This is a genomic window from Bartonella sp. MR30HLJHH (genome assembly GCF_042194195.1).
GTDB lineage: Bacteria > Pseudomonadota > Alphaproteobacteria > Rhizobiales > Rhizobiaceae > Bartonella > Bartonella grahamii.
Map to the genome: position 1 here is coordinate 1 of NZ_JBHIMO010000013.1, position 50,450 is coordinate 50,450.

Annotated in this window: 38 protein-coding genes and 2 pseudogenes; 12 read left to right on the forward strand and 28 right to left on the reverse strand. The window is 37.6% G+C overall.

What is annotated here, in order from left to right; translation table 11 throughout:
• Positions 1-388 precede the first annotated feature (388 nt).
• From pyrF to ACFIKR_RS07185, 3 genes are all read left to right on the forward strand, one after another.
• Positions 389-1,234, forward strand: a complete 846-nt coding sequence (gene pyrF, locus ACFIKR_RS07175) for an orotidine-5'-phosphate decarboxylase (protein WP_375636345.1) — start codon at positions 389-391, stop codon at positions 1,232-1,234.
• A 531-nt stretch (positions 1,235-1,765) separates the two neighbouring features.
• Entirely contained in the window at positions 1,766-3,253 is a 1,488-nt protein-coding gene (gene hisS, locus ACFIKR_RS07180; RefSeq protein WP_375659376.1) for a histidine--tRNA ligase, read from the forward strand.
• 501 nt (positions 3,254-3,754) lie between these two features.
• The gene (locus tag ACFIKR_RS07185) at positions 3,755-4,387 is read left to right on the forward strand and encodes a replication protein (RefSeq protein ID WP_375659377.1); all 633 of its coding nucleotides are present in this window, start codon (positions 3,755-3,757) and stop codon (positions 4,385-4,387) included.
• A gap of 819 nt (positions 4,388-5,206) precedes the next feature.
• On the opposite strand, the gene ACFIKR_RS07190 is transcribed toward ACFIKR_RS07185, so the two are convergent.
• Complete coding sequence (locus tag ACFIKR_RS07190; protein ID WP_375659378.1) at positions 5,207-5,728, reverse strand: peroxiredoxin; 522 nt, start codon at positions 5,726-5,728, stop codon at positions 5,207-5,209.
• 216 nt (positions 5,729-5,944) lie between these two features.
• Between ACFIKR_RS07190 and ACFIKR_RS07195 the strand changes: the two genes are divergently transcribed.
• Both ACFIKR_RS07195 and ACFIKR_RS07200 read left to right on the forward strand, forming a co-directional pair.
• The gene (locus ACFIKR_RS07195) at positions 5,945-7,573 is read left to right on the forward strand and encodes an alpha-D-glucose phosphate-specific phosphoglucomutase (protein WP_375659379.1); all 1,629 of its coding nucleotides are present in this window, start codon (positions 5,945-5,947) and stop codon (positions 7,571-7,573) included.
• Positions 7,574-8,637: 1,064 nt separating this feature from the next.
• Complete coding sequence (locus ACFIKR_RS07200; protein WP_375659380.1) at positions 8,638-8,973, forward strand: zinc ribbon domain-containing protein YjdM; 336 nt, start codon at positions 8,638-8,640, stop codon at positions 8,971-8,973.
• Between the two features lie 449 nt (positions 8,974-9,422).
• Here the strand turns inward: ACFIKR_RS07200 and ACFIKR_RS07205 are convergent, their stop codons facing one another.
• The 23 genes and pseudogenes from ACFIKR_RS07205 to ACFIKR_RS07315 form a co-directional block, all read right to left on the reverse strand.
• Positions 9,423-10,001, reverse strand: a complete 579-nt coding sequence (locus ACFIKR_RS07205; RefSeq protein ID WP_375659381.1) for a NifU family protein — start codon at positions 9,999-10,001, stop codon at positions 9,423-9,425.
• Between the two features lie 59 nt (positions 10,002-10,060).
• A complete protein-coding gene (locus ACFIKR_RS07210) occupies positions 10,061-10,552 on the reverse strand; it encodes a universal stress protein (protein ID WP_375659382.1) in 492 nt (163 codons plus the stop codon).
• A gap of 62 nt (positions 10,553-10,614) precedes the next feature.
• Positions 10,615-11,685, reverse strand: coding sequence for a tryptophan--tRNA ligase (gene trpS, locus ACFIKR_RS07215; RefSeq protein WP_375659383.1), 1,071 nt, complete (start codon positions 11,683-11,685; stop codon positions 10,615-10,617).
• A 60-nt stretch (positions 11,686-11,745) separates the two neighbouring features.
• Positions 11,746-13,317, reverse strand: a complete 1,572-nt coding sequence (gene murJ / locus ACFIKR_RS07220; protein WP_375659401.1) for a murein biosynthesis integral membrane protein MurJ — start codon at positions 13,315-13,317, stop codon at positions 11,746-11,748.
• A gap of 824 nt (positions 13,318-14,141) precedes the next feature.
• A pseudogene (locus tag ACFIKR_RS07225) lies at positions 14,142-17,373 on the reverse strand (BID domain-containing T4SS effector).
• Between the two features lie 317 nt (positions 17,374-17,690).
• Complete coding sequence (locus ACFIKR_RS07230) at positions 17,691-19,487, reverse strand: BID domain-containing T4SS effector (protein ID WP_375659384.1); 1,797 nt, start codon at positions 19,485-19,487, stop codon at positions 17,691-17,693.
• A gap of 203 nt (positions 19,488-19,690) precedes the next feature.
• Positions 19,691-20,974, reverse strand: coding sequence for a BID domain-containing T4SS effector (locus ACFIKR_RS07235; RefSeq protein ID WP_375659385.1), 1,284 nt, complete (start codon positions 20,972-20,974; stop codon positions 19,691-19,693).
• 324 nt (positions 20,975-21,298) lie between these two features.
• Positions 21,299-22,480: a BID domain-containing T4SS effector gene (locus ACFIKR_RS07240; protein ID WP_375659386.1), complete on the reverse strand. Its 1,182-nt coding sequence runs from the start codon at positions 22,478-22,480 to the stop codon at positions 21,299-21,301.
• Positions 22,481-22,793: 313 nt separating this feature from the next.
• Positions 22,794-24,392: a BID domain-containing T4SS effector gene (locus ACFIKR_RS07245; protein ID WP_375659387.1), complete on the reverse strand. Its 1,599-nt coding sequence runs from the start codon at positions 24,390-24,392 to the stop codon at positions 22,794-22,796.
• Positions 24,386-24,607 (reverse strand): hypothetical protein, encoded by a 222-nt coding sequence (locus tag ACFIKR_RS07250; RefSeq protein ID WP_375659388.1) that lies wholly within the window; start codon positions 24,605-24,607, stop codon positions 24,386-24,388. The genes ACFIKR_RS07245 and ACFIKR_RS07250 overlap by 7 nt, the downstream gene beginning before the upstream one ends.
• 1,012 nt (positions 24,608-25,619) lie before the next feature.
• On the reverse strand, positions 25,620-27,536 hold the full coding sequence (gene traG, locus ACFIKR_RS07255; RefSeq protein WP_375636367.1) for a Ti-type conjugative transfer system protein TraG: 1,917 nt from the start codon (positions 27,534-27,536) through the stop codon (positions 25,620-25,622).
• A gap of 153 nt (positions 27,537-27,689) precedes the next feature.
• Complete coding sequence (locus tag ACFIKR_RS07260) at positions 27,690-29,324, reverse strand: BID domain-containing T4SS effector (RefSeq protein WP_375659389.1); 1,635 nt, start codon at positions 29,322-29,324, stop codon at positions 27,690-27,692.
• 10 nt (positions 29,325-29,334) lie between these two features.
• The gene (locus ACFIKR_RS07265) at positions 29,335-29,550 is read right to left on the reverse strand and encodes an antitoxin VbhA family protein (RefSeq protein WP_375620165.1); all 216 of its coding nucleotides are present in this window, start codon (positions 29,548-29,550) and stop codon (positions 29,335-29,337) included.
• A gap of 65 nt (positions 29,551-29,615) precedes the next feature.
• Positions 29,616-30,686: a P-type DNA transfer ATPase VirB11 gene (gene virB11, locus ACFIKR_RS07270; protein ID WP_015856713.1), complete on the reverse strand. Its 1,071-nt coding sequence runs from the start codon at positions 30,684-30,686 to the stop codon at positions 29,616-29,618.
• Complete coding sequence (gene virB10, locus ACFIKR_RS07275; protein ID WP_375659390.1) at positions 30,683-31,843, reverse strand: type IV secretion system protein VirB10; 1,161 nt, start codon at positions 31,841-31,843, stop codon at positions 30,683-30,685. Before virB10 ends, virB11 begins: the two co-directional genes overlap by 4 nt.
• Positions 31,836-32,702 carry a P-type conjugative transfer protein VirB9 gene (virB9, locus tag ACFIKR_RS07280; protein ID WP_375659391.1) on the reverse strand — a complete coding sequence of 289 codons (867 nt, stop codon included), beginning with the start codon at positions 32,700-32,702 and terminating at the stop codon, positions 31,836-31,838. The genes virB10 and virB9 overlap by 8 nt, the downstream gene beginning before the upstream one ends.
• The gene (locus ACFIKR_RS07285) at positions 32,699-33,403 is read right to left on the reverse strand and encodes a virB8 family protein (protein WP_375659392.1); all 705 of its coding nucleotides are present in this window, start codon (positions 33,401-33,403) and stop codon (positions 32,699-32,701) included. Before ACFIKR_RS07285 ends, virB9 begins: the two co-directional genes overlap by 4 nt.
• Positions 33,357-33,659 (reverse strand): type IV secretion system protein VirB7, encoded by a 303-nt coding sequence (locus ACFIKR_RS07290; RefSeq protein ID WP_375659393.1) that lies wholly within the window; start codon positions 33,657-33,659, stop codon positions 33,357-33,359. Before ACFIKR_RS07290 ends, ACFIKR_RS07285 begins: the two co-directional genes overlap by 47 nt.
• A 197-nt stretch (positions 33,660-33,856) precedes the next feature.
• Positions 33,857-34,843: a type IV secretion system protein gene (locus tag ACFIKR_RS07295; RefSeq protein ID WP_273788312.1), complete on the reverse strand. Its 987-nt coding sequence runs from the start codon at positions 34,841-34,843 to the stop codon at positions 33,857-33,859.
• Entirely contained in the window at positions 34,830-35,351 is a 522-nt protein-coding gene (locus tag ACFIKR_RS07300) for a type IV secretion system protein VirB5 (RefSeq protein ID WP_375659394.1), read from the reverse strand. Before ACFIKR_RS07300 ends, ACFIKR_RS07295 begins: the two co-directional genes overlap by 14 nt.
• Positions 35,348-37,702: a VirB4 family type IV secretion/conjugal transfer ATPase gene (locus ACFIKR_RS07305; protein WP_375659402.1), complete on the reverse strand. Its 2,355-nt coding sequence runs from the start codon at positions 37,700-37,702 to the stop codon at positions 35,348-35,350. The genes ACFIKR_RS07300 and ACFIKR_RS07305 overlap by 4 nt, the downstream gene beginning before the upstream one ends.
• 22 nt (positions 37,703-37,724) lie before the next feature.
• Positions 37,725-38,033, reverse strand: coding sequence for a type IV secretion system protein VirB3 (locus ACFIKR_RS07310; RefSeq protein WP_015856705.1), 309 nt, complete (start codon positions 38,031-38,033; stop codon positions 37,725-37,727).
• On the reverse strand, positions 38,034-38,360 hold the full coding sequence (locus tag ACFIKR_RS07315) for a TrbC/VirB2 family protein (protein WP_375659395.1): 327 nt from the start codon (positions 38,358-38,360) through the stop codon (positions 38,034-38,036).
• Positions 38,361-38,800: 440 nt separating this feature from the next.
• On the opposite strand from ACFIKR_RS07315, the gene ACFIKR_RS07320 reads away from it, so the two are divergent.
• Positions 38,801-39,496: a hypothetical protein gene (locus ACFIKR_RS07320; RefSeq protein ID WP_375659396.1), complete on the forward strand. Its 696-nt coding sequence runs from the start codon at positions 38,801-38,803 to the stop codon at positions 39,494-39,496.
• A gap of 1,041 nt (positions 39,497-40,537) precedes the next feature.
• Entirely contained in the window at positions 40,538-40,762 is a 225-nt protein-coding gene (locus ACFIKR_RS07325) for an EexN family lipoprotein (protein ID WP_375659403.1), read from the forward strand.
• Between the two features lie 189 nt (positions 40,763-40,951).
• Here the strand turns inward: ACFIKR_RS07325 and ACFIKR_RS07330 are convergent, their stop codons facing one another.
• Positions 40,952-41,077, reverse strand: a complete 126-nt coding sequence (locus tag ACFIKR_RS07330) for a hypothetical protein (protein ID WP_375636385.1) — start codon at positions 41,075-41,077, stop codon at positions 40,952-40,954.
• A gap of 513 nt (positions 41,078-41,590) precedes the next feature.
• A complete protein-coding gene (locus ACFIKR_RS07335) occupies positions 41,591-41,950 on the reverse strand; it encodes a helix-turn-helix domain-containing protein (protein ID WP_375659397.1) in 360 nt (119 codons plus the stop codon).
• A gap of 1,240 nt (positions 41,951-43,190) precedes the next feature.
• Here ACFIKR_RS07335 and ACFIKR_RS07340 point away from each other — a divergent pair.
• The 3 genes from ACFIKR_RS07340 (at position 43,191) to ACFIKR_RS07350 (ending at position 46,418) form a co-directional block, all read left to right on the forward strand.
• Positions 43,191-44,036 (forward strand): TIGR01459 family HAD-type hydrolase, encoded by an 846-nt coding sequence (locus ACFIKR_RS07340; protein WP_273788305.1) that lies wholly within the window; start codon positions 43,191-43,193, stop codon positions 44,034-44,036.
• A complete protein-coding gene (locus tag ACFIKR_RS07345; RefSeq protein ID WP_375659398.1) occupies positions 44,036-45,037 on the forward strand; it encodes a bifunctional riboflavin kinase/FAD synthetase in 1,002 nt (333 codons plus the stop codon). The genes ACFIKR_RS07340 and ACFIKR_RS07345 overlap by 1 nt, the downstream gene beginning before the upstream one ends.
• 1,240 nt (positions 45,038-46,277) lie before the next feature.
• On the forward strand, positions 46,278-46,418 hold the full coding sequence (locus ACFIKR_RS07350; RefSeq protein WP_375659399.1) for a hypothetical protein: 141 nt from the start codon (positions 46,278-46,280) through the stop codon (positions 46,416-46,418).
• 276 nt (positions 46,419-46,694) lie between these two features.
• Here ACFIKR_RS07350 and ACFIKR_RS07355 read toward each other — a convergent pair.
• A pseudogene (locus ACFIKR_RS07355) lies at positions 46,695-46,922 on the reverse strand (D-alanyl-D-alanine carboxypeptidase); the annotation flags it as partial.
• 178 nt (positions 46,923-47,100) lie between these two features.
• Positions 47,101-47,430 carry a TIGR01244 family sulfur transferase gene (locus ACFIKR_RS07360; RefSeq protein ID WP_375659400.1) on the reverse strand — a complete coding sequence of 110 codons (330 nt, stop codon included), beginning with the start codon at positions 47,428-47,430 and terminating at the stop codon, positions 47,101-47,103.
• Between the two features lie 967 nt (positions 47,431-48,397).
• Between ACFIKR_RS07360 and parA the strand changes: the two genes are divergently transcribed.
• Both parA and ACFIKR_RS07370 read left to right on the forward strand, forming a co-directional pair.
• A complete protein-coding gene (parA, locus tag ACFIKR_RS07365) occupies positions 48,398-49,027 on the forward strand; it encodes a ParA family partition ATPase (protein WP_375647479.1) in 630 nt (209 codons plus the stop codon).
• On the forward strand, positions 49,024-49,254 hold the full coding sequence (locus ACFIKR_RS07370) for a plasmid partition protein ParG (protein ID WP_015856697.1): 231 nt from the start codon (positions 49,024-49,026) through the stop codon (positions 49,252-49,254). The genes parA and ACFIKR_RS07370 overlap by 4 nt, the downstream gene beginning before the upstream one ends.
• The last annotated feature ends 1,196 nt before the right edge of the window (positions 49,255-50,450 follow it).

Here is a 50,450-nt window from a genome sequence, read left to right on the forward strand (position 1 = left end):
TTGAATATGCTGGAGATACAATGTCTTTTTGCCAATTATGTTCCAAAAGTGAATAGATATGCGCTAAAAAGGGATAGGAGAAATCTAAAGTTAAGCTCGAGATCATCATAGTGGGGCATTTTCTTTTAAAACTTTTGTTTAAAGCACGTTCATAGAGAGTTTTTGTTTATATTCTTTCATAAATTTGAGTTTTTGTCTCATGACAATGTCTTGGTCGATAAACATATGATAAGTATTACGAATGGGAATATATTTATGTTTCATAAATAAAAGCACACTTTGTATAGAGAGCTCTTTCTTTGTGTTTTCGCTATTGTATTCTTTTGACAAATGCTTTTCTTTTTGATTGTATCAAAAAGTTTAAAGACAGACCGTGTTAGGATATAAAATGTTTTGTTCAGCTTTTTTTAAAAATAGTGAAAAATATGGACCGCTTTGCGTTGGTTTTGATCCGAGTCATAAAGTTTTGCAATCATGGAATTTAAGCTGTGATTATAAAGGTCTAAAAGATTTTTGTGATATCCTCTTAACAGCGGTTGTGGGTAAAGTGGGGATGATAAAGCCTCAAGCCGCATTTTTTGAGTTATATGGGGTGGAAGGGCTTCAAATTCTCAAAGAACTTATTGAAAATGCACAGGCACAAGGTTTGTTGGTTCTCGTTGATACGAAAAGAGGGGATATTGGCTCTACTGCTGAGGCTTACGGTAAAGCTTGGCTTGGTTCAAGTAGTGCGTTTAAAGCAGATGCCATAACAGTCAATCCTTTTTTAGGATTTGATGCTCTCATTCCTTTAATAAAGATTGCAGAAGAAACAAAAACGGCTGTTTTTATGGTTGTTCAATCTTCGAATCCAGAGGGAAGGCACATTCGCAATGCGCGCATTGGTGATCAAACGGTTTCTGTTCATTTGGCTCAGCGTATTTTTGAATATAATAGCCAATCTTCAAGTCAATATCATCATGTTGGTCCTATTGGGGCAGTGATTGGAGCAACATTGGGCAATGAAGCAAAAGATACAATCGAACAGTTAGAAAATAACTTATTTCTCGTTCCTGGCATTGGGGCTCAAGGGGGAACAATAACACAATTAACTCAGCAGTTTCCTCAAAGGCTATGGCAGAATCTTATTCCTTCCATTTCAAGATCGATTACAGAGGTTGGTCGAAATAGTGTTGATTTAAAAAATGTTATTCATGATTTTGCCGAGCAATCTAAAAACACGCTTCTATCTTAAAGTTTTTTGCTAAGTTATCAAAGAAAAAAAGCTCTTATAAAAGAAGGTGGTTTATCAAATTTTAAGTCAGATACGAATTTCAAGAAGTGTTTTTCTTTATCTAAAGTTAAGAGTTGTTTTTGATCTTTTCAAAAAGTGTTCATATATTTCTTATTTTCTGTTGGGATTGAGAGGACCAAATACGGAAAGCAAAGGTTTGAAAAAAATGCAGAAATCTTGGGAATATACGAAAAATTGCTTCAAGAAAGACGAGATAAAGGAAGAAAATGAAAGAAATACCTGAACAGAGCTAAAGATGAGGCATAAGAGGGTTTGGAGAGTGTATTCGTTTTGGGGACGTTTTAGTTTAAGGGCGCTGACTCATCTTACAGGATAAACTCTTTTAAAATATCGCTTTATAAGGATATTGCTTTTGTAAAATAAAGGACTCTAACATGTTATTAAAAGTTTCTAGATTGATAAAGTCATTGCAGCGTTGGTTTCTATGGGATAATGGTTATCCGTGAACACATATTGTTGCTAGAGAATAACATGTCATTGAAACAAGAAAAAAACAAAGCTCGTTTACCCCGTGGTTTTGTGGATCGTACAAGTGCACAGTTGTATGCAACTGAAACAATGATTGCGCAAATTCGTGAAGTTTATGAACTTTACGGTTTTGAAGCACTGGAAACACCAATTTTTGAATATACAGATGTGCTGGGTAAGTTTTTGCCTGATGAAGATCGTCCAAATGCGGGCGTTTTTTCGCTACAAGATGATGATGAGCAATGGATGTCTTTGCGCTATGATCTTACTGCGCCTCTTGCCCGTTATTTTGCAGAGAATTTTGAAGTTTTGCCAAAGCCTTATCGCAGTTATCGTCTTGGTTTTGTGTTTCGCAATGAAAAACCTGGACCAGGGCGCTTTCGGCAATTTATGCAGTTTGATGCGGATATTGTTGGAACACCAACGGTAGCAGCGGATGCCGAAATTTGTATGATGGCAGCAGACAGTTTGGAAAAGTTAGGGTTTCAGCAGCATGATTATGCCATTCGCTTGAATAACCGAAAAATTCTGGAAAGTGTTTTAGAATTGATTGGTTTAGGGGAAAGGGAGCAGATTGAAAGGCGCTTAACTGTGCTTCGAGCAATGGATAAACTGGATAAATTTGGTCCTGAAGGCGTGCGTTTTCTTCTAGGCAAGGGGCGTTTGGATGAAAGTGGTGATTTTACAAAAGGGGCCGAGCTTAAGGATAAAGAGATTGAGTGTATTCTTTCCTTACTGACTGTAAACGCAAAAACAGCAGAAGAAATCCTTGATGCTCTCAGACAAGTCGTTGGTCAGAGTGCTCAGGGGCTTGAAGGAGTTCGCGAGCTTGAGGAAATGCAAGCAATCTTTGTCGCTAATGGTTATCACAATCGCATTAAAATTGATCCTTCGGTGGTTCGTGGATTGGAATATTATACTGGACCTGTTTTTGAGGCGGCATTGCTTTTTGATGTTCTCAATGATGATGGGCAAAAAGTTGTTTTTGGCTCCGTTGGTGGTGGTGGGCGCTATGATGGATTGGTGGCACGCTTTCGTGGTGAAAATATTCCAGCAACAGGTTTTTCAATCGGGGTTTCACGCTTGATCGCTGCTTTGCAAAATCTTGGAAAGTTGCCTATGAAGGAGACAACAGGGCCGGTTGTGGTGTTGATGATGGATAAAGAGCCAGAAGCTGTTGCTCGCTATCAAAAAATGGTGATGCAATTGCGTGGTGCGGGAATTTGTGCGGAACTCTATTTAGGGGCATCGGGGATAAAAGCGCAGATGAAATATGCAGATCGACGTCAAGCGCCTTGTGTGGTGATCCAAGGCTCACAAGAACGTGAGAGTGGGAAAATACAGATTAAAGATTTGATTGAAGGGGCTCGTTTGTCCCACAAAATTAAGGATAATCAAACATGGCGTGAAAGCCGTCCTGCGCAAGTGATGATTGATGAAGATCAATTGGTTCAAACAGTACAAGATATTTTGGCAGCCCAAAAACGGTAATGATAAAAGTTTTGTGAAAGCGATTGTTGGGAAAAGCTCGAACATTTCCTCTTCAATTTTCAGAATTTCTATTGTACTTGTTTAGATATTCTTAAAATCGCGTTATTTTTTAAAGTTCCTGCGGCATAAAAGCAATTTTTTAAAGATAAAAATGCTTTATCTTCATTATGAAATGAATGCTTTTTAACGCGCGAGGTAAGTACCTTTCGTGAAGCAAGATACTGGACACTGAAGCATTTGAGGTCCTTGACGCAATCCTGTTTAGAAAAATTAATGATCAATAACAGAAACCCAATAGTTTATAGAAACATTGATCATTCATATGGATTTAATTTTTGAATTCTCATTTGCTAATATCATATTTTCTACTGTTTGATTGTCGACAGTCTACACTCTCACATCCATGAGAGGTGAAAGAGATCTCAAGAGTTTTATTTTAGAAGATTTTTTAGTTTCAAAAACAATGAATAACTTAAATCAGACAATTTTAAAAGGGAAAATATGAGAGGCATTATAAGAGATTATAATGACAACCATTTGAAATTATTCATTTATTATAACAAATCAATTTTTTACGGAGAAATGAAAATGGCCCAATATGATTTTACAGTGTTATATGAAAGAAATCCCTTTATTTTGAAAAAACCTGAAGATATTGGAAAATCATTTAAACTTCCTCCTTCAAACTTCGGATTTGAAGATCTTCCGCAAATTACGTTTTCAGGAGCGTCTGATAGCCGGCGTATGATTTTTGGGCTATCATTTAGTGGTATGAAAGCATTTTTTGTAATGTTGTGGCAAGTAGGGAAAATGTCAGATGAAGATGATGTGGATTTATGGTTTGATCAGGTAAGATTAGATGAGGATACTCTCAATGAATTTTTGATTTGTGATCTTTCAATTCAAGAACCAGAATATCTTAATTTTGAAAGTTTTAAAGAAGGTATCAAAGAATTAGAAAAGAATAAAATTGTAGCGAAGGGGACAAAAAAATATTGTTATTTCATTAATCCAGATATTTTTGGGCTTCCTGAATGTGATGAAGATTTTGAGTTCGATGAAGAGGAAGAGATAGAAGAGGAAGAAATGAAAACACACTTTATGGTAGAATATCCAAATAAACGCCTTCTTTAACCGTTTCTCTCTTAGAGAAAAATAAAAGCTTAGAATAAATGGCTATGAGAACAGCAATGAGTCTGTTTATGGTATGTGAATTGGAATGTTTACGGGATCTGTTTTTATTTAATATTCTTCATGAACAGTTATTTATGCAGAGCCGTTTTTATGGCATATTTTCTTTCTTGATGCTTTTGTGAACCTTGCAGTAATGATGTTCATAGCTCTTGTATTTTAGAGCGTTTACGAGACGTACTTTTACTCTTTTTAATCGTTTATTCATATGCCAACCTTACGTGCTAATGAGCAAGAAAATAGTTTTAAGAGATTCAATATAAGAAGGGATAAAATAAAACAATCTTATGATATTCAGTGCCTCTCATTCGACATGAAAAATTATAAATTATCGTTATAAATCAAATTATTGTTTGACACAAAGTTTTTCTCAATAGGAGAAATTTAGCATTGATCGTGCATATTTCATCGATACGTTAGTCCTTGATGTTTCTGAGAGAGTTTTGTATGAATTTGCGCATTTCGCAATTGCATCCCCATTTTTTGATAGCGTGCAACAGTTTTTAGCTTTTTATTCTTTGAGCACTATAATTGGTTTAGATTTTTTACTGGAAATTTTTCAAGTTTTTTCAAAGCAGTTAAAACGTGAAATACCTATTAAAAAATTATTGCTGGAATATTTTCTCACCAAAAACGCACAACCAACTTATAGTGTCTGCTTTGACAAATAGATGTTTCAAAAAATATAAACGACACAAATTTTCTTTATTAGGGAAATTTGTGTCGTTAAATTTTGTTTAAATAGACGATTTGGGGGCGGAATTAGCTTTTCAAAGCTTTTAAAACATTTTGTGGTGAAGAAACTTCATAAGGATCTGTTGCACAATTATCTGAAAAACCTGCTTCTTCAAACCATTTCTCAACCACACCATCATTAATAACGGCAGCATAGCGCCATGATCGCATGCCAAAACCAACATTGTCTTTTGCAACCAGCATACCCATTTTGCGTGTGAATTCACCAGAGCCATCAGGAATTAATTTCACGTTTTTGATATTTTGTGTTTTTCCCCAAGCATTCATGACAAAAGCATCATTGACGGAAAGACAATAGATTTCATCAATACCCGCTTGTTTAAATTCATCATAGAGTTTTTCAAAGTCAGGCAGCTGAAAAGTTGAGCAAGTAGGGGTAAAAGCTCCAGGAAGAGAAAAAAGAATAACACGCTTTCCTTTAAAGTAAGCATCGCTGTTAACTTCTTGCCACCGATAAGAATTATTTTCACCCACTTCATCTCGGACACGTGTATGGAATGTTACATTGGGAACAGTTTTTTTCATCATAAGGATGCTCCTATATTTTTTACAAAAATTTCGTTTTAAAACAGCTTTTGTCTTTAAAAGCATATCGGAAAGAACGGTTTAAATAAAAGGGATTCTTTAAGAATTCTTACTTCTAACGAGTGTGCAAATATTTCACACTCCCGTCAAGTAGAATTAATGGTCGACTTTGGATACTCTTCACCTTAAAATTAAAGGAAAGAATATGAAAGTATTTACATGACCATAAAGATAGTTTTAACCACGGCTTTTGAGGGGCAAAAACCGGGAACGTCTGGTTTGCGCAAAAAAGTGTCTGTTTTTCAACAACCTCATTATGTAGAAAACTTTATACAGTCTCTTTTTGATAACATTGGGCCTCTTGAAGGAAAAATGTTGATTCTTGGGGGCGATGGGCGCACTTTTAATCGTACTCTCCTTCAGATTGTGTTGAAGATGGCAGCGGCGCATGGTGTTTCTTGTGTTAAAATGGGAAGAGGCGGTATTCTTTCTACACCTGCTGTTTCGCATCTTATTCGTAAAACCCATGCTCATGGTGGACTTATTCTTTCTGCAAGCCATAATCCTGGTGGTCCAGAGGGAGATTGTGGTATCAAATACAATGTTTCTAATGGTGGACCCGCTCCTAATTCTTTATGTGATGCTATTTTTGCAACATCGCAACGTCTTTCCTTTTATAAAATTCTTGAAGCACCAGATATTGATTTAGATAGGCAAGGTACGATCTTTATGGGAGCCATGCGGATTGATATTATTGATCCTGTCGCTGATTATGTTGCTTTGATGCAGGAGCTTTTTGATTTTGACTGTATTGCCAAGGCCGTTGCTCGAGGTCTTACTTTACGGTTTGATGCTATGCATGCGGTAACAGGGCCTTATGCTCATGAAATTTTTGAAAAATGCTTAGGATTTTCTGAAGGAACGGTGGTTAATGGTATTCCTTTGCCAGATTTTGGAGGCGGTCATCCGGATCCCAATTTGGTTTATGCCAAGGCTCTTTATGATTTATTGATGTCAGAGCAAGGACCAGATCTTGGTGCAGCCTCTGATGGTGATGGAGATCGTAACCTCATTATTGGTCGTCAACAATTTGTCTCACCTTCAGATTCTTTGGCTATTATGGCTGAACATGCACACCTCATTAAAGGATATCGAAAAGGTGTTGTGGGGATAGCGCGTTCTATGCCGACGGGGCGTGCTGCTGATCTGGTTGCGGAAAAACACGGATTAAACTTTTTTGAAACGCCAACGGGATGGAAGTTTTTTGGAAACCTTTTGGATGCGGGGAAAGTAACCTTTTGTGGTGAAGAAAGCTTTGGAACTGGCTCTCATCACATCCGCGAAAAAGATGGTTTATGGGCTGTCTTATTTTGGTTAAATCTTTTAGCGGTAACAGAAAAAACTGTTGCACAAATTGTTCAACAGCATTGGTACATCTATGGGCGTTTTTACACGTTACGGCATGATTATGAAGAAGTCGAAGCAGATAAAGCTTTGGAACTTATAGAACATTTGCGTACGCACTTACCACATGCAGGAACTGAAATTGCAGGATTTTTCGTCAAAAAAGCAGATGATTTTACATATCATGATCCTGTTGATCAGAGTGTTAGCACGCGGCAAGGTATACGTATTTTTTTCGAAAATGGAGCACGGTTGGTGGTCCGGTTGTCGGGAACAGGGACGCTAGGTGCTACTTTACGACTTTATTTTGAACAGTATGAAAGTGATCCGCGCAAACACAATTTTAATCCGCAAGAAGTTCTCCAACCTTTGCAACAGGTGGCACTAAAACTGTTAAACATACAACAAGCATTGGGGCGAGATCGCCCTGATATTATCACCTAAGATCATTGGAATATTTTTTTGTAAAGGTATGATGATTGATCACATGAGGTATGATTTTAGGGGTGTGATTTTATTGGTCATAAGGCCGATCCTCCATTTTCAAGCTCGCTTTGTTTTTTCCTCCTTTACATATCAATCGGATTCCTAAAACTGCGGGCTTTTTAAAACCGAATCCTGTAGGTAATTATAATCCGGCATAATCGGGGAATTTATGTCCAATGGTTTCTGATGGTTTGATAGCAATGTTTGTTTAATAGGGGAGATGTTTCTCATGCAAAACAAAATATTATCATTGTTGTACATTTCGTATGCTTGTCTTAAAGAAGTGTCTCTCTCAAAACACTAAAAACGCATCTTATGCGTGTTGTTTTGAAAGGGATGAGCGGCCATCTATTGAGCAGCACAATTTTACGCTTATGAGAGAATAAGACCGTACCATCATTCATTTTGCTCGCTTTCAATGTTGGCTCTTATATTTGAAAATGTTTAGTATTTTGAATAATCGTTTTACATGGCTCTCCCTACTTGTAGCATGCAAGCAAAAGACTTTGGTTGATTCAATGTAAAAGGGGGGTGAGAGAAACTCAGCTTATTTATCGGCTCTCATTCAATATACAAAACTATTAACTATGATTATAAATCAGTCTGTTCTCTAACATTGTGACTGTTATCTTTACTTAAATAAGAGGTCAAGTTGAGGGCATCACTTTCTTGTTTCTCAGTTTTTAGCTCTTTGAGAGCGTTTTATTCAGAGAGGTTCCTTTTCTAATTGTTTTTTATCCATTCGTTAATTGCATTGGAGATGTATAAGAAAATGATTTTGATTAATTTATTAGAGAGAATGAAGTGAGTAAATTTTATGATATGCGGGGGCTCATTTAAGTGATATAATGATCAATTATTTTTGTAAACTCATGTATGGTATGTGAATGATAGCATTCATGAACATAGTTGGCAGATGAGAGTTGAAACAAAGGAAAATGTTTTTCTAAAATAATGGACAATAAGCACTTCTTGCTTTATGACCAGTCATGATGAATGATTTTTCTTTTAAAGGGGAATTTATGACCCAATATCCTAAATGTCCTCGTTGTGATTGTCTTTATACTTATGAAGATGGTGAAAATTTTGTGTGTCCTGAATGCGCACATGAATGGCCACAAAAAAACGATGATACTGTTCTTTCCGATATTGTTTATGATGCCAATGGTCAGATTTTAACAAACGGAGATACCGTTATGGTGATAAAAGATCTGAAAGTAAAAGGTGCTTCATCTGTTTTAAAAGGTGGTACTAAGGTAAAGAATATTCGCTTGGTGGATGGGGATCATAACATTGATTGCAAAATTCCTGGGGTTGGTCAGATGAGTTTAAAGTCGGAGTTTGTGAAAAAAGTTTAGGCATTTATCCCCTTGCAATTGTTTTTGCATTTCGTTGATTTTTAATTTTTACATCCTTCGCTAATTAGGTGTATTTTTCTCCAATGGCTTCTTTTTTTTGTAACGGGGCGTGTTTTCTTGGTTAAAATTACATGACAGGATTATGAAACAAAATAAATTTAAAGTGCATGCCCATGCCTTGTACTTCTGTGGACGTCATTATTGGTTTGTTGAAACAACCTATGCTTCTTAAAAGAGGCTTTGAAACCTTTTTAAGGCATATGTGGAGGTAAGAGATGAGTGAAGGTATCATTATTAGACAGATTTTTTAACAGTACTGTATTTTTATGGCTGTATAGCTTACTTCTAAAATTTCAGGAATAAAATGACGTAAGATTTTTGCACTCCGTGTTTGAGCGCTGTTGAAGAGGGGCAATCGGTGTGGTTATTTTATCTATTGAGGTCAATATTTATTGTGGCATGGCTTCAACGCCTAAAACTTCAGGGATAAAATGGCGTAAAAGATTCTCAATACCATGTTTGAGGGTTGCCGTTGAAGAGGGACATCCAGCGCAGGCACCCCGCATATTGAGATAAACAATACCATTCTCAAATCCGCGAAAAGTAATGTCTCCACCATCATTGGCAACTGCTGGGCGGATACGCGTTTCAAGCAGCTCTTTAATGGTTAAGACAATATCAGCATCTTTTTCGTCATAAAATTCTTCGTTAAGGGCATGGGTTTGTGCTTGTGTTGTAGCGTTGGTGGTGATCACTGGCTCATTGGATAGAAAATGTTCCATGATTGTGCCTAAAATGACGGGCTTGAGATGTTGCCATTCTCCTTCTTTTTTGCTTACGGTGATAAAATCATAGCCTAAAAAAACACCATTGATATTGGGAATATTAAACAGTTTAGCCGCCAAAGGTGAGTTTTTAGCTGCTTCTTCAGGGTCACGAAATTCTAATACGCCCTCAGAAAGAACCACGCGTCCTGGCAGGAATTTAAGTGTTGCAGGGTTTGGGGTGGTTTCAGTTTGAATAAACATAAACTCTCCTTTTATAATGAAGGATTGGGAAGATCTTACATTGTAGAATATTATATTTTTTAGGCAATAGATCTGATATCTTCATCAGCAATATTGCTAGGAATAACAATGACAGGGATTGAAAAAGCTGTCCCTTTATTTCCGATTAATTGAACAAGGGGTCCTGGTCCTTCTGTATGTCCACTGGCTGCTAAAACAATTAGTGCAATCCTTTTATCTTCGTCGATCAATTTGGAAATCTCATCAATTTTTTTTCCTTCACGCACCACTATTTCTGTTTCAAGCGCATGGGTGGTGCGGACTTCACTGGCAATGTCTCCTAATATTTTATGAGCACTTTGCGTTGATTCTGTGCGCATAACGTTGTTTACACCCAGAAAATGTTGAAATTCTGCGCTATCAACGACACAAAGTAATACCAATGTTCTATTGGTATTTTGGGCATGCTGTGCGGCAAACGCAACGGCACGCCGACACTCTGGTGTTTCATCGATAATGACTAAGTTTTTTTTCTTGGGTTCTTTTTTCGGATTTTTGGGTTTGGAAATCATGCACTTTCTCTATTTTGTACAAACGATTTTTTTGCTCTCAACAGTTTTTAGTTCTATTATTTTTATGTATCATGCAAAAATCCAATAATTTCACGAATTTTTTTCATATTTTTTTCTGCGAGCATACTAGCACGTTCTGCGCCATCATGCAAAACAGAGTCAATATAACTACTTTCTTGATGCAGTCGACGTAATTCTTCTGTTATAGGGGCAAGCTTATGGACAGCAAGGTCAGCTAGAGCTGTTTTAAAATGCGAAAATTGTTGACCAGAAAATTCTAAAAGAATCTTTTCTTTGCTAACTTTGGCAAAGGCGGCATAAATACCAAGCAGGTTATCCACTTCTGGTCGTTCTTTTAAAGCGGTAAGGGTATCGGGAAGAGGAGCCGAATCCGTTTTGGCTTTGCGTATTTTTTTTGCGATAAGATCAGCGTCATCGGTCAAATTAATGCGTGAAAAATCTGAAGGATCTGATTTTGACATTTTTTTCGTCCCATCGCGCAAAGACATAACGCGTGTGGCTGTTGTTCCAATAAGCGCCTCTGGGAGGGGAAAGAAGCCTTGTTTTTTTTCTTCATCCGTTTGCATAGAGATACCAAAATTTAATTCGGCAATACGCTGTGCATAGTCGTTGTTAAACTTTTGTGCAATATCGCGTGTGAGTTCAACATGCTGTTTTTGATCTTCGCCTACTGGAACATGCGTTGCACGATAGACTAAAATATCAGCAGCCATCAAAGTGGGATAGGCAAAAAGCCCTAGAGATGCTTTTTCGCGATCTTTTCCTGCTTTATCTTTAAATTGTGTCATGCGTTGAAGCCAGCCGATACGGGCAACACAATTAAAAATCCAGGCAAGTTCAGCATGTTGAAAAACACGTGATTGGTTAAAAATAATGTGTTGTTGAGGATCAATACCGCAGGCTAAAAAGGCTGCTGTCACTGTTCTGGTGGATTCGCGTAAAGTAAGGGGATCTGGGTTGACCGTGAGCGCATGCATATCCACAACACAGTAGAGGCAGTGATGAGAGTTTTGCAATTCAACCCAACGCTGAATGGCTCCAAGATAATTGCCAAGATGTAAATGACCACTCGGTTGTACGCCGGAAAAGACAAGTGGTGTGAAGGTATCCATAGGAGTGCTCTTTCTTCAATTAAGGTTATTTGTTTTATTGTTTTTGACAAAGTATAGATATTATGAGCGTTTTTTCAAATTTTTAAGCATGTGAAAAAAGGAATGGGTGTTGAATAAAAAATAGGCACTAAAATAGATCAAGAATATGCCAAGCATGATCCCAGCTAAGGTGCTGGCGCGCAAGAAAAAGGATGCTTGTGAGGATAAAGGAAAAGACAAAAAACCAAACACATTCAATCCGTAATAGAGGGCTAGTGCACTCAAAAGGGTTGCTATCATGAGACATAATATTTGCTTTATCAGTTGGAAGTCGTATTTCCAATAACCGCGTTTGATAAGGACACCCCAAAGCAACAGGGCGTTGACCCATCCAGAGGTAATTTCAGCAATAACAATGCCTCGTGCAGATAGAATAGGAAATAATGTTAAGGCGAGACTGATATTGATGAAAACGCAAATACCTGTAAAAATCATCGGTGTTTTGGTATCTTCATGGGCAAAAAAATTAGGAATAAAGACCTTAATGAGAACAAAAGCTGGAAGTCCTAATCCATAAAGTTCCAGTAGTTGTGCAACATGGTGTGTTGATTGACTGGTAAATTGTCCTCGCTCAAAGAGCAAACTGACAATGGGATTGGAGAGCAGCAAAAAAGCGATGGATGCTGGAAGTGTTAACAATAGCGTTAATTCAATAGAGCGGTTTTGTAAATGGTGGGTTTCTTTGTGCTTTTTGCTTCGCAAAGCGCGTGTTAATTCTGGTAAAAGAACGGTTGCAACGGCAATGGCGATTACGCCTAGAGGCAACTGGTAAAGACGATCAGCGTACATCAAAGAAGAGACAGCACCCGATTGACTAGAAGCAATGTTGGTATTAATGAGCAAATTGATTTGTGTGATGCCACCTGTGATGGCTGCTGGGAATGCTAAAGTTAATAGTTTACGAACATTAGGACTTAAATGGGGCTGGCGGAAGGAAATTTTCATTCCACTTTGACGCAAAGCAAGGGCAATTAAGGTGAGTTGAAGAAGTCCTGCTGCCAATACACCCCAAGAGAGATTTAAGCCGATATGCCAAGCGTCAAGTTTATAGATCCAAGCATAGGCAAGCACACCAATCAGAATAATGTTTAAAAAGAGTGGGGCAATGGCGGCGATAAAATAGCGTCGCAGAGCATTAAGCATGCCTCCCATCATGGCAGCAAGCGACATGCAGGTTAAATAGGGAAACATGATCGCAGTAAAGTGAATTGTAGCGTTAAATTTTGTTGCATCTTCAGTAAAACCTGGGGCAATAATGGTTCGTACCAAAAAAGGCATACTCAGTTCCATCGCAATCGTTATCAGTAAAAGCAGCGAAAAGAGAACGCCAAAGACTTCTTCTGCAAATTTGCATGCCGTTTCTTGACCATCTTCAGTAATTTTTTTTGCAAAAAGAGGAATAAAAGCAGCGTTAAAGGCACCTTCAGCAAAAAAACGACGAAATGTGTTGGGAAAACGAAAAGCAGCGTTAAAGGCATCAGAAACAGGACCAGTCCCTAGGGCTGCTGCCATAAGCATTTCGCGTACGAAGCCAAAAATACGGCTCATGAGGGTTCCGGAAGCAACTGTTGCAATTTTTTTAATCAATGTCATAAAGATATATTGGGTTCGTTGTAAAAGAGAAGCGATGATAGGAGAAATAAACCATTTTAAATCGTAAAAATCTGATCTGTATCCCAATCAAGGATACTTTTTGTAAGCGTTTTACGACGGTGTTTATCTTTCTGTCAACAATGGTGCTTGAAGACTTTTTTATGCTCCTTGTTTACTGTTGCATTACAATTTTTATTGTTGCCATAAAATAATTAAAATTTCTTTTTCAAACTGAAATATGGGAGCGACATCATGACAGTTTGAAGGGACATATAGGGATATATAATGTTAATTTCTCTTTATGGTGTGATGTCGTGAATAGTGCAATCCAATACCGTTCTGTTTTTATGTAAGAGGCGTGACCCTACTAAAGAACGCAAATAAAATAAAAGCGTGAAGCAATGTGCAATCTCCAGATGTTTTTAAAAGTTGTAAGGCTAAGCTAAAAGGTGATGGCAAAGCTCGTGATTGGTTTTTACCTTTACGGCTTTATATTCTCTCAAAATTAGGCTGCCTTCCCATTTTAGAGATTACATAAACAAAAGGATAGGAAGACGTGATCTTTCAACAGCATTTTGTCTGTTTTTAGCACTATAGGTAATGAAAGTGATTAATTATCATTTTCAAAAATGATTGATCCTTTCATTTTACTTGTTCAGGTTTCTTTTCATAGTTAATGAGGATAAAATCTGAGGAAATAAGATAAATTTGTTCTCTCATGGTTTCCATTCCCGTTGAGGTGCGATTGATTTGCCAATGAAAGCAGGCGGGTAAAGGCTATCATTTTTACCAGAGAGGGCAAAAAGTTAAAGTTTATGAAACCTTTAGATATTCATTGTCATGGCTTTTGCGTGCTCTGTTTTGTGAGGTTGAATATTTTCTTGTCTTTTAGAACTCTGATTGACGTTTTCTGTCATTTTTTGCACTTTAATTGTTTCTTTATCGAGAGTGTTGGAACATTTTTTTTCATTGTTTGTCTTTATAGATTGATGCTGGATAGATTGATACTGGTTTGGTGCTAAGCACTCATCGAATTTATGATTATAAAAATACATGGGTTGTATATGCTGTTCTATCTCTTTTATCTGCTTGACTATTTCTATAATCTCTTTTGCTTTAACGGTTGATGTGCCAAGACACTTCGCAAGTTTTTCAGGATTATTTTCCTTTATGGCTTTATGCTCGCTTGAGGATAAGCGCTCATTGATTTTTTTGATATAAGTCCTTATCTCCCCTCTTAATTCAGGAGAGTTTGATAAAGTTGCTTGCTGTTGTGCTTTTGACAAGGAAAAGAGATTTTTTCATCCAAGCCTCAGGAATTTTTACCGACTGTTCACACCGCCTTTGTTTTACATGATGGGTATGGAGAATATCTCTTTCTGTTTGTTTTAAAATATTGATATAACGATCAATGGCTCTACAGAGGGGCAAAATATTTGCTTCAGCATGGGCGCGCGCGTTGTTTTTTATGCCAAATACATTGCTACCAGAAAGCTTAGAAATAGATTGGGGAGAGGTGGCAATTTGATAGGTGAGCTGCTCTCCTTCAGTATGATTTTCATGGATCATCTCTATTCTTTTCTGCAAAATATGACGATTGCCATAAATGATTTGGCACAAAGTTTCGATTTCTTTTCTTCTTACTTGAATGGATGCGTTGTTTTTTATCCTTGTGGCAATTTCATTGTTGGTAAGGGGGGCTATTGTTTCTGCGGGGATAAGCACTTCTTGCTGGTTTTGAACTTTTGGTGCTGTAAAGGAGAGGGCGTCACCGATTTTTAATGTCTGTATTTGCTCTGGAGTGAGATCTTTTTTATTTCCTAAGATGAAAATCCCGTTGGCATCAAGCATAAAGCCATTGGGTCCACTGCCTCTGTAGAAGCCTTTATAGGTATGACCTTCTTTCGCTGTTATAATAAGATGATGATGAATATTTTCAAACCCAATATGTTTCATATTGTCCATGAATTCTTTTAAAATAAGTATTTTTTCTGGATTTGAGATATCCTCAAGAAGATGTTTCATCTCTTCCTTATCGTTATGTTTTAGCGATGCAATGCTGGCAAGATTCATGCGTTTTTCTGTTACAAGAGAAAAGTCGAGTGTGTGGCCAGCAACTTGCCCAAGTTTTTCAAAAAACATTCGTTGTGTGCGTCCATTACCTTCTCTGAAGGGATGCGTATAGTTGAGCTGTATCAACATTTCAGTGACATGTTCAATAAATGTTTCGCGGGTTAAGCCTTTTAAACTATTCGTTTCAGAAAGTATTTTATCTAAATTTTCTAGTCCCTCTTGTATCTGTTTTGCTGAGGCAAAAGAAATACCAGCTTTTTTCATCATTGGCATATAAGCAACGGTACCATCTTCAAATGTAAATGGTTTTTCGCGTGTTTGTCCGGCCCATTCAAAAGTATTTTTAAATAGGGTGTGATGAATATATTGGAGATATGTGGAAGTTAGTTTTTGCGGTGGCGCTTCTTGGCGTAGATGAATGATTGCTTTTGTTGTATCATGGGCACATTGCACTTTTAATTTTTTATAGTCTTTTATTCCATATTTATTTTTTAAGGTGATACTATTAGGGCAAAAGAAATTACGATACATTGTCTTATTTTCTTCGGTTTCAGGCGATGAGGATAATTTCTCCTGTAAGGTGAGAGGGACGCTATCCGTCTTTTTTGTACCAGTGTCCCAGTATGCCATTGCTTTTTTTGGGGGGTGTTTTGTTCTTTCTTGATGATCAGAGCGTTTTTCCTTTGTCATTTGGACAGATATTGGATCATTTGTCGCTGTATTGCTGGTCTGTAAAATGTTTTTTTGGAAATCTTTTTGTGTTTTCCTCATGGAGGAAGCAGATTGCGCAATTGGTTTGGCCATTTGTTCTTGTTCTTGCAAACTTTGAGGCATAACTTCAATGCTGTCATGTAAAGCATGAGGGGTAATCCATGGTGAAAAAAGGGCGTTTTCTTTTTTCTTTGTTTGAATGGATGCGTTATCTTTGCTCTTTTCAGTTATTTCATCGCTTGTGAGAACGGCTCTTTTTTTTTCTGGAAGCAATGTTTTTTGCTGGGTTTTTTCTGGGTTTTGAGTTTTGGGCGCTGTAAAGGAGAGGGCGTCACCGATTTTTAATGTCTGTATTTGCTCTGGGGTGAGATCTTTTTTATTTCCCAAAATGAAAATCCCGTCGGCATCAAGCATGAAGCCATTGGGTCCACTGCCTCTGTAGGTACCATGATAGGTTTCTCCTTCTTTTGCGACGACAGCGAGATAATAATTTTTTTCATCCAATCCAAGCTCTCTCATAGAGTTGGTAAATTCTTGTAAAATGAGCAATTTTTCTGGATTTGAGATATCCTCAAGCAGATGCTTCATAGGTTCTGGATCGCTATGTTCCATGGCAGCGGCGCGGACAAAGTCTTTACGTTTTTTGCTCACAAGAGAAAAGTCTAACTTATGTCCTGCTGCTTGAGCGAGTTTTTCAACAAACAGTCTCTTTGTGCGCCTATTGCCCTCTCTAAAAGGATGCAAGTGGTGCAAATCTATCATTATTCCAGCTGCTTGTTCAACGAATTCTTCGCGAGTTAAGCCTTGTAAATTATTCTTTTCAGCAAGCGTTTTATCTAACTTTTCTAGTCCCTCCTGTATTTTTCTGCCAATCGCAAAAGGTTTTGTAAATTCTTTTCTTTTCAAAATGGGCATAGAAGCAACAGTACCATCTTCAAATGTAAAAGGCTCTTCGCGTGTTTGTCCGGCCCATTCAAATGCACGGGAAAAGAGGCTTTGATGAAGATATTTTAGATAGGAGGAATTAAACTGTTCTGGTAGAGGTTCTTGACGCAGTTTTATCATTTCTTTTTTTACATCATCACAACATTGTTCCTTTAATATTTCTTGCTCTTTGATGCGGTATTTATTTTTAAGCACTTTGCTATTGGGATAAAAGAAATTCTGCGATGCTTTATTGATTTGCTTAGAAATGGCTGCACTAATTGCAGGGTGTTGTTCTTGCAATTTTTCCTGTGTGGAAGAGGCATAATGTTTAGTGTTTTCTTTCATGTATATTTCCTTTCAAATGTTAACATTATTTTTTGAAAGCTTTTTTTACATTTTTTGCCTTTAATTATTTTCATTGCGGTTTCTTCAAAGAAGAATGCCCATTTGAATGATTGAAAAAATTGACCTTATTCGCATGGAACAAAGCTAAAGTGTGGAATTTTTATGAAGTATTATCGTGAAATTTTATCAATGAATTCTGTAAAATAATGGGATGTCTTATTCTAAAGTTTTCTGTATTTTATACGCTGTTTTTGATGCAATCTTGCAAGGTAATTGCACCAAAGTTTTGTATGAAAAGCCAACAATTAGAAGATTTATCACGACAAAGCTATTGCTTTTGATGTTTCGGCTCTGCGCGGTCGAACATGCGGTTGGTTTTCTTGTCTAGAAGTTTCTGCAACCTCTTGATGCTGCTTTGCTGTTGAGTGTTCAGGTAACTTCGGGGACTGCGATAAGTTTTGCTGCTTTTGCAATTTTTTATCGGGATCGTTAAGCGGTTGATGACGTTTTTGTTGTTCTTCCTGATGGTTTTGTACAATGGTTTCTCTTAACTGTTTTACAGTTTCAGCATAATCCTTAATGACGGTACACAGGGTAGAAAGATTTTCTTCAGCGGCTTTGCGTGCTCCATTTTTTATGCCAAGGATTTGCCTACCAGCAAGCGGAGCAAAAGATCTAGAAGGGTTTTCAATTTGAAATACAAGCTCTTCTCCTATCTCTGGAATTTTTTGCATATCTTCTATTCTATATTGCAAAATAAATGGATCATTATAAACAACTTCGCACCAATATTCGATCTCTCTTTGAGCATATCGAGCCGATGGATCTTGTTGAACTCTGCGGGCAATTTCCTGATTTGAGAGAGGCTTTATTTTCTTTTCTGAATTGAGCGGATTTTGTAAATGTTGATTTATTGGCTCTTCCTCTTGTGCTTGTCGCTGGTGTTGTTGTTCCGTGTGAGAAGCTTGTGAAATCTTTTCACTTTTTGTATATTTTGAAGTATACACATAATCGTTAATGGCAGTACGTAGGGTAGGAAGATTTTCTTCAGCTTTTCTGCGCGCATGATTTTTTATGCCAAGAACTTTTCTACCAGCAAGCTTAGAAATAGACTTAGGCCGTTCTGTAATATCCCATAAGAGCTGTTCTCCCATATCAGGGTTTTCTTTGATTGCTTCTATTCTTTCTTCTAAAATAAGCTTGTTGCCATAAACCTTTTCGCACAAAAATTGTATTTCTTCTTGATATGCTACGAGCAATAGCTCTCTTTCCATTGTATTAATAGATTTTTTTTGTCCGTGAGACGGTTTTGGCTGTTCAATTGCTGTGTGTGGAGAGGCAGGTTTTGGGATGACAGCATCGCTTTGTTTTCTGTTTTCCATACGGTGTGGTTTTCGTGAAGGAGGTACTGCATATGTTCCACTATCTTGTGATGATGAACTACTTTGTTGCCTGACTTTCATATGTGCTGGTGTTTTGGGTCTAACACTTGGGTAGAGTGTTTCAGAATTCTGGATTTTTGCATCGTTCTGTACTCTGTCTCTCATGCGTGGGGGAAGGGGCGGAGCCACTTTTGTCTGTAGGGAGGGGAGCTCTTGAACTGTTGGTTTGTTTTGTTGCCTATCTTTTTCGCGTGGAGGTCTTTGTGGCACTGCTTTTGTGTGCGGAGAGGAGTTTTCTTGGATTTTTGAGCTGGGGATTGTTGAACTGGGGATTGTTGTGCCGGTTTGTGTTTTTTCTCTCATGCGTGGAGGAGGGGGCGGAGCCACTTTTGTCTGTAGGGAGGGGAACTCTTGAGCTGTTGGTTTATGTTGTTGTCTCTCTTTTGCACGTGGAGGTTTTGGCGGAGCCGCTTTTTTTTGTGGGGGAGGCGTCTCTTGGTTTTTGGTGCTAGGAGGTATTGTGCTGGTTTGCACTGGGTTTTTCATGTGTGGGGGGGGCGGTGGAGCAACCTTTGGGTGGTGTGATAAATTTTCTGGGTGTTTTTGTACAGTTGGTTTTGGCAAACTTTGAGAAACTTGGGGAGGGGGGGTTCTGGTGGGGGATTGTTCAGTCTGTTGTTGAAATTTTTCCATCATTTCGGTGATAAAAGGGGAAGGATTTCTTTTTTTCATACATGTTCCTTTCAAACTCTTCCAATATTGTTTTTAAATACTATTTAAAAATATACGTTGGTTTTTATTCTGTTTTATGCTTTTTCACTTGCTTTTATGAGAGAGGATATGAAACTGAATGGTTTCACAAGAATCGGTTCTCTTGGCGCAAATGACCTTTGCCATGTGTTGCGCCAAGATGTTAGATTCAATGTGAAAACTTATTAGCTCGCAAAAGCCATCGCTTTTGGTATCGCGGTTTTGCGAGGACTAAAATCTGTTTCTCTTTGTTGAGTAGAGGTTGTTGCTTCTTCATGAGTTACTGTTGAATGCTCAGTGCGTTCAACAGATTGTGATAAGCGTTGTTGTTGATGCAAATCTTGCGTCCGTTTAGAAGATGGTTCATGGCGCTTTTGTTTTGCCTGTTCGGTTTGCGAAATGCTCTCTCTTACTTGTTCTACAGCCGTTGCATAATTGTCAGCGGCGTCAATTAAGTGAGAAAGACCAGCTTCAGCGTGTCTGCGTGCTTGATTTTTAAAGCCACAAAGACTGATACCAGCGTACTTGTGAAAAGATTGAGGATTTCTGACAAGTTGCTGTGCGAGCGCTTCTATTGTTTCAGGGTTTTGGAAAAGTGTTTCCACTTGTGATTGCAAAATGTTTGCGTTACCAAAAACAACTTCGCACCAATATTTGATCTGGGCATGGTGCCTTTTGACTTTTGAATGTTGTTGAATTTTGGTAGAAATTTCTGTCTCTGAAAGAGTTTCTTTTTCACGTTGATCTGGTTTTTGCAGAAGTTCAGTGACTGCTGCCTTTCCCATTAAACGTTCATAGTTTTTGAGTTCTTGCTCTGGAGATTGCAATAGGCTCTCTCTTGCCTGTTTTACAGCTTTTGTATAACAATCAACGGTGACGCAAAGGGCGGAAAAATCTTCTTCCGCTTGTTTGCGCGTTCGATTTTTGAAGCCCAACGTGCTGGTACCTGAAAGTTTAGCGATACTTTCAGGATAGGCTGCCATGCGCCATGAGAGCTCCTTTCCTGCAGCGGGATTTTTTTGAATTTCCTGCATTTTTTCTTGCAAAATATTTGAATCTCCATATGCACTCGCGGATAAACGTTGGATTTCCTCTCGATATGTTTGAACCAATGAATGGTGTGGAAGCAATTGAATGATTTCTTCCTCTGAGAGAACTCTTGTTGCCCTTTTTAGAGAAACTTGTGAAGTAACTGTTGAGTGTGTCGTTTCAGGTTTTTGCTGCCTTTTGGTAGAGCTACCTCTTGTTAGAAGCGTTGTTGGATTTGTTGATGCATGTACAGTTTCTTCTTTTAAAAGAGATTGTCTTTCCTCATCTTTTTCCGGTATGGATGACAGTCTTTTGCTTTGTGAAGGAGCTTCTTTATAGAGGCTTTCTGAGCTTGTAACCTCTGCCGCTGCTTTTTCATAGAGCGCTATAAGTTCTTGTATTGAAGGGGACGGAAAAGGGTGAGGGTGATCTTTTTTCATACATGCTTCCTTTCAAGAATTGTTTTAGAAAACCTCTTTGGTGCACACTCTCGCCCTTTATATTTTATGGTTTTTATAAGAAGATATCAAAATTGAGTGGTTTCCAAAGATCGGCGCTATTTGTTACCATTGTAATGGGACTTTGTGTCTTTTATACAGTTTTTTTGTGAAATTTTATCAATAAGTTATAGTCAATTACTGAATCCATTTTTAGGACTATTTTCTGTCACAAGATAAAACAATTCTTGGCGCAACCGCAATAAAACGATTTACGCCAAGAGATTACATGAAAAACAAAAATTTATGTGTTTTTACGTTTATGCCTTATACCGCATAAGCCATTCCTTTTTCGGGGGCATGTTTTCGTTGTTGTGAGCTGTGCTCTGGATTAGCGTGTTCTCTTCCTTTTGCGTGATGATGGCGATGATGGTGGTGATGTCTGTTCTCTAAGTCTCTTTCTGGACTTTCGTGTCTTTGACCTCTTTCTCTTTCCTGCTCCCGTGTAAACTGTTTATGGAGCTTTTGTGTAGTATGGATATGTCTCTCAAGAGCTGAGCAAAGGGGAGAAAAACCATCTTCAGCTTCTTTGCGTGCTTGACTTTTTATGCCAAGTGCTTTCCTACCAGCAAGTTTAGCAGGTCCTTCAGGATTTTCTGCAAGGTCCTGTAAGACTTTTTCTGCATTTTTGGGATCGTCAAGAATCTTAGCCAGTTGTTCATTCAAAGCATGTTCGTTACCAAAAACAACTTTGCACCACTCTTGGGTTTCTCTTACACCATATTGAAAGCTTGTGTTTTGTAAAAGCTTTGTTGTAATCTCATCTTTCGGGGTTCTGGGAGGTGTTGTTGTTCCTCTGCCAACGCCTTGGTAAATGGGATTTTCTCGTTGTTGCGACTCTTGCCCACCTTCAGCACCCGCGCCAACCGTTGCATAGATAGATTCTAGCGGTCTTTGGGGGGAGCGCCCACCACCACGTTCACCAAATTCAAGCTCTGCATAGGGATGTTCTGGTTCACGGGAAGAATGCCTACCCTGTGCATCTTCACCAACTGTCTCGTAGAGGGAAGTTTGCCAACCCCTCGCCTCCAGATCGGTTACTGCATAGGGATCTACGAGTCTGTCGGTGCGTCGCCCATCACTTGGTCTCCCACCAAGTCTGTCATAAGGATTTCCTAGTGGCTTTTGGGGAGCATAGACCGTTTCTGGTGGTTGTTGAAGTGTATATTGTTGTGGGTTGCGCTGTTCTTTGGGTGGTTTGTTAATCTTTGTGTAGAGCTCTTCTGCATTAGAAGCTCCTAGATTTTGTTGGTCAAGTGGCTTTTGGGGAGCATAGACCGTTTCTGGTGGTTGTTGAAGTGTATATTGTTGTGGATTGCGCTGTTCTTTGGGTGGTTTGTTAATCTTTGCGTAGAGCTCTTCTGTATTAGAAGCTCCTAGATTTTGCTGTTCAAATTGTCGTCTTAGTTCATCTATATTGGTAGAAGCGGTTGGGTGACTTTTTTTCATGGCTGTTTCCTTTCAATATTTTTAGAAAACTTCTTTGGCTTTGGCACATTCCCTACTTTTTGATAACTGTAAGACACAAGACAGATATCGAATTGAATGACCTCCAAAGATTTCGCGCTATTCATATTTGTATATAGTGGACATTTATGTCTTTTATACAGCTTTTTTATGAAATTTTATCAATAAGTTATAGTAATTTACAGGATTCATTTTTAGGACTGTTTTTTGTAACATTCTAAAACAACTGGTGGGCGCAATGGAGATAAAATGATTTGCGCCAAGAGTCAGTTGGAAGGCAAAAGTTCACGCGTTTTTAGCCGGTAAGAGCCAGTGATGAAGAGCGATTAACTTTTAAGGTGTGAGCTTGACATTGTGCTTCTTTGGTGTTCCTTACAGTATTCGCAATTTCTTTTGCTCTGCTTTCCGATGTCCCAAGTAGGCAAGCTAGTCTGGTATAATCTTTTTCTTGTATGGCTTTACGATCTTCTGAAGATAGACGATTGTGTAGTTGGCGCGAAAAGTGATGGAGTTCTTGTCGCAGTGAACGAGAATGCAATAAAGCTTCTCTTTGTTGTTCTCTTGGTAAGGCAAAAAGGTTTTGTAAATTTTTTTCAGGTGTTTCGACAGTGTGGCTCAAGCGTTTTTGTTCTCTTTGATGTTGCTCTAAAATTTCTTCTTTTGTTTGTTGTGTTATTGTGGTATAATTTTTAAGGGCTTGGCTGAGTTGTGGAGCGGTTTGTTCCGCCTGTCTACGATTTGGACTTTTCATGCCAAGTATTTTTCTTCCTGCAAGTTTAGAAATTGATTGAGGGTTTTGTAAAATTTGATCGGCAAACTGATTTCCTAAGCTTGGATCTGCCGTTAAGATATCCATTTTGATCTTTAAGACATGGGCTTTACCATAAACAATCTTTGATAAATTTTCGATTTCTTTTCTGCATGCTTCAACATAAGCGTCATTTGAAATCCTTGTGAATAACTCTTCATGTGTAAGAGGTGCTAATGTTTCTTTTGGAATCAGTGTTTCTTTTAAGCTTTGAATGTTGGTTTTTTGAAAACAGAGGTGGGCACCGTTGAGTAATGTTTTGACGAGTTCTGGGGGGAGATCATCTTTGTGGCCGACGACGAAAGCACCTTCTACTTCCATGACAAAACCTTCTGCTGAAAAACCTCTAAAGATGCCTTCATAGGGAATCCCTTCTTTTGCGGCAACAACAATACGATTGTTAATTTCATCCAGTCCAGCATTTCTCATTTGGGAGATGAATTCTTTTAAAACAAGGGATTTTTGCGGATGCGTGATATCTTCAAAAAGATCTTTCATCGGTTGGGGATTGCCATATTGCATGGCTTCAATACAAGCTGCTGTCATGCGTCCTTTTGTGATGAAAGAAAAGTCAATGGGATGTCCTGCTGCTTGTCCAAGTTTTTCCATAAACATTCGATTTACGCGCCCATTCCCTTTTCGGAAAGGATGTGCATGCTCGAGTACCATAAAAACTTCAGCGGCATTTTCAGCAAATTCTTGGCGCGATAAACCTTTTAAATTGTTCTTCTCATTCAGTGTTTTTTCGAGTTGTTTTAGCTCTTTTTTTATCTGTGGACCAATAGCAAAAGGAACTTCATAACCTTTGGGACGCATCGCTGGCATATGGGCAGAGGTTCCGTCTTCAAATGTAAAGGATACATCGCGGGTTTTTCCAGCCCATTCAAAAGTTTTGTGAAAGAGGCTCCAGTGGATTAATTTTAAATAAGTGGAATCAAATTTTTGTGGAAGTGGTTCATGGCGAAAATTGACGGCTTCTCTGGCGGTATCATGGGCACAGCGTTCATACAGTTTTTTGGGGTCTTTTATGCCATATTTATTTTTGAGTGTTAGGGTACCTTTATATAAATAATTTTGCTCTAACATATAATCTCTCCTAAGTAGGTGGGGTGGTGGTTGATAAGCGTCTTAAACGCTGCATGTGAAAAATTCCCCTTCGCGTATTCTTTTGAGATTTTTGGTGTTACAAGAGGGAGTGCTTTTCCCTCAAGTGTATGGATGGTTGTATCGATCGTTTTGTGATACTTTTGAAAGGTTTTTGGTGTGAGAAATGCCAAATGTTCTGTTGTGATTGTTTTCATGTATATTTTCTTTTTTCATTTATTTTTGGAAAGCTTTTCTGATGTTTCTTTTTGTTTATTATCCTGTTGTGCTGTAAAATACTGCTATTGAGGGCGCTGGTATGAATCCCATGAGCGGTCAGAAAATGGATTGTCTACAAATTGACTCTGGAAAAACCTTCATTCTTTGAGGTGTAAGAAAGGGATCAAAAAGAGAAATGTTGCTTAAAATTATTGTTTTTTTGCTTTTAATAAAGTTATTTGCAAGAGCGCTTTGATGAAGATCGTGGATATGGCGGGTGCAATCGCTCTTGGTTTGTGGATGGAGTTGGTGCTTTTCATACACAGTACTCAGATTAGTGAATCTATGGGCAAAAGCAGTCATCAAAAATTTTTCTCCATTATGTTTTTCTTATTGCTTCATATGAACATCTTGCCATATGAACATCTTGTTTGTATATGTTTGAAACAAATTGTTTTTTATTTTGTATTGTTACTCTTATCGTATTGCGCTGCTTTAAGATCCATAACAGAGGAAACCCTTTCTTTAGTTGGGGAGAAAAGCCTTTTTTCAGCGCTTTGTATTTAAAATAGAACACTTTATGATATCGTAAAGGGGGAAAAGTTTGTATAAGAATGATTTATTCATTTTGATGCATATCTAAATATTTTTTTGGAAAAAATCGATGTTCTTGAGTGTAGGTGTCTTGAGAGTTCTTATCTCAAAGATTAAATTTTTGGTTTTTTGTAGGGGATAAATTATACACAAAAAGCTTTGTAGGAATGTATTTGCAGACTTTCCTAAGTGGAGGTTTGGTTTAGTTATAGGTGATTTGAGGGGATTGGTGTTTTTTATAAAGACAATGGGCGCTGGTAAAACAATACACAAAATACAAAAAGGAAAAAACACGGTTTTTTTATCATGTTTTCCCCTATGTGTGTGAGGAAGTGGGCAAAAACTTTTTGTTAACGGGCTTTTAAAAAACAGAAATGTATATTGTTTTTTTCATAGTCAAGATCTCATAATAGGAGGCTAGTTTTTCTTTTGTGGGGCAAAGCGGTTTTTGGCAGCTGCGGCTAACATTTCTTTTCTTCTGAAATAGATGGCGCGACCACATCGCAAAGGAGGTTGTCCTTGCATAAGAATAATTTGTTCATCTTGACGCATTTCTTGAATAACCTCATGGGGTAAAATCAGAGCTCTTTGTTGGTAATTGACGTTGTATGAACTCTTTCCTAAAGATAAGCCTCTTGATTTGCTTGTTCCGGTTACTTCAACAGTCATTTGGCCACAGCGTTCTGAAATGTCTTTGGCAGTTTGGAGGTCTTTAATGGCAGCATAGCTGACAAAGGAGCAGCTTTCAAACCATGAACGTGCTCCAGCTTCTCCAAAATGATTGACCAACTGACCAGAGGATTGATAAAAAAGCATTAAAGATGTACCGTATTTACGTCCACGATCGCGCGCTTCTTCTAAAATATTCATATAGCCTAGAAGATCAACTTCATCTAAGACAAATAAAACACGCTTTTTATAGTTACCGTCTGCTGTAACCATGGCATTGAGAAAAGCGCCAATAATCACGCGTCCAATAGCTGGATAACTGTTTAAAATGCTTGCGGGGAGATTGAGAAAAACATCTGTATTGCCATTTGTAATATCTGAGGAAAAAAAATCATCTCCGCAGACAAGATCTGCGTAATTGGACAAAGAAAGCCATTGAGTGTCTTTTGATGCGGTTGTATAGACTCCTGAAAAGGTTTGCTCTGCCATTTCTGTAAAAATACCAACCATTTCGCGAATAAAAGGAGAAGGTGTTGTTTCTTGAATCATACGTAGTTGATTGACAACAGCTGTTTCTGATTGAGAGAGAATTCCACGCAATGTTTTTAAATTGCGCTCGTTGTCTTTATATTCATCAGAAAATATAACATGAGCAAGAAGGGCTGTTAAAAGGTTATGAGCTTGTGTCGAGAAATATTCCGCTGAAGAATTGTCTGATTTTTTATCTGTAAGAAGCAATTTAGAAAAGCTTACAATATTTGCTTCGCGTTGTGTGCGTGGTACGCTGTCGTCTAAAAGCCAATCAATGACATTAAAATTTTTTGTTAAAAATGAATTGGGATCGAGAACAATGACATTTCTATTCCCCATCTTTTGACGCGCAAATTTGACCATTGGGGCAACTTCTGTTGAAGGATCAAGACAAATAATAGACCCTGGATAGGTTAAACACGTGGGAACTACTGTACTTGTGGTTTTATAGCCACCAGAACCAGCAAAAAAGATCATATGAGTTGAACCAAAATCAAGATTAAAGGTTAGCAAAGGGGCTGTTCCCCCCTTTCCCCATGTTGTTTTATTGCCAGGTGAAAAGGGAATTTTGCACACATTATCTTGATCAACACGGTATCTTTCCCCCACAACAATTTGCCCATTGGCAGGAAAAATTTTTGCTGCCTCTCTTAAATTCATCCATGCGGATTCACCAAACACACCTTTTTTTGCACGCTTGACCTTATTTTTAGGTGGAGAGGTTGTTATGAATTGAATAATGGAAAAAAAACCACCAATGATGATGCCAAAGACAACCATGGGGTCCATGAATTGAAGCGCATAATTCCACGTTATTCCTTGTTGTCCAACATAGGGACCTAAACGTTTTATTTCTCCACCAATATAGTAAAGAGCTGTGGTTCCAAAAAAGATAAGGGAAACGAAAGTAATTCCTTTACGTAAGTGCAGCTTTTGCGAGAGACTATAAAACAATGACACAGCAGCTGTTAGTGCTAGGACTAGTAAAGGTTCTGAACGAAGAGTCCAATAAATTTGATTGCTCTTTAGTCCATTTGTTATAAACAACAAAAAATGAGGAACAAGGAATATCGTTAAAGCACCTAAAGCGATTGGTGTTAAAATGAGTACCATTTGTGTCTTGGTATATTTCATTGTATTTACTTTCAATTCTATCAGACTATGCTGCGAAAAGCTCTTTTTTCAGATGTGCGATATTAAACTCTCTCTTTTTTGAAAAACGCAGATGACGCCAAACAGTTCTTGTTTATGAGCCCTTCTTATAAAGTAGGAAGCTTTTATCCATTCTTAGCAAGCCATAGCAAATGCTTTGGAACGATGCATTGCGCATACTTGTGTTTGCTGATGTAGTTCTTTGGCTTGCTTAACGGTTTGTGTAATTTGTTTGGCTTTATTTTCTGATACACCAATGCTTTGAGCCAGTGTTTCATACTCATTATTTTTGACAGCTTTATGTTCAGTTAGTGAGAGACGGCTATTGATGTTTTTTACAAAGTCGGTAAGCTCTTTTTGAAGTAAAGGATTTTTTGCTAAAGCTTCTTGCTGTAATTCTTTTGGCAAGGTGAAGAGCTTTTGTAAGCTTTTGCTTGGCATTTTTACTATTTTTGCACGACGACTTTGTTCTGTTGCATGTTCTTGAGTAATTTCCTTCTCTGCATGTTTTACAGCATGGGCGAAATTTGCAACGGTAGTACAGAGCATCTCAAGATGATTTTTAGCGTTTGCACGTGCTTGATTTTGTAGTCCACATAAACTGAAACCTGCAAGATGAGAAACAGAGTGCGGTGCTCTTTCAATCTGCTTGGCGAGCTGTTGGCCTAAGCTTGGATTTTTGATGATCTCTAGCATCTGTTTATCTAATGTTTTTTCTTTACCATAAACAATTTTTGACAATTTCTGGACCTGTTTTAGGCTTGCGTGGACGCAAGAATCTTCTGCAACCATTTCGGCTTTTTTATTTTCTGTCAAAGGAGCTAGTCTTTCTTCTGGAATGAGAATGCTTTCAAGCTCTTTTGTTTTTGGAACTGTAAAGGTAAATTTGTCACCGGGTTTTAATGTTTTGAGTTGTTCTGGTGTGAGATGCTCTTTATTGCCGATGATATAAGCCCCTTTCACATTGAATGCAAAGCTATCATAACCAGCACCTCTATACATTCCTGTGTAGGTTTCACCTTCTTTTGCAACCATAACGGGACGATCATTAACATTGCGCCCAAGTTCTTTCATGTTGTTCATGAATTCCTTTAAAAGAAGTATTTTATTGGGATTAGAGATATCCTCAAATAGATGTTGCATTGGTTCTAGATCACCATTTTCTGCTACAGCAACACTGGCGAGCATCATGCGTTCTTTTGTAACAAGTGAAAAATCAAGCTGATGACCTGCTGCTTGAGCGAGCTTTTCAAAAAAGACCCGTTGTGTACGTCCGTTGCCTTCTCTAAAAGGATGGAGTTGGTTAAGGAAGTTAAATAAACTTATTGCTTCAGAGTTAAATGTCTCACGCGTTAAGCCTTGCAAATTATCTTTTTCGGCAAGTGTTTGATCTAATTTTTGTAAACCTTTAGTGATTTCATCACCGAGTGCAAAAGGATTTTCCCATCCTGTTCTTTTCATTTCGGGCATAGCGGCTGTGGTACCATCTTCAAATGTAAAGGGAAGATGGCGAAGATGACCAGCCCATTCAAAGGTATTTTTAAATAACTGATAATGAATAGAGCATAGATAGGAGGTATCAAATTTTTCTGGTAGGGGGGCTTCACGCAGATTAACCATCGCTTTTGCTGTATCATGCGAGCATTTCTCCAGAAAGGATTTAAAGTTTTTTATTCCATATTTATTTTTGAGTGTTGTGGTGTTCGGGTAGACATAATGATGAGGAGAAACTGTCTGTATATTTTTTGTTTTTTCTTTTGCTTTCGGCATCGTAGCTTCCTTATAATGTTACGTTGTCCATGAGAGTATTAAATTCCTCGAGTGAAATATTCCCCCTTGCATATTCTTCTAAAATTTTTAGCGTTTTGGAATGTAGCGCTATTCCCTCTATTGCATGGGTGCTGATGGCTGCTTCAACCGCTTCACGGCGTTGTTTTAATTCTTCCACTGTCATCGATAAAAGATTTTCGCTGTTTTCTGTTGCTTTGGTTTTCATGCATTTTTCCTTTTATGTGCAATCGTTGCCTTAAAAGAGCCTTTAGCAGCCGATGAGATCTTCTTTTAGTCTCCTCCAAAGATGTTTCGTTGTTTGAAGGGATCATAATAAATTTCTGTGACCTTAAATTTTCCTTCAACCCGTTTGCATTGGATGATGATATCAATCATTGAAATCAACAGTCCTCGAATATCATCACGCTCTAAATCACCTCCTCCGTCACTTTCTTTGACCAAAAGGGTCATTTGCTCAAAGGCAGCAAGGGCTGTTGAAGCATGAACCGTTGTAATGGAACCTGGATGACCTGAATTGACATTGCGGATATAATAAAAGGCTGTACCATCTCTAAGTTCTTGCAAAAGAATACGATCAGGACGCATCCGTAAAGATGATTCAAGCAATTCTTTGGGTCCAACAGAGGCTAAGCCTTGTCCATCTTTTGAATAGAACATCGAGACATGATTAGGGTGCGGTATCACCAATTCTTGTGTATCTTCAATGGTGATAATACGCTCTTCTTGAGGGATTTTGGCGATTAACGCTTTTGATAATGTTGTTTTACCCGAACCAGTTTTTCCTGCAATTAAAATATTTTTCTGGCATTTTACAGCTTGATTTAAAAAGGAGACAAAGTCTTTATTACAATAGGCATGAGCTAAGTTATGTTCGATGATTTTGAGTTCGTTAAAACGAGAAAGATAATCATTCAATGGCGTGAAAGATATCTGTTCACAGAGCGAAAACAGACCTTTATTCGCTAGCTCTTCGAGAGAAAAACTCTGCGATGATGGTTTGCGAATTGTCATACTAATCGTGTTTTTTTCAACAGCCGGCGGAATAACAACTTGAATGCGCTCATTACCTGGCAGAGTAGCCGATAATATTGGATTCTTGTCTGATATGTTTTGCTTGGAATAGGACGCGACAACTTTCGCAATCCCCATAAGCTCATTAAAAGAGAGAGCCGGTGCTTCTATAGTTTTCCATCCATCAATACCTTCCGTCATTACTTGATAGGGACGATTGATAACAATTTCAAAAAGACTTTCATCTTTCAAAAAAGCACGGATGGGTTCAAGTTTTGTGAGAACAATCGCGATGGTTTCATCGCTCATGGTATGTAAGTTTGAGTTCATTCTAAAGGTATCGCAGAATTTTTGTAAAAGTTTCTTGAAACAGCTCGATTGGTAATCTGTTTTTTGTTTTCGATGACTTTCAATTTATAAACGCTGGAAAAATCTAAATCGCGGGCAACAAAGATATTCACCATTTCCCCTTGGTTTTTGGATAATGTTGGAGGAATATTGGCGTAATTTTCGACGACAATATTTGCAATATTTTGTCCTGAAGAGAGTGTTTCAGTTTCTTCTTTTTCTTGTTTTTTTGCTAAACGTTTATTAGCATAGTTTGTCGCATCTTTTATCAGGGAGACAAGAAGCGCAGATCCAATCCTCTCTAACCAATGGTTATCAATATCTCCATCTATACCAGAACGCCCTAAACTGTCTGTTGCAGGTGAAGCTAAGGATATAATGATACCATTAGGGGTTTTTGCTCTATTCCACAGCACAAAGAGACGTGTTTGGCCTTTTTTCAATCCGGCGCGATATTCACCAACAATTTGGGTACCTTTATCGAGAAGGACAACACGACCATTGTCTGATAAGATATCTCTGGAAACGATACAACTGGCAAAACCTTGTTGATCACTGTTGATGGCTGTTTCTAAAATACAAGGGATAGAAGTTCCCATCGCGATGATGTAGTTTCGATTGCCAAGGGTTGAAGCACGAATACCTTCAAGCACTGTGGGTTTGAGAAGATGATTAAAACGTTGTGTCGTTTCATCATGTTTACTTTCAAGTTGGTGAGGCAAAACACTATTATTTGTTTGTGAATCTATTTTGCCTTGTTGTGTATTTGCATAAGCTAATACAGGAGCACGTTGTGCTGCTTCCAAAAGTGAGTCATCAGAATTTAATTGATTGATGTTTGGTGTTGGTAGCTCGACTTTTGGCAATAGAGCGTTATTTCGTTGAGGCTGTTCAAGGGGGGAAGGGGTAGGTTTTGCAGGGCGAAAAAGCTCTGTTTGTTTTATAACTTTTCCTTCTTTTGAAGATTCAATTGGTTGTTTTTTTTCTGTAACAAGTGTTGAATAGGCTAAATAAAGACAGACACTGAAAAGAATAATAAGAGCAATAGCTTTCCCTACATTGTTCTGTTGACTTTTTCCTTGAGCATTTTTTATTGTATCGCGATCATTAATGCTTTTTTCATCCACGGTGTTATTCATGGCTGCTTCCTAGGTTCACTTTACGTTGTACAGATGGTGATGTCGTACCTGTTTCAGGGTTAATTCCTTCTGGTACGAACCTTTTATTAAAGATGCACAATACTTCATTCCCACGCCGTAGCGTGAATTGTGCAGCTGTTGCATGAACAATAACCTTGTTGCCTTTAATTGATTTGGGAATAAGCGCTTCTTGCCCATCAGGTGATACAATGTAAATGGCAGGGATTTCAATATTGCCTAAAAAGGTAAAGGTTGTTGTTTTTCCATTATCATAGACAGACGCAGGTTCAATGAGGGATGAACCTTGGGCTTCATAAGCCCAATTGCGTGGTCCAAAATCTTCATGGATATCTAAAACATCATTGACAAAGTTTTCTTCACGTTGTTTTGCTTTTTCTGCTTCGGCTAATTTCTTACGCAAGGCTTCATCTTCTGGATAACGAAACTTTACTAAGAAATACGTCTCATTGCCGGCTGAAACATCGCCTTCACGGATTTGCAGCTCGAATTGATAAGATCGTTTTGTTCCATCTTGGCGGCTTGTGACAATTTGTAAATTGGTCACAGGTTGGATTTCACGCGGTTTGAGAAAAACAAAGTGACCAGCCGGTGCAACTTGCCAAGCAACGGAATTTCCAATTCCTACATAGGTCACGTTTTCATCATCGGCAAATTCCAGCTGAACTGAAGAGCGAATGGAGCCAATGATTTGTACAACATTGTAGGGGTCATAATTGACAAATCTGATGCGGTTATCTTTACGTGCACTGACAGGCGCTGTTTCTGCAAGTGAGAAGGCGGTGTGAAAGCTGAGAGTGATCGTAAAAATTAAAAAGATTGTTTGTAAAAGTCTGATCATTTTATCACCTCTGGATCAGATCTATATTCCGATACTTGAAAACCAAGAGGATTGATGAGACGATCAGACGTTGAAATGTGTGCGTTCACGTAGGAAAAATTTAAGATTGAAATCCAATGGGAAATATTTTCTTTTTCATTAAAGTCTCTGACCGTTTTATAGTAACGAACTTGGATAAGATCTTTGCTTATAAAAGAGATTGATTTGATTGTGACGGTAGCAATCATGTTATGATAAATATTTTGAGGACTTTCTGGATTATTGCCCGCGTACCATTTTGCAAAACGGTTTTGTTCTTTTGGAGAAGATAAAAGAGAAACTAAGCGAAAATTGTTTTCTGCTTCGGATGCTTGAAAACCTTCACGGGCACGAACATATTGGCTGGCAAAATAACGCGTTATCGCTTCATCATAGTCGTTAGGGGATTCTTTGAGGGCGCTTACAGTATCAATAATGCCTGTTGAGTTATCAACTCGGATAACAAAAGGCTCTACCGTTTTTAAAGGCGTCAAAGCTGCGACAGCTAAAGCCAGTGCAATCGTCATCAATCCAAAAAGCATTGTTAAAGCCATGGAAATTTTCATTCGCACGCGCATGCTATGCATGCGATCAATATCAAATGAGCGCGCTTCTTTTATATATTTTTCAAGGGCATCACTTTTCACGCGTAACCTCCACAGTTTTATCAGATCGTGCTTCATGAATAACCGGCTTTAATAAAGCTGAATTGGCCGTTGCTTTTTCACTTTCCAAAGTATTGAGAATGATGGGAGTGGTAACAGGCTTTAAGCTCTTTTCTGGGTGGACAACGTTTTGATTGTCCCAATTCCACTTATCTTTATTTAAAGCACGTGTATGTTTGCCATTACAGCGTGGTGGTTTTTTTGGGCCACTCAAAGAGGCACAACCAGTAAGAGCGATTGTTAGGACCATAACAAAAGTTATTTTTCGTTTCATTTTTTGAACTCACAAATATCTTGGAATACAATGCATGAGAGCCTTTATTCTGGACACTTTTAAAAGTCTATGTGATTGGTTTTGTTGTAAGATCTAAGATGTTAGATCTTACTTGAAACAGGATCATGGCGCGTGCGCCAAAGGGCGCACGCAAGGCAAAAACAAAAATGCTTATTCTTTTAAAGAGGTGCTTTATCTTAAAACCGACCACGACCACCTCCAGATCTTCCTGCTTTTGCTGCCGCGCCTGCCGCACCTTTAGAAGCGTTACCGGCAGCACCTGAGATTTGTAAAGCAGCATTTTTTACTGTATTCGCACTCGTTCTTGCACCATTGGCAAGCATTGTGAAAACCTGTCCTCCTGAAGAGACACCAGTGTTAAAGTATGGTCCGCCAGAGGCCAGCGCTGTTGCAATACCGGGAAGCGCACGGAAGATAATAACCCCTATGATCGAAATGACGAGGACAGGGGGGAAAAGAACATAGATTGATTCATATGAAACTTTGAGAACCTGAAGGATAACTTGACATATAATTGTTCCAAGCATGATCACGAGAACCTGTAAAATGGTAAAATTGATCAAAGTTGTAATCCATGCATCGGTGTATTTTCGCGTTGCATTGAACAAATACAAACTAATGAATAGAGGCCCAAGACCTATAATCATTACGAGAGCAACTTGTGCAAACATTTGCACAATAAAACCACCTATACAAAAAAGAATAACGGCTAAAAGCATGATAGAACCAAGAAGCCCCACAACAATCTTTTCAAAAAACCAAGCATTGTATAAAACTTCTTGATAGCGAGCATTTGCCTTTAACAAAATATAATCAAAAACATTGGAGCTTGCAGGATTGCTGTTAAGCGCATTCCCAATAGCGTTAGATAAATCATTGAAGAAAATATCCTTGACATAAGTATTAAATGTATCCGCATTCGTTGCCATTGTTGTCACAACAACGATTTTAACAACATTATTGAGAAGACTATGCATGGAAAGCGCAACGCGACCTGTCATAACATTATAGCCATAAAGAAAGATAAAAATGATTGCGGCGAGATTTAAGGGTGCTGAAATAGCAGAAGATAACCCTCTCACCGTTGTGTCCATCACATTATCGAGAGGGGTTAAAATATACCCAGAAACGCTTTCAAATGGAGAAAAACTAAAGTCTGACATTTGTACTCGTACTTTCAAGTTTTTCTTTTAATTCTTTTTCTTTTTCTTTTAATTGTGCCTCAAGGTATTTATGCTTTTGTTGTTCCTTTTCTTCACGCATTTCGTCTTTTGTTTTCGTATCTCTTGCTTGAATCATATCAAGAGACTGAAGTTTTAAAGAAGCCACTTGAAGATCGGCTTGAAGAAGAGAAAGTTTTACTTGAAGCTCTTGTCGAAGAGCTTGAAGATTCTGCAATTCTTCAAGGCTAGATTTTTTTACAGCTTCAGTTGCTGTTGTACCTGTTTGTGACTTAACTTGTTCAAGTTGATGACTTATTTCTTTAATTTTTTTTGCAGTTTCAGTTGCAGTTTTATATATGCCTTCAGCTGTTTCTGATTTTGCAGCATCTAATTTTTGTGTGTTCTCGAGTGCTTGTTTATAATATTCATCCGCATCGGGTGTCGTTTGTGATATTGCATGAGAAATAAAAGAAAAAGATAACAGTGTAACTAAGCCATATTTTTTCATTGATTTTTTCTCCTTTGATAAAATATGGGCAGCCATTTATCAGGGTCTGCTCCATATTCGTTGATAATTTCATTCATTAGTTCAATGTTTTTTGTTGTGCCGCTTAAAACGGCGATCTCATCATTCATTCCACGTAAGTTAAGTTCTGCAACGACGGAACTTTGTCCTTGTTTGACGAGAAAACGGCGAGATTCTCTGCTTAATTCTGACTGTATCAGTTCAAATTCACGCTCAGTAAGTTTGAAAGCTTCGACATAATCATTGTAATTTGCTTTTTGATTTGGAAAAAATATTTGGGTGGGGCATTGCTCAATAATTGTGTGCGCGATTGTTGAGTTCAAAGCATCTTTAGGACTTTGTGTTGCAAAGAGCATCATGCCATTTTGTTTACGGATTGTTTTTAGCCGATCTTGCGCAAAAGCTTTGAATGAATCATCTTCCAAAGCTTTCCAGAATTCATCAACGACAATAATGATGCGCCGCCCATCAATCAAATCAAGAATGCGGTGAAAGAGATACATCATTAAGGGGCGCCGAATTTCTTCATTGTCTAAGAAATCGGTCATGTCATATCCAATGAACTGTGCATTTAAATTGAGATCATCTTGATCATTATCAAAAACCCACCCTAAATCATTGCCTCTAATCCAGCGTTGTAGTCGTATGGCGATACCTTCTTTTGATGTGTTGTCAAAAAACAGTTGAAGTGCACCAAGAGAGCGTTGTGTTGGGGGTAAGTTTTCCAAAGAATCGATGGCTTTGGCGATATCTTGTCGCTCTTCTTCTGTTACGATTTGTCCTTCAGCGCTTACCAGCTTTAAGATCCAATTACGAAGAAAGATTTTATTTTTTTCAGTGTATTCCATGCCCTTTAAGGGAGAAATCCCTGTGGGCTGCCCATTTTTTAGAGGTTTATATTTCCCTCCTCCAGCTCGTACAAAGATCTCTGCTCCTTGATCTTTGTCAAAAAAAACCATTGTTGGATTGTGTTTTTGTAATTGTGCAAGAAGAAAATTAACAATCACTGTTTTACCAGATCCCGATGGACCACAAACAAACGTGTTTCCAAGATCGCCATAATGAAAATTAAAATAGTAAGGTGAACCTGCCTGTGTTTTTAGCAATGCGACAGCAGCTCCCCAAACATTATCGTTTAGTTTGCCAACAGGGAAAGAATGGAAGGGCGATAAAGCGGCAAAATTTCTGCTAGTAATGGCACCTGAACGCGCACGATAGCTAAAGTTTCCAGGAAGCTGTGCCCACCATGCTGCTTCCAATCCTAAATCTTCTCTGGCAATTACGGCTCCCCCATTGGTTAAATGGGCTCGTGCTTTTGATAAGTTTTCAGTCAATATTTTGGGATGATCAGCAAAAACAGCTAAAGAAATGTGATGCTCGCCCAAAACAAAACGGTTTGATTCTAAATCATCTAGCGCTTCATCGAGTGCATCAATTTGTGAACTAGCACGGTCAGCTGCATTGATCATTTGATTTTGCTTGCGGCTCATAATCGCACTGGCGGCCGCCTTACTTTTAAAAACAAAGGATTGTGTTAAAATGAATTCAAATGGTACCGTAAGCAAACCATCAGTCATACCAGGGCGTGTTTTAGAAGGGTATTCTTTCCATCCAAACATGCCAGCAAAGCGTTCATTACTTTCATGGCGAATTTCGATAATTTCTTTCCCAAAAATAACACGATCCGAATAAATCGTTGAAGCAATAGTTCCAAATGTGAGAGGAATACGCTCACGTCTTCCCCCCACCAGCTGGTGGAGAAATTCACTTTGTTCAGAAAATAAAATACCTTCATATTCATAGATTGATAGCAGACGGACTTCATACTCTTCTAAACCTTGCATAAGGTCTTGACTTAACTCTTCGAGTTTACGAACAGCTTCCTCATCAGGTTCAGATTGTGTTTTCTTCGCTTTACTTAAGCGCTGAAAAAATGAAACCAGTTGTTCTGTTTTATCTACTGCGGGATTCCAAAGCAGTGAAATAAACAGATCATTTCTATACAGTTCTTGCGAAACCATTTTCTTTTTATATTTTTCATCTAATGTTGTTGCAAAAGATGAAAGAAAATGACCTTCTGGATAGATCGTTTCACGGCGGCGGATGATGTGAGAATATAAAGCAACCCGTTCATCTGCAATATTTTTTAAAAGAGTGTTTAATTGGTTGTGTAAAGAATTTAATTGATCAATATCCGCAGTGTCAAAATTTACGCCCTCAACAGCCATCACAACCATTAAACAGCGCGAATTTAAAGCAACGACATGTTGGTTGATATAGCGTATATAGGGAATATATTCTTCAGGCAAAGTTTCCCGTTTCATTATTGACATCTGTTTCACCGGTTTGGCTCCTTCAGCTTAGTTCCTTATAAGTGCGGATAAGGCGCAAAGGGGAGGTAGAACCTCCTCCCCATCGGTTGAGGTTTTTTTGTTTTCCTCGGGTATTGAGCCAAGCAAATAATACGCGAAATTGGTTGTGATCATGTTTTGTCACTTCACGCAAAATAAAGTGCATCCCAATACCAAAACCAATCATGGTAAAATCACTCGTCAAAATAAAAAGAACGGACGTCGCCATGACATTGAGCGCCATCGCTTCCATTGTGACACCGGCAAACATGGACGGTCGTGTACAGGCAAGGAAAAGAGTGTCTTCGTTCATTTATGCCGTGCCCGATAATTTACCGACAAGAGTAGGGGCACCAAAAACAATAGCAATACCAAGAACACAGTAAGCTGCTTTGCGTAAATCAATAAAGCCGTACATCCAGCCAATACCCACAGCAGCAACACATATAATTGCAATAAGCTTTGCCGTTGGACCCGTCATCATTGTGACAATGTTGCCTAAAACACCTTCAAGTTTTGCGAAACCACTCCCATCAGCAACAGGAGCAGCATAAGAAGGATCTGATACAAGCAATGCTGTAAAAAGCAGCATGGTCATGATAACGATAAAAATGATGTTCTGGGATCTATTATCTGTCATTTTACCTCTCTTTAACAAATAATATTTGTTCATATGTCGACATTCTATTGCCTCTAAAAACTGAAAATGCTGTCATTTGATGACAGTTAATTCTTCTCGTTTGTTTGTTTTAAAAGCCTTGATAGTGGATCTGTTCACTCTCAAACTCTTTTTCTTAAAGAGACAGAAGTCTTTTCAAATTGAGATTGTGTTACATGAAAATGGCAATTTTAAGTTGTATGCATTGGTAAAGACAATAATATTAAAACAATGCAAGAAGGAATATTATTCTTTACAAAATGTAGTTAATATGCAACACAGATATTTGGATTTTTTCTTTAAAAACAAGGGTATTGGTGATATATAATGTGAAAGGATAGAAAAACAATGAATTTTTTGAGTGAGCGTGTTAAGAAATGCTATTTAAATTGATTGTTATTATTTACATTATGGGTTCCATAGTGTGGGGATTAAGCCAATATAAAGATAAAATAGATTTCAGCATTCTTAAAACATTTGGGATGCAAGATATACAAGATATTCTCAATCTTTATCGAGAAGAAGAAAACCGAGAAGAAGAAAAGTTGGTGAAATCTATCACCAAACAGCAATTAGAAAAAAATGAACCAGCTCTCGATTTGCAGAAGAGTGTTTCATCAAACGATGTTGCAAATAATACTGTTGTTTTTCATGGTAAGGCCTCTGTTACAAGTGGGGTTACATTTAAATTGCTGGCGCCTGCTGCACAATCTTGGCGCTCATATATCACCCGTGATATTCATCTTTATGGTGTAGACACATGTGCACCACGCCAAAAAGCACGATTAAATGATCAAGAATGGCCCTGTGGTGCGGTTACAACGGCTTGGCTTGTCACCAAAACACTTGGGCAGGATTTATCCTGTAAACAGGCTTTGATGCACAATGGTGTTTATTATGCGCAATGTTTTGTTCAAGGGGTTGATTTAGCTGAGGCAGGTCTTACAGAAGGTATGTTGGTACTCTCAAAAGAGGGGAAAGATCCTATTCCAACCCAGTACCATCATGCGGAAGAAAAAGCACGAAACAACAAGATTGGTCTTTGGTCAAGTGATTTCACTGAACCTTTAAAATGGCGGCGAGATAATGGATCTTACAACCCCTTTGAAAATCCGTGATTGGCTTTAACGAACATATTTACTTAAATTTGTATAAAGGAAACTTTATTAATAAAATTGCACCAGACCATAGGGCAAATTTGAATAAACCGTGAGATTATTTCCGTTTGTGAAGTAAATGAATAATACTTCCCTTTTCAAGGGAGGTTTGCTCTCAAAATCGCTCCTCTATTTTTACTTATGTGTTTTATAGAAGCAGGAAAATGTCATTGTTGGTGGCAAAGCATTTTTGAGTATTTGTGTTTGCAGGAGAAAGTGGGACGATAAAAAAGCTTAAGAAACGGAATTCTAGAGTGGAGTTGATAAAAGTAAAAAATGAACAGATTCCAAAATGAGATAACGTTTAATATAACTGATAGAATATTTTACAATGCTTTAAAAGAATTCATAGCAAAAGTTTTTTTCATTAGAATTTTGTCTTTAAGATTGGATCACGTTTTTTTACTTCTTTAAAAGTGATTAATTTGTTTAATTCCTTGAAAAGCTTTCATAATTATCTGCTTCTAAATTCAGACTTCGAAAAGATGGATTTCAAACAGACTCCACACGAAAAAATCTTCGTAAAAATGATTTGCATTGTTGATTGTTTTCTATATATCACAAGACGTTTTTATTTAAGCATTCGATGGGGGAAACAATAATCAACATACAAATAGGTAAAAAGCATACTTTTTTGTAAAGGCTTTGTAGTCCGTTGATAGTGATACTAAGCATTATAATGCTCATAGGTTTTCTATAGGGCGCGGGGCGCGGTTCCTATCGCAAGGTCACTATTTGAAATCAGTTGGAAAAAACATTAGTGCGTCTTCTGATTTCGTCATTTTTACTCAGTTTGGGCTTTTTCTTTCTCATTATATTTTATGACAAACTCATACGATGGCTGTCGTGAGCTCTTCTTACGTTATTTTACTCAGAGTGTTTACTTTGAAAGCAAGCAAGTGATAGTAAGGCTGTCTTCTCATACAGTATGAAAATTTAAAACTCATTTGGGGGATGATGTTAACAGATAAGGTATTTAAAGAGGGGTAAAATGAAAAAAATATTTTATTGTGCATGGCTCTATTATTCGTCGTGGGGTGTGAAAAAACCTATAGCGTAGAAGATTTTAAGAAAGATGCAAAATTAAGGGAAGAATGGGGAAAGAAGTGTTTTCTTTTAGGACAAGCTGTTAAGGAATCTAAAAATTGTCAAAATGTTTTACAAGCAGATACTGAAATGTTTTTCTCGCCAAAGCTTAATTCTACAGATCGTGATCATGCATTTTAACGGTTATGCATCTCAACAGTAAAGTGTTATATAAAAATTCTAAAATAAAGAAGTTACGTTTCAACGAATAGTTGCTTCTTTAATTTTTATAGCGGAGATTTTTATCATTTTTCATCTTTCAGATGAGCTTCCAAAATCATATTTGCAATCCTATTGTTTGTTTCATCTTTGTTAGATTGAGGATTATGATCACGAGAAAACTGGATAGCATTGTCTTATAGAAACATCTCTTAAGGCAGCCAATCCCATTTCACGGTGGTGTCCGTGAATGGTATAATGGTAGATCCATTGAGCACCACGATCTTTACGCTTCATAAAGGAGTAAGCCAGCGCATATTTGCAAGCTCGTGGGTGTTGCTACAGCCCTTGGCACTTGAGACGGTTCATTAGGGGCATTTTTAATCCTTTCTTAATAGTTTTTTATCCACAAGGGCTCTTTCCGCTTGTAACTTGCAAGAGATATGTTTTTTGTTGATTCAACATGGAGCGGGTCTGAAATGAAAGGATCTTACGCTATTCTGGATTCTCATTTAACATGCAAAACAATGAATACTCTTTATAAATCAATATCGCTTGAGGTGTGGTGTAAGGCATAAAAACTTTATGCATGGGGTGTTTTGATAAGAGAGTGTAGTGAATATTCAAGAGAGGGCTTTCTTGTATAATTTTGTGAAAGGAACCATATGAAATGTGAAGCCGAGAGGGAGCTGTTTTTGAGAAGTTGGATTGTGTATCAACCAGTTTGAGGAGGGATTTGCATCCTTTGATGTGTGAGAAGGAAGCCAAGAACAGAGCGTGTAGCACACTATACCCATGTTTTTAAAGGTTTTAATTTTGATCAGAAATTAATTTTAAAATTGCTTTTTGTTTGACAGATGTAAGAATTCTAAAACTTTTTAAAAGCAAATATTCCTCTTTGCTCGCTACAATTTCATCATGATGGTACGGGGTATGTTCTTTTTTGATGATATCAGCGTAAAAAAAGGCAATAGGGACATCCAATATATCGGAGATTTCCTTTAAACGTCCTGCGCTTACGCGATTTAAGCCTTTTTCATACTTTTGGATTTGTTGGAAAGTGACACTTAAATGATGCCCTAATGTTTTTTGAGACATTTTGAGCATTTTTCGCCTAAAGCGAATTTTTTTGCCTACAAAAAGATCAACATTAAGATTTTGAGTTTGCATTTGCCCCCTCCGGTTGCGAGCGCCCTCGCATTGGTATTCCGGGAGCTTGAAAACACTGAACCCTAGTCAGCATTTTGCTTTTAGTGCTTGGAGCACCTGGACATAGCAAAATCTCCCGGAATTCCGGGATACCCACACACTGGGTTTATTTTTACGCTAGGGTTTCGGGTTTTCAAGGCCCTATTGGTCGTTGCGTATACGACCAATACATTTTCTAACTCATAAAGTAATTTTAGGAGATTGGCAATAAAAATAGTTTTTCTTAAGATGGATAGATTTTTTTAAATGAGAGGTTATTTGCCTTTCAACTTTTTAAAACCCGCTTACTAAACTCATGTTTTAAGATTCGCTTTTTACAAAGATAAACCTTGGTTTTTAAGCTCAAGGCACTGCCTATGGTGCTGTGCTTAACCAATAACCAAAATGGCTTGTTTTGATGCGTCTGAGATATCATGATAATAGGGGAAACCTTTTATGAGTAAAGAGCCCTCATGCAAAATAAAATCAAAACAGAATAGATTTGGTTGTTGTATATTCACATGTTTGTTTTGAGAAGATATTTCTCAATGTTAGCGCCCATTTCACAAATGGCGTTTCGTAAAGTGTATAACGTAAAAGCTTCGATGAATGGGATAAAAGCTATATTTCGATCTTTACTGAAAAAAAGATACTTGGACGGCACATACTCTTTGTCAGTCTAAAATATTACGACAGTTTTTACCTTTGAAAGGGAGCATAAAAGCTATTTTTTCTCTCTTCACGTGTTTTTATTTATACGCTCATCCTGCTTATAATCTGCAAGCGAATAGTTTTGATTGATTCAATATCAACAGATTTGAAATGAGAAAAGATATTTTGGTTTCTCATTATGTATGAATAATAAATTATTATTATAAATTAATAATTCTATACTTAGGGAAGCGTTTTTTTAAGGAGTTTTTTGTTCGTTTTAAAGAATGTGCGTGTTTTAGATAAAAAACTGTATCAACGCAGTTATTGTTAAAATTAAAGTTTTTATGAGAAAAATGAGCATTGTGGAATGATAAGCTTTTGATATAAAGCGTTTTAGAATTTTGCACAACTTAACGATAACTTATTTATTTTGTCATTTCTTATGATTGCTATAAGCGATGCAAAGTTGGAATATGGTTTGAGAAAGCAGATGACACAAGTATTATCTTTCGGTAAGTAGTTTTGAAATAAAAGACAGCTTTAAATGATAAATAAAGATAGGTGCACCATGAATGAACTTACCCATATTGAGACTATTATAACGCATTATGATGCTGTTTTTTGTGATGTGTGGGGTGTTGTGCATAACGGTGTACATGCATTTGAACCAGCGTTGAAAGCATTGTATAAAATTCGACAAATGGGAAAAAGTGTTATTTTATTAACCAATTCTCCTCGGCTACGGGAAGATGTTGCTGCTCAATTACAAAGCATGAATGTTCATCGTGACTATTATGATGCCATTATCACTTCAGGGGATGTAACGCGCGATCTCATTCGGACAGCTCCGCGTAAAGTTTTTTTTATTGGTTCACAACGTGATTTGGTGCTGTTTGAAGGGTTAGAGTGTGAATTTGTTGAAGAATGGGAGGCTTCTGTTGTCGTCTGTAGCGGTTTTCTTGAAGATTTTGACGAAGAACCCTCTGCTTATGAGGAAATGTTTCTTCGCATGCGGGCGCGGAATTTACCTTTTATTTGTGCTAATCCTGATGTGATTGTCCATTATGGAAATAAAGAATTTTGGTGCGCTGGTGCATTGGCGCGTCTTTATCAACAATTAGGGGGGGAAGTACGCATTGCTGGAAAACCTCACGCGCCTATTTATGAGTGTGCCTTTGAAAAACTTCAAAACATTCGTGGAATTGTGGAAAAAAGTCAAGTTTTAGCTATTGGTGATGGTCTTTTGACGGATATTAAGGGGGCGGCTCATTTTGGTCTTGATGCCCTTTATATTATGGGGGGGATTCATCATTATGATTATGCGCAAAATGGTGTGGTGGATAAGCAAGCTTTGCATTCTTTTCTTGAACGTCATGGTTATAAACCACAAGCAATCATGTGGGCACTTCAGTAATGGCTAATTTTTTGCGTCTTCAGGGGACTCACATGTTTCCCTCGGCTTGGCGGGGAGCCGTGTTGGCACTTGGAAATTTTGATGGTGTTCATTGCGGACATCAGATGGTGTTGCAAAAAGCGCTTGATTTTGCGCAGATAAAAAAGAAACCAGCAGTTGTTTTAACCTTTGAACCACATCCAAGAAGTTTTTTTCAACGTTCAGCTCCTGTCTATCGTTTGACAGAGGCAGCTGAAAAAGCTGAAATTTTTAAAGTCCTTGGCTTTAATGGTGTGATTGAACAGCCCTTTGATGCACACTTTGCCACGCTTTCAGCGGATGAATTTATCAAATCGATTTTAAAACAGGCTTTTGATGTTTCAGTTGTGGTGACAGGGGAAAATTTTCAATTTGGTCATCAGAAAAGTGGAAATGTGCAGCTTCTTTGCAAAAGGGGAAAGAAATATGGATTTGAGGTTGTGCAAGTTCCTTGCGTTTCTCGTCTTCAAGATTCACAACAGTTGATTATTTCCTCTAGTTTTATTCGGCAGCTTCTCTCACAAGGAAAAGTGGACAAAGCAGCCCATTTGTTAGGGTATCACTATCGGGTATGCTCCAATATTATTCAAGGCGATAAACTTGGGCGTCTTTTGGGATTTCCTACCGCCAATCAAATGTTGCCTCCCCAAGTTCGCTTGGCTCATGGTGTTTATGCGGTACGTTTACGTCGTGCGAACGGTGTTTTGTATGATGGTGTTGCAAGCTTTGGTTGTCGTCCAACGGTTGTTAAAGATGGTGCGCCACTTTTGGAAACCTATTTGTTTGACTTTAACGACGACCTTTATGGGGAAAGCTGTACTGTTTCTTTTTTCCAATTTTTGCGAGGACAAGAAAAATTTGATGGGCTTGAACCTTTGATTGCGCAAATGCACCGTGATGAAAAAAAAGCAAAAGAAATTTTAAAGATAGCACAACCATTATCAAAGTTGGATAGGCTGCTTACTTTTAAAAATATGCCCTAAACTTATCTGAAAAGGAGAGAAGAGCTGTAAAAATAGCACTTAAAGTGATTATAATCACAAAGATATATTCCAAAACATCGTGGAATATATGTTGTTTCCTTTGTTGAGAGGGAGAATCGAATATCTGAATATCTGATTTTGGCATTATCTTTTTCAAAGTTCATTTTATGGCTTTTGTTGTCATTCAAAAGTTTACTGCTTGTTTCTTTCTGATCCGTTAAAACTATCATAAAAGATGCAGTAAAGAATAAGCCTCAGCCTATTTGGCAATAATAGACGTGAAGAGAGAGAAAGGCTGTTTTTTAAATTTCTTGCGATTTTAAGCTTATAGTTTGATAAAATTTAATCGATGACTTTTTATTTCAAAAATTTATGGTCTCTTTTTTCTAATTTGTTTTATTATGCCATATCGTCTTTTATGATGGGATTGGGTTTATCTAAAACCTTACGCATGTGATATTTGGTATCATATGATGAATATTTTTAAAAAAGGTTCGTTTGTTGAGCCTCGTGAAGTAGAGCGGTGGTCAGCAGCGGCCTTGTGCTAACCAATCACGTAAACGAGAATGAAACTGATGGAAAATGCTTTAAGTCTCGTTTTTCTCGTATATTGTGACAGGAAATTTACATTAAGGAGACTACGATCGATTGCAGATAAAAAGAAATCATTGCGAGAAAACAGGTGTACTTATTTCAAAAATTTTTAATGCTTTTGATTGATAAAGGCACAATTTTGTTGTTGTAACACGTAAATCTTTCAGATTCTCAAGCAAAGAACTGTCCATATATCTCCTTTATCCTTCACAAATATAACGCCTATAATGCAACGGGAAGGCAGTCTTGTAAGGATATGAAAATGCAAAGCCAATTATGTCTTGTTGTTTTTCTCATAAAACTTTTGCTTTAGCAATCCTCAACGCGAGCAGTATGTTTGAGACAAAGATTAAGGCGCTTTAGTGCTCTCTCTGCTGTTACAGCTTTTGTATACCAGATGGGGACAGCCCTATTGCCTATATTCATTTGGATAATCTCTGAAATCAATCTACAGCCTTATTGGGGAAAAATATGAAGTTATATATGAAGTTATAAAGGGGGAAATCAGTCCAGATGACTATCTTTTTTTAATTCGGCTTTGCCATTTTCAAAAGTGTCCAGAGCAATATCTCTTAAATCATGAAAATAACAGTTTTAGGCTTTGTTGTTTTGTGAATAGGTTATCACGCACCACAGGTAAAATAAAATGCTGGAATATACTTGTGTTGCTAATTTACGCGCTTGTTTTAAAGAAATATCTCTCAACGCTTCCCATATCCATTTTCATGATGGCACTCATGAATGGTATCATGCAAGCTCCGTTGAGCGCTATCATCTTTATGCCTAATAAAAGAGCAATCCGGTATCATCAGTTATATTGACAAGCCTTCAGTGTTGTACAGTCTTGGCTATTTGAGAGCGTTTATGAGAGGGATTTTTTCTTAACTCGTTTTACTTCATACAAACTCTTCCTGCTTGTGACATACAAGAAACACGCTTTTGATTGATTCACTATAAATAGACTTAAAATGAGAGAATCTTACGGTATTAGGGTTTCTCACTCAACGTGCAAAATAATTAATTGTTATAAATCAATATCTTGCAATTAACCATAGATTATGGCTTACGGATTTTTTATAAAATATTCTGCTTGCCTTTTATACGGAATATGGGGTTTTCTTAGTGATTTTACTATTGTTTTAGGTGTCTATGGTGTACGAATGAGCTCGTACTGGTAAAGGGAGAGATAAAGAAGGTGAAGCAGTGATAAAAGGTGAGGTGAAAATAGATTTCCTTGATCATCATATGAATTTTCATGCATTTTTACGGCTTCAGGTGTGCATGTTTGTTCTATATTTAACAGCAAAATTTGCGTGTAGAGTCTTATGAAGTGGGAAGCCTGAGTGGAAAGCGCAAGACAAAGATTAAAGCGCAAGACAAAGATTATTGACAGATTATTTTTTACAGATCGATGTGTATTTAAGAGTCTTCATCTTTTAAGGTGAGGAGAAAGCGTATGAAACCTGTGTTTAAAGACGCGCTAAACGATAAAGATGCAGCGAGCGTGCTCCGTGATGGCAATAGGCGAGAAGAGGCAGAGAGGCGGTTTTAAAAATTGTTTGCATAGCTTCAACAGCTGATTGTTCTATAGTTGGAGGAGAAATGGGAATGTGATAGGCTTTTATGCCATATTCATTTGCGACCGTTTTAATGCTAGAAAAGTCAGGTTGATGAAGCTCCTCGTGATCGGGGCGGTTGCAGATAATTGTTTTAAAACCAGCTTGTGCCAATGTTTTGATATTTTCTATGCTAATTTGGGCGCTGATAAAAATATCAGGTTCAATTTGTTGTAAATTCATTTTTATTTATTCTCAATTGCACGATCTTCACGATACCTTCTGGTCTGGTATATAAAAAAACATAATGAAGATAAGTTTTTCAATGGCATCTTAACAAAAATATTCTTTTTGTCGAGAAGATCTATTTTGGGAAAATGAGCTGTAAGATGCAAAATATCTCACTTCGCAATATGTTCGTTATTCGACCTTGTGCAAGACGGCTGTTTGGTCTTTATGGATAATCTATTGTGTTTACCAAGCATAGACATTCCATTGTGTTGCTTGTTCACATGCTTGCTAGAGGTATTCTTATTTCTCTTAAGCCTATTTTACCCTGTCGAGCGTATAAGAGTATAAAATTCATTGATCACTACCCTCTTTACGCTTATGAAGAAGGAAGTCGGCACCATTGTTATATTTGCTAGTCCCCAATGTTACTACAGTTCTCGGTTCTTGAGACGGTTCGTAAAAAGCATTTTAAATCTTTTCTTGTACAGTTTTTACCCACACGCTAGCCCCGCTTGTAATGTACAAGAGACATGATTTTGATTGATTTAATATCAGAGGGCATGAAATGAGAGAATCTTCCTGATTTCGGCTCTCTCATTCAACGTGCAAAACAATGAATGCTTCTTATAGTTTGTTGTATATTCAGAGTGGAGTTTATTTGTAGAGTTGCATTAAGTGGAGTGCATGAAGGGAGAAGCCCAAATGGTAGGCGCGAGATAAGAAGCTGGATCATTTACAGAGCATTGTTCACAGATCGACATGGATTTAAGAATCTTCGTTTTAGGATGGGGGAAAGAAGATCGTGTCTCTTGTTTAGATTTATTTTTCGTATGCTAAAAGAATATTATAAAGACAAAATTGCGGGCTGTCGTTTTATCCTAAAAATAGGAGAAATGATTATTTTGCACGTATTGGATGCTTGCTTCTTTTGTTACTTTCTGTATAATCGTAAAAACGATAATGCTGAAAGGCGTAATAAATGATCATTGGACTTTTGAATCAAAAGGGAGGCGTAGGAAAAACTACGTTGAGTGTTAATCTTGCGGCCAGTTTTGCGCGTACCGGTGCACGGGTATTGCTTATTGATGTTGATCCACAGGGGAGCGCATTGGATTGGGCTGCTGCGCGTGAAGATGCACCTTTGTTTTCGGTTATTGGTTTACCACGTGCAACGGTTCACAAAGAGATTACACAGATTGGTCATGGTTATGATCATATTATTATCGATGGTCCTCCGCGTGTGACTGATCTTGCTCGTAGTGCTCTTATGGCTTCGGATTTGGTGCTTATACCTGTTTTGCCTAGTCCCTATGATATTTGGGCAGCCGATGGAATTGTAAAGCTGATTGACGAAGCACGTGTTTATAAAGAAAATCTTGAATCTGCTTTTGTTATTAATCGTAAAATAGTCAATACAGCGATAGGGCGTGATGTGAACGAAGCTCTTGGCATATACCCCGTGCATGTTCTTTCTTCTAGCGTTGCGCAGCGCGTGATTTTTGCAGAAGCAGCAGCACAGGGGAAGGCGGTTTATGAAGTTGATAAGCAAGGACCAGCAACAGCAGAGATTGAAGCTGTTGCAGCGGAAATCAAGGAGTTAGCGCGATGAATAAAAAAATTAAAATCGGCACGAAACCAACGAATAAGTCAATTCCTTTAACGGCGGATGCATGGGTAGGAAGCCCCAAAGGGAGCATGAGTGGAGGTATGAAGCGCCTCACGATTGATATACCAGAAAGTTTGCATCGATTGATTAAGGTAAGTTGTGCAAGTCGTGGAACTAAAATAGCTGATGAGGTGCGCGAATTGCTTTCACAAAAATACGGAAAAGTGTAAAAAATGATATACGATAATAAGTTTTCGTTGATTTGAGTACTTTTTCTAGAGATGATATCGTTTGTTTTTATACGAAGTTAATAATAATAAAAGCACACTTCCTTTTTCACGATGGCTGCTTCATTTAAGTTGTTTTTCATAAGGTTCTATATCATTTCATGAAAGAGCTATGAGTTTGCGAAAAATTCTCCGTTTCAAACTTTTCCCTATAAGTATGATAATCATCATACTACTTGTGATCTTATCCGCTAGATGAATAGATAAGTTTATTCTTCCATAAAAATTTTCTTGATAATGATTTTAAACGTCAGGTTATTTCTTTGTTTATTTCATTTAATACATGCGTAAATAATGTAATCAAGAGTAGCGTTGATTATTTTTTTCTGTTATGCAGCGATTTATTTTATTAAATTCTATTCATGTTTATAAAGGGGATATAAATAAGTAAAATTTACTGATATTGGCGCGCTATAATTTTTCCTAATAAACAAAAGAAGTCATTGAGCGTATTATAGAAAGTATTTCTGACATTTATATGATTTTATAGTCTTAAATAGTTAATGCCAATCGTAATGGTAAGCAAGGAAATAGGCTTTTTTGCTTCAATTGAAATGTATAAGATCGCTTTTTTAGCATTTCTATTGCCATTTAAAAAGAGCAGGGGGGACTTAAAGTTTTCTTTCTTTTTCGGTCATATAAGACATAATACTAAAAAATACAATAAAGTCAATAGTTTGAGTGAAATTATTTTATAAGAATCCACACTTTTATGTATGATTCATTTGATCATTTTTTATATAAGATTGCCATGCATGAATAGACCATAAAAAGCAAATCATGATGTAAATGTTATAACGCATGTAAACGTTCAAATGAAATGAAAAGCAGCTATCATTCATAACAGTTCATAAATTTTATGATACGTTTTTATCACTCAAATCGCATTGTTTAAAATTTAGTCGTTTGGAATTATCGATAACATACGTTTAAAGAATGGTATGAGTTTTGCTCTTTTTTGAGCGAAACCTTAAAAAGGAATAATCGTTTGAAACTGTCATAAGCTTATAGGTTTAATTTATAAAGATTGCATAAAAAGATTTAAAGATAAGATCACTTTTAAAAACGCTTTCTAAAAGTTTAGAAAATGATAAGTAATCAGCATAAATATAGTATCATTACATATAGAATGAAAATCA

Bases quoted from the DNA above. Each gene is read 5' to 3' on its own strand.
- pyrF (WP_375636345.1), top strand. From the start codon at position 389: ATGTTTTGTTCAGCTTTTTTTAAAAATAGTGAAAAATATGGACCGCTT.
- hisS (WP_375659376.1), top strand. From the start codon at position 1,766: ATGTCATTGAAACAAGAAAAAAACAAAGCTCGTTTACCCCGTGGTTTT.
- ACFIKR_RS07185 (WP_375659377.1), top strand. From the start codon at position 3,755: ATGAGAGGCATTATAAGAGATTATAATGACAACCATTTGAAATTATTC.
- ACFIKR_RS07190 (WP_375659378.1), bottom strand. From the start codon at position 5,728: ATGATGAAAAAAACTGTTCCCAATGTAACATTCCATACACGTGTCCGA.
- ACFIKR_RS07195 (WP_375659379.1), top strand. From the start codon at position 5,945: ATGACCATAAAGATAGTTTTAACCACGGCTTTTGAGGGGCAAAAACCG.
- ACFIKR_RS07200 (WP_375659380.1), top strand. From the start codon at position 8,638: ATGACCCAATATCCTAAATGTCCTCGTTGTGATTGTCTTTATACTTAT.
- ACFIKR_RS07205 (WP_375659381.1), bottom strand. From the start codon at position 10,001: ATGTTTATTCAAACTGAAACCACCCCAAACCCTGCAACACTTAAATTC.
- ACFIKR_RS07210 (WP_375659382.1), bottom strand. From the start codon at position 10,552: ATGATTTCCAAACCCAAAAATCCGAAAAAAGAACCCAAGAAAAAAAAC.
- trpS (WP_375659383.1), bottom strand. From the start codon at position 11,685: ATGGATACCTTCACACCACTTGTCTTTTCCGGCGTACAACCGAGTGGT.
- murJ (WP_375659401.1), bottom strand. From the start codon at position 13,317: ATGACATTGATTAAAAAAATTGCAACAGTTGCTTCCGGAACCCTCATG.
- ACFIKR_RS07230 (WP_375659384.1), bottom strand. From the start codon at position 19,487: ATGAAAAAAAGAAATCCTTCCCCTTTTATCACCGAAATGATGGAAAAA.
- ACFIKR_RS07235 (WP_375659385.1), bottom strand. From the start codon at position 20,974: ATGAAAAAAGATCACCCTCACCCTTTTCCGTCCCCTTCAATACAAGAA.
- ACFIKR_RS07240 (WP_375659386.1), bottom strand. From the start codon at position 22,480: ATGAAAAAAAGTCACCCAACCGCTTCTACCAATATAGATGAACTAAGA.
- ACFIKR_RS07245 (WP_375659387.1), bottom strand. From the start codon at position 24,392: ATGTTAGAGCAAAATTATTTATATAAAGGTACCCTAACACTCAAAAAT.
- ACFIKR_RS07250 (WP_375659388.1), bottom strand. From the start codon at position 24,607: ATGAAAACAATCACAACAGAACATTTGGCATTTCTCACACCAAAAACC.
- traG (WP_375636367.1), bottom strand. From the start codon at position 27,536: ATGAAATATACCAAGACACAAATGGTACTCATTTTAACACCAATCGCT.
- ACFIKR_RS07260 (WP_375659389.1), bottom strand. From the start codon at position 29,324: ATGCCGAAAGCAAAAGAAAAAACAAAAAATATACAGACAGTTTCTCCT.
- ACFIKR_RS07265 (WP_375620165.1), bottom strand. From the start codon at position 29,550: ATGAAAACCAAAGCAACAGAAAACAGCGAAAATCTTTTATCGATGACA.
- virB11 (WP_015856713.1), bottom strand. From the start codon at position 30,686: ATGAACTCAAACTTACATACCATGAGCGATGAAACCATCGCGATTGTT.
- virB10 (WP_375659390.1), bottom strand. From the start codon at position 31,843: ATGAATAACACCGTGGATGAAAAAAGCATTAATGATCGCGATACAATA.
- virB9 (WP_375659391.1), bottom strand. From the start codon at position 32,702: ATGATCAGACTTTTACAAACAATCTTTTTAATTTTTACGATCACTCTC.
- ACFIKR_RS07285 (WP_375659392.1), bottom strand. From the start codon at position 33,403: ATGAAGCACGATCTGATAAAACTGTGGAGGTTACGCGTGAAAAGTGAT.
- ACFIKR_RS07290 (WP_375659393.1), bottom strand. From the start codon at position 33,659: ATGAAACGAAAAATAACTTTTGTTATGGTCCTAACAATCGCTCTTACT.
- ACFIKR_RS07295 (WP_273788312.1), bottom strand. From the start codon at position 34,843: ATGTCAGACTTTAGTTTTTCTCCATTTGAAAGCGTTTCTGGGTATATT.
- ACFIKR_RS07300 (WP_375659394.1), bottom strand. From the start codon at position 35,351: ATGAAAAAATATGGCTTAGTTACACTGTTATCTTTTTCTTTTATTTCT.
- ACFIKR_RS07305 (WP_375659402.1), bottom strand. From the start codon at position 37,702: ATGTCAATAATGAAACGGGAAACTTTGCCTGAAGAATATATTCCCTAT.
- ACFIKR_RS07310 (WP_015856705.1), bottom strand. From the start codon at position 38,033: ATGAACGAAGACACTCTTTTCCTTGCCTGTACACGACCGTCCATGTTT.
- ACFIKR_RS07315 (WP_375659395.1), bottom strand. From the start codon at position 38,360: ATGACAGATAATAGATCCCAGAACATCATTTTTATCGTTATCATGACC.
- ACFIKR_RS07330 (WP_375636385.1), bottom strand. From the start codon at position 41,077: ATGAAGCGTAAAGATCGTGGTGCTCAATGGATCTACCATTATACCATT.
- ACFIKR_RS07335 (WP_375659397.1), bottom strand. From the start codon at position 41,950: ATGCAAACTCAAAATCTTAATGTTGATCTTTTTGTAGGCAAAAAAATT.
- ACFIKR_RS07340 (WP_273788305.1), top strand. From the start codon at position 43,191: ATGAATGAACTTACCCATATTGAGACTATTATAACGCATTATGATGCT.
- ACFIKR_RS07345 (WP_375659398.1), top strand. From the start codon at position 44,036: ATGGCTAATTTTTTGCGTCTTCAGGGGACTCACATGTTTCCCTCGGCT.
- ACFIKR_RS07350 (WP_375659399.1), top strand. From the start codon at position 46,278: ATGCTGGAATATACTTGTGTTGCTAATTTACGCGCTTGTTTTAAAGAA.
- ACFIKR_RS07360 (WP_375659400.1), bottom strand. From the start codon at position 47,430: ATGAATTTACAACAAATTGAACCTGATATTTTTATCAGCGCCCAAATT.
- parA (WP_375647479.1), top strand. From the start codon at position 48,398: ATGATCATTGGACTTTTGAATCAAAAGGGAGGCGTAGGAAAAACTACG.
- ACFIKR_RS07370 (WP_015856697.1), top strand. From the start codon at position 49,024: ATGAATAAAAAAATTAAAATCGGCACGAAACCAACGAATAAGTCAATT.